Raw genomic sequence first — 46,575 nt, forward strand, 5'->3', positions numbered from 1 at the left:
GCGTTGGTGAGGGAGATCTGCTGGCCCGAGATGGTCCAGTGCTGGCCGCGGTCGGCGGGGGCGCACGGCTTCGTGGACACGTTCGGGGTTTCCCAGGCGTTGGCGAGGCAGTAGAGGCTGGGAGTGCGCACGGCCGGCGCGGAGACGGTCGCGGCCTGTGCTCCGGCGGCCGGCAGGAGGGAGGCCGTCAGCGCCAGTGTGGCGAGGGCGAGCGTCTTGCGGAAGGCGATTGCCATGAGGGGAATCCGTTCTTGCTTCGGTGTGCGGTACGCGGACGCCCGTGAGGTGTTCCAACTCGGGCTCGAGCGCACGGCAAGTGGATCACCACTCGTTGGGTGGACAACGGTTTCTGCGCGGTACGTTCATTCGAACGGGTAGCCGTGGAGGATGATCCGAAAACCCGTGTTTTCGCAGGTCGGCACGTCAGCTCTTTGCCCGGCGGCCCAGGGGAGGGCTCCTGCGTCGCAGGCTGCTCGTGCTGTCAGATACAAGCGCAGCAGCAGGGCCCCGACGGGGCTGCGATGAGGGGACCCGGTCATGTCATAGGCCGCCTTTAGCCTGTCGCCATGGAGACCACTCTGATGATCTATGACGGCACCGCGCCATCCGACTCCGACGTCCCGCGTACCGGGGGTGTGCCGCTGGCTCCTTCGGGATTCACGTGGCCCATGTGCGGCTCCGGCTGTGGAGGGCCGCTGCAGTTCTTCGCTCATCTTCCTGTCGAGTACGGCGTTTTGTCGGTGTTCGTGTGCCAGAACGACCCGGGCGCATGTGAGTTCTGGGACGCGAGTTCCGGCGCGAACCGGGTCTACCTGTTTCCCCGGGAGGGACTGCAGCCGGTGGCTGTGCCCGAGACGGGACTGACGCTGCTGCCCGCCACTTCAGCCATCCGTACCCACGTCGTGACGCTCGACCCCGAAGACACCGACGACCACGATGACGACGAACTCGTGTCTGACGCATACGACCTTGCCCGATCGGGATGGAAGCGGGAACCCGAAGAACGATTCGGGAAGCAACGCGAAGTCCTCGGGTCGCTCGCAGGCAGCCCCTCCTACCTCGAGGACGACCGCCTGCCCGCATGCCCCTTCTGCGTCGGCACGATGGAATTCGCGGCGCATCTGGAGGAAGGGGTCTCCTCGCAGACCGCGATGAACCTCGGCGGCCAGCTGGGCTACGTCTTCGTCTGCCGCGCCTGCAGCGAAGGCGCCTTCCTCACAGACTAGGCACACTGGACGCCAGGCATTTGGTTCCAAGGCGCGCCCCGCTCGGATGACGCCGGCCTGGCCGGCCTCCGGCGGCCACGGCCGCTCGTCTCGGCTCTTCGGCGAGGCGCTACGACCAAAACGGCAGGCTTCGCGCCGTCGGCCGCACCGCGCCCCTGAAACCGAACGCCGCCCGCTCTCTCGCCGACCACCCACCCAGGCCGGCCCCGACCATCCTGGATGGGCGTACGATCCACGGTCACCGGGGCAGCCGCGAATCCCTCGACCTGATGCTGGTTCTTCGAGCTGGTGGCGGAAGCCGGCGCGGACGCCGCCATCGACCGAGATGCGTGGAGACATCCGCTGCGCTTCGTACGGCTGCTGCCCCTGGACGTCCCCATGACCGCCGTGCCGAGGTACAGAGAAGTCGTACGGGCGGCAGTGGTGATGGCGCGGCGTGGCCGTAACCGGGAAGCTGCTGAATCGTTTATCCATATCGTCGCGTCAGATGCACAACCGCTCCCCCCTTGCGGTGCCGCGACTGGCCCCGGGACGCCCCCGTGTCCCGGGGCGTTGTCCTGCCTGACGGGCAGGTGCCGTCGCGCTGTTGCCCGGGTCTTCCATGATTTTGCCCTGCCCGTCTGCGGCTGGTTTCCACGGTGACGGCCCGGTTGCCGTCCTTGCGCGGGGTGACGGGATGAACGCCGGGGCGCCAGTCGTTGAAGTCCCCGACCACGCTGACTTCGCCCGGGGGAGTGTCGGCGGGCAGGACGAAGGTGACCTTGACGGAGTTCTTGCGCAGCGCGCGTTCCAGCACGGTGGGGCTCCTGACGGGCGCGGTGAGCGGGGATACGGGCCCATGCTCGACCCCGGGCAGCGGCTGGGCGCGGTGACGCCGCCGTGGTGTCGGCCGGGTCACCCGCCCGCCCCCCGGCACGATCCGAGGCGCTCCTGATGCCCCCTGGGGGAGTGCCGGCGGAGATTCGTCGGCTGGTTGTAAGCGGTGTAGCCCCAGCGGCCTGGTAGTTGACACTGACAGGCCGTGACGCACTGATGCGACACGAGCGAGCACGACATTCTCACGCCGACCATCAGCGGGGAACCAAGGCCTGGACCGTCTGCGGAGCGTCGCCCCACGAGCCGGGGGCGACGCTCCGTCCGGGTGGGGCTCACCCCGCCCCCGCGCGTCAACGCCTTGTCTCACCCGGCCGAGGGGTGCAATGGCAAGTGCGGGGAGCCGCCTCCGGACGGGCTGCTCCCAGCCCCCGTGGCGCTGTCGACCGCGGGCAGGACCGGCAGCCGTCACACGTCGCCGACACCGCCCCGGTCGGCAGCATCCAACCCTCCGCCCACCCGGACTCCGGCATCTTCCCGCGCCCCGGTACGCGCTCGGAGGATCGGTAGAACATCGCGTCACGTGATCCGCCCTTTGGGCTGCCCGACGGCACCGTGTACGGGTCGCCGGAGCCGTCCTCGAGCAGCTTGAAGATCCGGGTGATCCGGCCGTGCGGGCCTTCTGCCGTTTCGACCGCGCGGTGACCGCGACCTGGCTGGATGCCTGACCGCGCGAGCCCTGGGTGATACCGCCCACTGACCGGGCATCGGCTGGAGTACCTACAGGAATTGGCTGGCAGGTGCATGACGGATTTGTGGGGTGCGGGACTACCTTCTTGGAGATCTGGAGCGGCGGCTGTCCCGAACTCGCGTGCCACAGGCGGGCAGTGGCGGCGTTCCCAGTGCCCCGGCTCCGCCGAGGAGTCGTGTCCCCCCACATGAAGGAAGACGACCATGTCTCTGGGCACCTGGCTGAAAGTCGGCACCTCCGCCGCCGCGCTGGTCCTCGCGGGGGCAACCGCCGCGACCGCGGCACCCGCGCCCCTACCGGACGCCACCGCAGCAGTAGTGACACTCCGTTACGACGACAGTCGGGCCGGTGGTTGGGAAGCGGCCATCGCGGCGGGGGTAGCTTCCTGGAACGCGAACGTCAGTAACGTACGGCTGGTGGAGGCCGCGCCCGGAGCCCGGGCCGAGATCGTCATCGTGGCCACCACCGGCTGGCCGCAAGCCACCCTCGGTCCGGTCCGTCCGGGACGACAGGTCCGAGTGGAACTCGGCGCGCAGGCCGTGAGCCAGGGGTACGACAAGACGCGCATCGCTGCGCACGAGCTGGGCCACAGTCTGGGCCTGCCGGACACGAAGCCGGGGCCGTGCTCCCAGCTGATGTCCGGGTCCAGTGCCGGGACGGCCTGCACCAACGCCGTGCCCAACGCGACGGAGCGGTCCCGAGTGCAGAACGCGTACGCGAACGGGCTCGCGGCGACCGTGCCGACCGACGGCCGGGTACTCATCGACGCCCCCTGACCGGCGGGTCGGTGGGTGGGCCGGTGCGGGGCCTGGCCGGGAAGGGATTCCCGGAGGGCGGCCGTGCCGGTCCACCGCTGCGGATTCATCGGGAGGCGGGTCTTCTGGTCGGCTCGCGCCGGTGGCCGCTGCCGGCCGCTCGCATGCAGCAGGTCGGGGAGAGCGACAGTCTGCTTGGCACCTCGGCCAGGAGCACGGCCAGCAGTTCGGGCAGCGGCACGGCCGCCGCTTCGCGGACGACGGACGAGTGCGCGGTCCTGTCCGCGAGCGGTCCGGCGAGGTCGACGTCCGCCTCGTACAGGGGCCGGTCGCCGATCATGTCCCGGGCCAGGCCGTACTGAGCCGGGCCGCGCCATCCGCACGCGTACACGGCCCGGAGGTCCTCCTCGTGCGGGCGGCGGATCCGGCGCCCTCGTAGGTCGACCGGTGCGTGGTCGACGGCGCCGGATCCGGCCGGCGCGCTGCGCGGCCGTCTTCCGAAGCCGCCGGCGGGTGCTCGCGGTCCTCGCCTTCCGGCGGGCATGACCTGACCGCCGCCATCCCGCGGCGTCCGTAGGCGGTCGACGTACCGCCCGACGCCGATCAAGGTTCCGGGCCGCGTCCTTCGGTCCTCATGGGCGGCCCCGTGGTTCATATGTCTTCAGCTGGTCCTCATGCGTGTCAGGGAGTCGCGGGCCGTCGCCGCGACGAAGGCCGAGCACAGGGCGGTGTGGAGGGGCTGGGCCCAGGGCTCGGGCCACTTCTCGTAGGCCGCCCTGCCGCCGGCGCTCGCCAGATGCACGCCCACCCACAGAGCCTGGGTGGTGTCGCTCGGGAGGTCGGGGTGCGTGCCTTGGGGGGGCAGGCGTCGTCGTGGAGGAGGCCGATCGCGCGCTCGAAGGCGGCCGGCGGCTCGTCGACGGAACTGCCCTCTCAGAGGTCCGCAAGGCCGAACTGGCCCAGAACGGGCTGTCGGAGAGGGATCGCTGCCAGCAGGCAGCAGGCAGCAGGCTCTCACTCCTCGACGTACAGGAACTCCGGCCCGTAGGTCTTCCCGCTGCCGTCGGGCAGCTCCAGTTGAGCGAGCTTCCGCGCCTCGGTGCGCATCCCGCCCATGTGGCCGATCGCAGGGAACAGCATGTCCGAGTCACCCGTCAGCCAGGCTGCCTGCAGCGCCCGCAGCATGTCGCTGAAATGTCTGTTGAACGCTGCGAGCACCTGCTGAACCTCGGGCGCGGGCGCGTTCGGCCCGCCGTTGGCCCAACCGCCCTCGGGCACCCGCCCCATGGGGAAGGCCTGGGGCAGCGGCACATCGTCGCCCTTGAAGTCCCAGACGGGCGGATCCTCCGACATCTTGATCAGTTTCTTGCCGCGGAACATCTCCCGGAACACATAGAAGTGCGCCAGCTCGCCGGGCTTGCCGGGAAAGGGGTTCTCAGGTGAGGCGGAGGTGCCCTCGCCCTGCTCCTTGATAATCTTGATCGCGGCTCGCACCTTCTCGATGCTGTCGAGCGGAACGATCTTGTTGCCCTGGCCGTGGCTCTCAAGGGAGAAGTCGATCTGCCGGTCGCCGTTGATCAGGTGCTGGTGTGCCTCGAATACCTCTTCGATCGCGGTATAGAAGGCCCCGATGGTGGCGAAGGTCCCGAACTGGGCCACCGGGTGATCCGGGCGCTCGATCTCGGAGAACATCTCGACCGAGTCCTTGGTCAGCCCCTCCAGGAAGACGATGAGTTCAGGCCGCACGCCCCCCGGCAGCGCGCGCTCGTACTTCGGCACCACCTTGGGATCGGCGAGGACCGGCGCCCCTCCGATGGTGGTGAGCATGTTGCAAACCAGTCCCATATGGGTCATCTCGTCGAAGATGATCTCCCGGATGCTCTTGGCTACCGCCGCGTTCGATTCCTTGATCGACCACAGGGCGCTCGCGTACGGACCGATCGTCGCGATTTCCACCATGATCGCCTGCTGAAGGGAGTTCTTCAGCCACTCCGCGTCGCGGTCCGCCGGGAGAACTCCCAGCAGCTCGACGATGGCGTTGCTCTCGTACTCAAGGACCTGGGTCATGCCCCACCTGCCTCATATGTGTACAGACAGGATGAAACGCTATCCGTCCGGCAGGCCGGGTGAGCGAGGTGCGGGCGAGCCCCCGGACGGTTCACCCCATCGGGGCAGGCGGGGGGCGCCGCGGTCGTGCTGAGGCTCCTGATCGCACTCGAGGAGGCGGTGGAGGCGGCACGCGGGCCGCTACCCCGCCTGCTTGACGCAGGTCCGGTCCCTCGCCGGCAGCTTGCCGGTGGCCAGGTACCGGTTGACCTGGTCGTCCACGCACGCGTTGCCGTAGTGCCCGTAGAGGGCGTGCCGGTTGGCGCCCTCGAGGGTGACCAGCCTGGAGCTCGGCAGCTGCTTGTGCAGCTCGACGCTTCCCTTGTACGTCGTACGCGGGTCACCGGTGGCGGCGACGATCAGTGCAGGGGCATCGCGCCGCACCCGGGTGGGCTCTTCGCGCGGTGAGTCCCAGAAGGCGCACGGGTTGATGTTGTTGGTCAGAGCGCCGAACAGAGGGTGCGCGATGCGGTTGCGCTCGATGTCCCGCCAGTAGAGCTCGGGATCGCGCGCGGCGGCCACGTCCCCGCAGATGACGGCGGACTGCACGCCGGTGGGCTCGCCCTCACCGCGCAGCACGTACCGGAGCTCCGGGACGAGCATCGGCGGCACCGTCGTCGGCCGGCCCTCCGCGGCTTTGGCCAGTACGGAAAGCAGCTCTCCGAACGACGCCCGCGCCGGGGCGGTGTCGTCCGCGATGCCCGAGAAGAGGAGGAGCGGCACCTGGCTGTCGTCGATCCGGAAGGCATCGGCGCCGGCGCCGATGGTCAGCGGAGCGCGCGTGGCCGCCGCGACGATGCGGTCGACGGCGGCGAGCACCTCGGCGCGGCTGCGGCCGAGGCCGTAGGTGTCGTGGTGCTCCGCGGCCCAGGCGGCCCAGTCGGACAGCGCCTTCTCGTTCTCACGCTCGGTGCCCTTCAGCAGCCGGGGGCGGTAGTCGCTCGGGTTGATCGCGCCGTCCAGCACCATCCGGTCGTGGCGGCCGGGGAACATCTGCGTGTAGACCGTGCCCAGGTAGGTGCCGTACGAGTAGCCCAGGAAGGAGATTTTCCGCTCGCCTAGCGTGCCGCGGATGACGTCCATGTCGCGGGCCGTGTTGCGGGTGGTGACGTGCGGGAGCACCGCGGCGTCGGTGGCCCGGCACTTGTCGGCCAGGCTCTTCTGAAGGGCGACCTGGCGGTCGAAGCCCGCCCGGCCGGTGCCGGCGGACAGCCAGGTCATGCCGACGGGCAAGCCGCAGTCCAGCGCGGTGCTGCGCCCGATGAAGCGCGGGTCGAAGCCGACGATGTCGTAGCGCGCCCCGACCTCCTTCATCGACGCGCGGGCCTGCGGCGGGGACTGGAGCGCGGGACCGCCCGGACCGCCGTTGTTGAGGAGGATCGCTCCGATGCGGTGGCGGGTGTCGGTGGCCTTGAGCCGGGAGATCGCCACGGTGATCGTGCGCCCCCGGGGGGCGGCGTAGTCCAGGGGCACGGTCACGTCCGCGCACTGCACGCCTGCCTGGTCCAGATCGCGGCCCGTGGTGTCGTCGGGGCCCTTGATGCAGCTGCCCCAACCGAGGTGCTGGCGGTAGTACCGGTCCAGTCCGGCCCCGGAGCTGTCCTGGGCGGGGGTCTCGGCGGCCGTGGCCAGGACGGGGCAAGACGTGAGGCAGGCGGCGAGGGTGAGGCCTACGGCCAAGGCGCGGCGTGCGGCGGGGCTGACAGTGGTCACGGGGTCTCCTTGAGCATCGTCCGCTTCGTGTGATCGCATGCCCCGAGGCTAGGAACCCGCCCCGGTACGGCACATCGCCCAAGGGCACGAGGACCCAGGTCCCGCCCCCCGCCTGGTCCGGGACCTGCGGCCCGGTCCGGCCTCCTCCTCCGGGAGGAGACCGTCGGCGGGGCTGCGCGGGCCGTCCCGGCCACGGGCCTGCCGTAAAGGGGAGATCGCCGCACTGGCATGCTGTCAGGAGTTCTTCGGCTCCAGAATCGAGACGACCCTGTGTCTGCTTCCCATATCCTCTTGCTCTTCGCATCGGTCTTCACCGCCGCGGGGTCGGTCATCGGCGTCGTCGCCTCCCTCAAGATCCGACGCGTCCGGTTGCTGCTGAGGGAGGGCAGTACTGCGCGGGGCGTGGTGACCCGTCTTGAGGAGACCCGGATCGCGCCGGCCTCGGATGCCGGCAGCACCAGCCGGAGTGTGGGAACCACCGTGTACTACCCGGTCATCACTTGGAGTACGGGCGACGGCCGCGCAATGGAAACCAGGACGAACATCGCTCGACCCAAGGACAGGACCCTTCCCGTCGGTGCCCGCGTCGAGGTCCGATACGACCAGGCAGACCCGTCACGCTGGACCCTCCCGGCCGAGGGCAACGCCTTCTGGTGGCTGTTCAGCGCACTGGGCGCGTTGTTCGTCGCGATGGGGCTGGGATTCGCCCTAGGGGGCCTGTCGTAAGGGGCCTTGACGTGCGAAACGTTCGCGAAACACCCGGGTCCGTACACCTGGAGTCATGCAGAAGCATCTCTACGGCTCAAGACCAGCTAACAGAGCTCGTTTACAGTCCCTAATGCGCAAATGCGCCGAGCCGCACGATGTGGTGGAGAACTGTCAGATCAGCCCGAATGGTTCCTCTGACTCTTCTAACTGATCGTTTCAGAATGACGTTCTGAGCCACCTCAAGCAGATGATGCTGCAGGCGAGTTGGAGCAGGTCTTGGTGGAGGCCATCGTGTATCTCGTAGCGGATGCGCAGGCGCTTGAACTGGTGGAGCCAGGCGAAGGTCCGTTCGGCCACCCAGCGGGTCTTGCCCAGGCCGGAGCCGTGGGCGACGCCGCGACGCGCGATGAGCGGCTTGATCCCACGCCTCCACAGCTGGCGGCGGTACTCGGCCCGCCCGCGTCCCGGGGCCCGGTCCGCCGGACCGGCCGGGTCCCGCCCGCACCCGCTGACCTCCACCCCCAGGTAGTCCTTGCTGATGACGTCCGGATACCCGCCGCTGCCCGAGCCGTTCGCCGAAGCGCTCGGGGAGGCGGCGCAGACCGCGGAGATGGCCTACCGCCTGGTGATGACCATCTCCGACGCGGTCCGTCGCGCCACCCAGAAACGCCTCACCGGCCGGGAGGAGGAACTCGGCGAGGACGTGGAGAAGATGGCCCCGAGCTGGTCGGCCGACCAGCTGCGCGGTCACCTCGGCGATGACGTGCTGGCGGTGCTGGTGCGGGGCGCGGACCGGCCGCAGATGGCCCGCCGGCTCGTCGGCCTCCAGCAGGCCGGTGTCGACCTGGGGGTGTTCCTGCCGCAGATGGGCCGCATGACCGCCGAGGTCCATCAGGCCGTCACCGCGAACACGGTGCGCATCAAGGCCGAGGGCACCGACCGGTGGGCCGACCTCCTGCGCACGTCGATGCCGGAGGGCCTGGTCCGCGACGCGATCCTGGCGTCCCCGGCATGGTGGGTCCGCCGCACTCTGAAGGCGTAGCGGGGAACCGGAAGGAATTGCCGATTCCTGCGGATGACGGCGTTGAGTGGCCAGGTGGTGGTCACTGATCCGCGAGGAGGCCGGGCAGTTTGCGCATGTCGTCGAAGACGACGGTGCCGGTGCCTTCGAGTCGGTCCGCTGGAGTCATTCCCCCGGCGTAGGCGAATGCTCGCATGCCCGCGGCTCGGGCTGCTTGGAGGCCGTATTGGCTGTCCTCGACCACGGCGCATGCCTCAGGCGCGATCCCCATCTGTCGCGCGGCGTGGAGGAACAGATCCGGGGCCGGTTTGCCGTGCTTGACCTCGGTGGCGCTGAAGATGCGTCCTTCGAAGCGTGGGTAGAGACCGGTGATCCCCAGCGTGAAACGCATCTTGTCGTGGCTCCCGCTGGATGCCACGCAGGTGGGGAGGTTGAGCGCGTCGAGGGCGTCGAGGGCGCCGACGATGCCGTCGACGGGGGTGAGTTCAGCGGCGAGCGCATCGCGGTAGAGGGGCTTGAACTCTTCCTCCCAGTCGGCCGGCAGGCTGTGCCCGAGGTGGTCCTCTATCTGCTGCGTCATCGAATGGCTCGAGCGGCCCATGAATCGGTCGACGATCTCGGCTTCGGTGAGGCTCCATCCCAACTTGGCCAGGACGAGTGCATCCACGCGCACCGCGATGCGTTCACTGTCGACCAGCACGCCGTCGCAGTCGAATATGACGAGCTCAATTGGATGGATCATCCCCGCAGGATAGGTGGGCCGTCCCAGTAACGGGCCAGCGGTGATCTCGGGGCGTTCGACAAGGTGTCCGCGTTCGAAGCGGGGGCCGGACAAGCGGAGGGTGCCGGTGATGTCGCCGTCCTCGGCGGCCTCCTGGCCGTCGCCGCCGCCCACTCCCCGGCCCTGGTCCGCGAGCGAGTCCTGGCGGCGGCTGATGCTTTCGAGTAGGCCGCCCGTGCTCCCCGCGCCCGCTGTCTGGAGGGCCGCGCCCGCGCCGCGGTCGTGCTCACGCTGCTGATCGCGCTCGTGGAGGCGGTGCCGCCTGGCATCGCGCGCAGGAGTTCCGGGTACAGGCGAAAGCCGCCGCCGAGGTGGCTGTGTTGCTGCGGGAGGCCGCCGACCTGACCTCGTGTCGGGCCGACGGCCGCGCCCCGTTGATCAGGTAGGGCGTCGGTTTCCCGAGAAGACAGCTCCCGTGCCGCCCGGGCGTTGGCTGCGTCGGGAACCCTGACGAAGAGACCAGGCGACGACGACTACTTCAAGGATGAGAGGACCGCAAACAGCCGTGTCCCGCCCCTGCGACGAGGGGCGGGACACCGCCATTCGCGTCATGAGCCGCATGGCCATAGGCCCGGGCTCCGGGCCGGCGCCTTGCTCCTGAGCCCAATGCACGGCGGGGCGATGGTGCCGGGCTGGTCAGCGGAGCAGCTGCGCGGCCACCTCGGTGACGACATCCTGGCCGTGCTGATGCAGGACGCGGACTGGCGGCAGATGGCTGGCCGGCTCGGCGGTCTGCAGCAGGCCGGTGTCGACCTCGGGGTGTTCCTGCCGGAGATAGGCCGGATGACCGCCGGGGTCCATCAGGCCGTCACCGTGAACACGGCGCGCATCAAGGCGGTGGGCGCCGACCGGTGGGCCGACCTCCTCAAGTCCACAATGCCGGAGGGCCTGGTCCGCGACGCGATCCTGGCGTCCCCGGCGTGGGCCGGACATCGCGGCCGCGATGGGCCGCCTCGAGGACGCCCAGGGCGGCGGGCGCCCCGGTGCGCAGGGTCGTCACGAACAGCAGCCTTTCAAGAGGAGAACACGCAAAATCCGGCTCCCGAGCCCGGCGATCCGGGGGAGCCTATGGATCAAGGACTCCAACCGGATACGCGCCCCGAGGTCACCGCACGGCAGCCCGTGGTGGGGGAGGGGCGTGTTCAGCGGGCCAGGTGCAGCCGGGTATGGAAGTACCCCGCCGACTCCTTCCCTGCCGGGTCTTCTCCGAACGCGGTGACGGTGGCCACCGCACGCTCCTGCTCCCGGGGGTCGGTGAAGCGCCGCTGCGGCTGGGTGGTGGCGGCCCGCTCGACGGTGAGGCCGTACGACTTCAGGCAGCCGGAGATCGCCCCGTAGTCGTGGGTGCGCAGGACGAAGGCAGCCACAGGCACGGGGTGGCCGATGGCGGTGAACAGCCGGGTGAAGGTGCGTTCGGTGAGGAAGCTGGTGCCGCCGGTGACGGTGATCAGGCCCGTCCCGGCGAGCGAGCCGCGCAGCCGCTTCTCCGGCTCGGTGTGCTCAAGGTCCACGCAGTGCCCCTCGTCGAGCAGCCCGACGGCCACGGCGTAGTCCAGGGCGGGGCGCGAGACGTCGATGCCGATGGCCCGCACGGCGTCGGGGCGGCGGCGGACCGCGTAGAAGTCACGGTCGCGGTCGGCGAGTTCGGCTGTGGTGAGTTCGGCGGCACGGGCCGAGGTGTAGTGCGCGAAGAGTTCGTCGAGGGTGACGTCGTGGTTGAGGAGGGCGGCGTTGATCCCGTAGGAGCAGCACACGTCGAGGACCGTACGCCGCCCCGGCCCGAGTTCGGCGGCAAGCGCGCGGAAGACCGGCCGGGCGTGGCCTGGGGTCTGGTACTCGTACGGGCCCAGGGCGGTGAAGTACCCGCGGGGGTCGGGGAGAGCGTAGACGTCGTCGAAGCTGGTCATGCCGACTGGGGTCATCGGGGTGCGCCTCCATGGCGATCGGCGGGAGTAGGGGCGGGGCACGGGTGCCCAGTCGTATCCGGCCACACGCCGGCGACGAAAGGCCGCCGATCCGGCCACCGGCGCCGACCGGCCCGGATGCCGTCCGGCCGACGCATACGCCGAGCCGCCGTAGCGCCCACAGCACAAGCTGCGCCGGACCTACTCGCAGACTGCGCCGACACCCTCCGTGGGCAGAGCCTGACCCGCGGCGGGGCTACCGCCGAAGGCCGTCGCGGGTCAGGCTCCACACGTGGTGGCTGGCTCGCCTGCGCGGCACGGTCGACGGTTCGGTAGGGGTCGTCCGGCACGGCCGCAGTACGCCGCCCCGGGGCAGGAGTATGTGAGCGGTACGACCCTGGTGCACGGAGCACAGGAGCACCGCCGAACCCGTGATGGAGTGGCGTCGGAGGCTGCATCCGGTGCATGGACCTGTCCCAGGGCTGACGAGACGAGCGTGGGGCGGGTCTGTCGTGTGTCTCTTCAGAAAGAGACGTCGATGTTGGTGAATTCGACCTTGAGCTGGTCGGCGCGGGTGCCGCCGTCCTTGATGTAGATCTCCTGGAGGCCTTCGGCGACGATCGCGCGGAGTTCCGGGTCCGGGGCGCTCTGCTGCTGGGCGTCGAAGAGGCGCTGCGCGTAGGCGGGTGGGAGGTGGACGGTGAGGCGGCGCATGCGGCCGTCGTCGGTGGTGCCGATCGGGACGGTGTAGGCGAACCGGGCCCTCGTTTCCATCGTGATGTCGCTGCGGGTGGCGGCTTCCATGCGGCGCCGGTCGCGGACTCTGGGCTGCCAGCGTGCGCGCACGGCGGTGTCGATGCGGTCGGTGATCGCTTTGGGCGGGGCCGTGCCTTCGCCCGTGCGGTAGCGCGCGCTCGATAGAGCGCCGGCTGACGCCGAGATCGGCGGCGACAGCCTTGGTGGTCTTCAGCTTGCGCGTCAGGAACTTGATGCGGGCCTTGAGGCCCTGGGTGGCTCCCGCGTAGGGGGTCGCCGTTGGCCACAGAAGTCAGAGCGGCGGGGCCTAACGGTTCTCCACGTACTTCTCCGCCGGTGCGGCGATCACGGAGGTACCTGGGTTGTGGGTGGTGCATGGCCAGGCAACGGGCAACAGGGCGCTGCGGGTCCGTGCCTCGTCCTGGCGGTGCCGCTTCTCGAACGTTTGGGAGGACCTCACGGCCTGCGGACCCGCCCCCTGTTCCTCACTACCAGGACAGGAGAAGATCTACCTGACAGGCAGTCAAACAAGGGAAGCTCATGAACGGTACCCGTGGCCCAACTATGGCAATGATAGTGGCATTAAGGGTTGTCCCGTAAGCGATCTTCGACCGGTTGCGGCAGAGCCCCCGCGCACCGGCGACTGGGCCCTGATGGCAGGATGATCGCCCCGACGATCCTGGGGGCCATGTCCGTGCACACGCCTGCTGACTACCTCGAACTGGCTCATGCCGAGAGCGACAGCGCGGTACTGCATCGACTCGCGCGGTGTCCGTATCCCTTCGTATGGCAGGCGCTGGCCGCCAATCCCTCCACGGCGCCTGGCACTCTGCTGCAACTGAGCACGGCGCAAGACAGTGCCTGGAACGACAACAGGCTCCTTCTCCTGCTGGCGGAGCATCCGAGCGCGGACCACGCAGTACTGCGAGGCGTCCGTGATGCCGTGGCGGCGAAGCTCGCCGAAGGCGAACGGCCCTATGCCGCTGTGCTCGCGCTGGCTGGGCGGACGGAACTCGCGGCGGCAGAAGTGCGACAACTCGGGACTCTCCGTGGGGCTTCTGCGCGTCTGCGCAGTCAGCTGGACCGGCACCTCGGGCTCCGTACTTGACCCGTACCCATCCCGGTCGACTCCAGGTGAAACGATCCTGATGTGACTGCAGTGATCACGGCGTCGGTGCCGTCCTGGATAGGCCCCTTCACCGGGCTGAGCCCGCGCTGCTTCGGCAGGCTGGTGACCGCCGTGCGACGCGAGACCGCTGCCGACCTTCAGCGTGGGCGGCCCTGGGGGCTCCCACTTGAGGATCGCATTCTGCTTGTCACGGCCTACTGGCGGACGAACTTGACGATGCGCCAGATCGCTCCGCTGTTCGGCATCTCGAAGTCCGCGGCGGACCGGATTATCGATCACCTCGGGCCGTTGCTCGCGCTGCAGCCGCGCCAGCGGTTCCGCAAAGACAGCGTGCTGATCGTGGATGGCACCCTGGTGCCCACCCGCGACCATACGGTGGCCGAGCAGTCGAAGAACTACCGCTACTCAACAGCCCATCAGGTAGTCATCGACGCCGACACCCGCCTGGTCGTCGTGGTCGGGCGGCCCCGGCCAGGAAACCGGCACGACTCCCGCGGCTGGGAAGAATCCGGCGCCAAGGCCGCCGTCGGCAAAACGATGACCATCGCAGACGGCGGCTACCAAGGCACCGGACTGGTCATCCCGCACCGCCGGCGCAAAGGCGAGGAACTCCCGGCCTGGAAAGAGGCACACAACCACTCCCACAAGCAGGTCCGGGCCCGCGTCGAGCACACCTTCGCCCGCATGAAGAGCTGGAAGATCCTGCGCGACTGCCGACTCAAAGGCGACGGCGTTCATCACGCGATGCTCGGCATCGCCCGACTGCACAACCTCGCCCTCGCGGGATAAGCACAGGGGCGGCGCGGCGACCGACCCCTCCTCCACCAACTCCGAGATCGTTACGGGACAGCCCTTAGGCAGAACCCAACTCCGGCCCCACCTCATCGACGGCTGCCTCACCGCCACCGGCCTGACCCTCGCACCACACGACCCCACCCTGAAATCTCAGTAACTTCCGCTGGCATATTACGCAGCAATGTGCGTGCCAGGCTGGAAAAGGGCGCGATGGCCCTGCCAAGATCGGGGAGTGCTCCAAGGAAACCCACACCCGCCAGAACCTGCTAAATTGCGAGACCTCCTGGCCACCCTCTTTGAGATACATCTTGGCGTCGGCGATCCATGTCTCGCTCTGTGGCCTGACCATCAAGATGCCATTGGAATTCTGGATTACGCCCGCCGGTTCCACTGCGCGCTACCTCCGGCGACCTGCGGGCAGCGCCACCGCGGTGACCAGGCCGGAATCCGACTCACCGTCGTGCGGCACCTTCGCGCGGTGCTGGACAGGGAGGAGCTCGCAGCCATCGAAGACGCCCGGGCAGACGGCATGCAGTGGGCTGCCATCTCCCGACTGCTCGGAATGCAACATCCTGGAAGCGCGATGAACCGTCGCGAACGTCTCAAGGCAGGGACGGAGCGCCCGGATGGGCGCCGGACGCTCGAGGCGAGAAAACGGATCTCTGACAACAACTACTGAGGTTTTCAGGGTGGGGTCCGCGCTCACCCGCAGCTCTTTCGCGATCACCATGGTCTTCTCGCCCGCCGCGAACCTCTCGCCGGCCTGAAGCCGGATCCCCTCACGAAACGGCCGACGCTCAGCGGTCAGGCCCCCACCCTCCGGCATACCTCATCTCACCGGCATATCGCAGGGATCATCAACCGTCACTACCCGACGACAACCCGAAACCTCAGTAGGGCCTGGCTCGACGAGGACTCTCGCCGCCGCCTGCTGATTCTGCCGCACGAGTGCGACCGGTTCTTCGAGGCGGAGGCCCCCCCGCTTCGACCGGACCAAGAAGCTCAAGGGGCTGAGCTCCGACACCTAGGCCGTCTCTTTCAGATCTTGCCGGGTCCGCGCCGCCCGGCACCGCGCCTCGCCGCACTGCCGGGGCAACCGAGTACGTCCAGTACACGGCAGCCCCGGCAGCACGCCGAGGCACGGCACCGGACGACGCGGACCTGACCGATAAGATCCGAAAGAGACGACCTAGGACCGCGCCAAGGTCGCTTTCGCCGGCCTGCATTCCGTGCAGCGATTCTCCAAGCTCGCCAGCAACGGGCCGTTCAGCCACCTTGCGCAGACCCCGAAGGCGATTGGCCCGCTCGCTCCCCAGTTCGCTGCTGAACTGCTGGTCGAGCCGATGCGTGCGCTCGGGCTCGAGTTCCACGACATGGACCTTGCCAACCGGGCGCTCGGCTACTGTTCCTACCAGCCCTTCCTGCTCCAGATGTTCGGTCACCGGCTGGTCGAACCAATGCACCGCAAGAGGACGAGGCGCGGTGCCGAGGGTCCCCCTTACACGGTTGATGTCGCCGATATCGAGGTCGTGGACTCGGATACCGGCCTCAGAGACGGCATCTCGACGGCCTTCAAGGACACCCTCAGCCTGGACCATCGCTTCGACGTGATCGCCAACGTCCTGGCCTACCAAGCCCGCCATCAGGGCCTGGAGATGCGACTTAGCGACGCCGCGTCTGGGCGCTGGAGGGTAGCGACCCGCTCGGCGAGACGATCCTCCGCAACGTCGCACGCACGACGGGGTGGTCGCGGACCAGCTGCGGGGCTCCCGATGTGGTGCTGTGCCGTCCGGCCGTTGACGCGCGCGGCGGCGGCTCACACGCGCGAGTGACGCACGACCGTGGGCTGATCGCAGCGCGAGGCCTTGGGCGCCCTGGGCAGACGGCGAGCGGTGCACCGAGGTGGGCGGCCAATCGGCGTAGCGCGGATTTGCACTCCACAAAAATGCCTTACGTATCTCCATATTCTTTGCCTAGTTTCCCCCGAGCCCGTTCGCTTCCGGCCGCCGTGCATGTGGGTCGGCTGTACCAGGAACGCGATCTGAGGCTTTCCGCTCCCGATTGCTGGAGAAGCGTATGCGTGTTGCCGTCACCGGTGGCGGTGGATTTCTTGGGTCACATCTCTGCGAGGCCCTTCTGAGGCGCGGGGACTCCGTGGTGTGCCTGGACAACTTCTCGACAGGCGAGCCCAGGAACATTGCCCACCTGCTCTCCAATCCAGCGTTCGAATTCATCCATGCCGATGTCAGCGTCATGATGGAGGTAGCCGGCCCTGTCGACGCCGTTGCCCATCTCGCGAGCCCCGCGTCCCCGCCCGATTACCTCCGGCAGCCGCTGGAGACGCTCGCCGTGGGAAGCAGGGGGACGGAGAACGCCCTCCGTCTCGCACTGTGTCATCGTGCCCGGTTCATCCTCGCGTCGACGAGTGAGGTCTATGGCGACCCCCTGGTCCACCCGCAGGACGAGGACTACTGGGGCAACGTCAATTCCGTCGGACCCCGCAGTGTGTACGACGAGGCGAAACGATTCGCGGAGGCGATCTCGGTCGCATACCGCCGTACCCACGGTGTGAATGTCGGTATCGCACGGATCTTCAACACGTACGGTCCGCGCATGCGCCCGCACGACGGGCGGGTGGTTTCGAGCTTCATCACCCAGGCCCTCACAGGCGAACCCCTGACCATTTACGGAGACGGAAAGCAGACCCGCAGTTTCTGCTACGTCGACGACCTGGTCCGCGGGCTCGTGGCCCTGCTCGACTCCTCCGAAGCCGGACCCTTCAACCTGGGGAATCCTGTCGAGCGAACGGTCACCGAGCTCGCCGAGATGGTGCTGGGACTCACCGGCTCGCTGTCGGAGATCCAGTACCACCCGCTCCCCGTCGACGACCCGACCCGCAGGCGCCCGGTCATCTCCCGGGCACGGGACGCGCTCGGCTGGTCGCCCGAGGTGGACATCGAGGAGGGGCTGCGCAGGACGAGTGACTGGTTCGCCTCCCGCCCCGCCGATCTCTCGGCCGGGCCCGCCGCGATCCGCGGCGGCCAGGAGGACGGGATGCCGCCCCCGAGGAGGTACGCCGGCGCTGCGTCCGACAGGCCGGAATCCGTTCCCGCTCCGGCCTGAACGCGTCCGGACCTTCGCTCCGGCGGGGAGCGGCGTCACGGCACCACCTCTCTCCCCGCCGGCCCCTCACCTCCAAGGCGACCGTGAGGCCCTCGCGCCGCCACACCAAGATCATCCCGGAGTGCGTTCACATGACCCCGACCGAGCCAGGGCTCGTACAGGCGGCTGCCGCGACCGACGCGCGCATCCCCAGCCCGTCCGGAGAGCAGGCCCCACTCAAGGACCAGATCCGCGAGCTCTCCCGGGGCCGCGTCGCGGAGATCCCTCCCGACGGGCCCGTGTTCGCCCATCCGAGCCGCGCTCTGGAGACCCGCCCGACGAGCTTCGTCCGCCAGTTCGGCACAGCCGACAGGCTGAAGGTGGCGGTGCTCACCCTGGGCTGGGTCGCCTGCCTCATCTTGTTCTGGGTCTGGTGGCTGCGTCCCGAGCACCGGATCGGATGGGTGGGCCTGGCCGTCAACAGCGCGCTGCTGCTCTACCTCGCGCTGCTGCCCGTGCCCTTCTGGGTCGCGATCGTCCGCCTGCGCCGGTTCGACTCCCGGATCGAAGTCCCGGCGGTGCGTACCGGATTCGTGGTCACCCGGGCTCCGTCGGAGCACTGGGACATCGCCCGCACCACCCTGGAGGCGATGCTCCGCCAGGACTACCCCCACCCCTACGACGTATGGCTGTGCGACGAGGACCCGTCCAGCGAGATCCTGGAATGGTGCGAGGCGAACGGAGTCCGGGTCTCCTGCCGCCGGGACCGCCCGGACTACCACCGGCTCACATGGCCGCGGCGCACGCGCTGCAAGGAGGGCAACCTCGCCTTCTTCTATGACCACTGGGGCTACCGGGACTACGACGTCGTCGCGCAGCTGGACTGCGATCACGTGCCGAGCCGTACGTACCTGATCGAGATGGTGCGGCCGTTCTCCGATCCCGCGATCGGCTACGTCGCAGCTCCGAGCGTGTGCGACGCCAACGCCGAAGTCTCCTGGTCCGCCCGGGGCCGACTGCATCGTGAGGCGGTCTTCCACGGGGCGGTCCAGCTGGGCCACTCGGCGGGCCTGGCGCCCGTGTGCATCGGCTCCCACTACGCGGTGCGTACGGAGGCGGTGCGGGACATCGGCGGAATCGGGCCCGAACTCGCGGAGGACTTCTCGACCACGTTCCTGATGAACTCGGCCGGCTGGCAAGGGTCGTTCGCCATCGATGCCCACGCCAGCGGCGACGGCCCCGTCACCTTCGCCGCCATGGCCACCCAGGAGTTCCAGTGGTCCCGCAGTCTCGCGGTGATGCTCATCGGGATGCTGCCCCGCCACCTGGGCCGCATGCGCGGCTGGCTGCGCCTGCGCTTCGCCTTCGCCCTGTCGTACTACCCGCTGCTCGCGGGGACGACGATCATGGCGCTGGCTCTGCCCCCGGTCGCGGCTGTCACCGGTCTGCCCTGGATCAACGTGAACTACTTCTCGTTCCTCGGCCACTTCTGGGCGATGTCCGCATGGCTGCTGCTCCTGACCATGCTCGTGCGTAGACGCGGCCTGCTCCGCCCCGTGAAAGCGCCGGTCCTGAGCTGGGAGAGCTGGCTCTTCGGGCTCGCCCGCTGGCCCTTCGTCGCCTGGGGGGTGGGCGCGGCCCTGGTACAGAAGCTGCGCCCGCGGCCGGTGGTCTTCAAGGTGACCCCCAAGTCGACGGACGGGCTCGAGCCCCTGCCGCTGCGGCTCATGGCGCCCTACCTGATCATCACCACCACCCTGTCCTGCGCGGCCGTGGCCGGCGAGCTGACCGGCCCCGCCGCGGGATATGTCTTCCTGTGCATCCTCGGCTCGTTCTCGTACGCGATGGTCACCCTCACCATCGCCGGGCTGCACATCGCAGAGATGGCCCGTGCCGCGGGAGTGCCCAAGTGCAAGGCCGTGGTGACGGCCCGGCTGCCCCTGCTCGCCGGAACCCTCACACTGCTGCCGCTCGCCCTGGCCATCGGTCTCTTCCCCATCTACGCGGCAGGCGTCTTCGGCTGGTGACACCGGCGCACCGGCTCCCCACCCCCACAGACGATCACGGAGAAAGGATCCCACCCCCATGCCCACGACGGTCCTGGTCACCGGCGGTGCCGGCTTCATCGGCAGCCATACCTGTGTCGAACTGCTGGAGAACGACTACGAGGTGGTCGTCGTCGACGATCATTCGAACAGCTCACCGGAGGCGCTGGAACGCGTCGCGAAGATCGCGGGACGCCCGGTCGTCGCCGTCCACCGAGCCGACATGAGGGACCGGCGTGCGCTGGATGCCGTATTCGACTCGCACCCGATCGACGCAGTGATCCACTTCGCCGCGAAGAAGGCGGTGGGCGAGTCCGTGGAGATCCCGATCGCCTACTACGACATCAACGTCGGCGGCACGACCGCCCTGCTGTCGGCCATGCACGCACATGGAGTGCACCGGCTGGTGTTCTCCTCGTCGTGCTCGATCTACGGGGACGCCACCAAGGTGCCTCTGGCAGAAGGGGATCCGGCGGCCCCGACGAACCCGTACGCCTCGACGAAGTGGCTCTGCGAGCAAGTGCTGGCCGACACCTGCCGTCGCCTGCCCGAGCTCAGCGTGCTGGCGCTGCGGTACTTCAACCCGGTCGGCGCGCACCCGTCCGGAATGCTGGGTGAAGACCCCCGGGGCGTGCCCAACAACATCATGCCGTACCTGGCGCAGGTCGCCGTCGGCCGTCGCGAGCGGCTCAGCGTCTTCGGTGATGACTACCCCACCCCCGACGGGACCGGCATTCGCGACTACATCCACGTCATGGACGTGGCCGAGGGCCATCGCCGCGCGCTGGAGCACCTTGGGGACGAGAACGGAATGCGTGTCTTCAACCTCGGCACCGGGGTGGGGTCCTCCGTCCTCGACCTCGTCGCAGCCTTCGAGCGGGCGTCCGGCAGGCCGATCCCCTACGAAGTGACCGGGCGCCGCCCGGGAGACGTGACCGAGCTCGTCGCCGACCCCACCGCGGTGGCGGAGGCCTGGAACTGGGCCGCGACCCGTGATCTCGCCGCGATGTGCCGCGACGCCTGGCGCTTCCAGGAACTCAACCCCTCGGGCTACGCCGGCTGACGCCTCCGAGCCCGCCGCCGGTTCATCGCACCCCACCACACCAGCTCGTCAGACAGGAGATTCGCATGCGCTTGACCGTCATCGGTACGGGGTACCTCGGAGCCGTGCACGCCGCGTGCATGGCAGACATCGGACACGAGGTCCTCGGGGTCGACGTCGATGCCGAAAAGATCAGAGCCCTCACCGAGGGCAGACCCCCCTTCTTCGAGCCAGGTCTCGACGACGTGCTGACCCGCGCCATCGACTCCGGGCGCCTGCGCTTCTCCACCTCCCTCAGCGAGGCCGCCGCCTTCGGCGAGGTGCACTTCGTCTGCGTGGGCACCCCGCAGCAGGCCGGTTCGAACGCGGCCGACCTGCGGTACGTCGACGCCGTCATCGACGGGCTGGCTCCCCACCTGAGCAGTCCCTGCCTGATCGTGGGCAAGTCCACCGTCCCGGTGGGCACCACCCCCCGCATCGCGGCCCGGCTCAGAGGCCTTGTCCCTGCGGGGGCTGACGTGGAGGTCGCCTGGAACCCGGAGTTCCTGCGAGAGGGGTTCGCCGTCGAGGACACGCTGCGGCCGGACCGCCTCGTGGTGGGCGTCACCTCACCGCGCGCGGACCGGACCCTGCGCGAGGTGTACGCCCCCATGCTCGACGCCGACATCCCGTACATCAGCACCGACCCCGCCACCGCCGAGCTGGTCAAGGTGGCGGCGAACTCCTTCCTCGCGACCAAGATCTCGTTCATCAACGCGATGGCGGAGGTCTGCGACGCGGCTGGTGCGGATGTGAGCACCCTCGCCGATGCGCTCGGACATGACACCCGCATCGGGCGCCGCTTCCTCAATGCGGGCCTCGGCTTCGGCGGCGGCTGCCTGCCCAAGGACATCCGGGCGTTCACCGCGCGGGCCCGGGAACTCGGCGTCGAGAAGGCGGTGAGCTTCCTGACCCAGGTCGACGACATCAACCTGCGCCAGCGGTCCCGGACCGTCACCATCGCCCGTGACCTGCTCGGTGGTGCGTTCTCCGGACACCGGATCACCGTCCTGGGCGCCACCTTCAAGCCGAACAGCGACGATGTCCGCGATTCGCCGGCCCTTGCCGTGGCGGCGGCGATCCACCGCGAGGGCGGTGAGGTACGGGTCCATGACCCCGAGGGGATCTACAACGCGCACGCGGCTCACCCCGAGCTGAGCTACGAGACGGACGTGCTCTCCGCGTGCCGGGGAGCGGATGTCGTGCTGCACCTGACCGAGTGGAGCCAGTACCGGGAGGTCGACCCGGTGAAGCTGGCACGCGTGGTCTGCGCACCGCGGCTGGTCGACGCCCGCAACAACCTCGATGCGGGGCTGTGGCGCTCCGCCGGCTGGACCGTCCGGGCACTCGGCAGGCCGGCCCCCGCCACGGTGCCCGCACCTCTGCGTGGTGGCGGTCTCGCTCAGTCCTCGGCACGCGGCTGTCCGGCACCTGCGGAGGGCGCTGCCCTCAGCCGTGCCCCGAAGTAGTCGACCGGGCCGGGGTCGACGCCGACCGACCGCAGTCTGACGGCACCTTCCAGCTTGTCGGCGCATTGAGAGACGAGAGAGGTGGCCCCGGCAGGATCGGTGACCGGGGCCACCGCGCCCATGAGACACGGGTCGGCGGTGCTGCCCGTCAGGACGTCGCCCATCTGCTCCTGTCCGGCCCGGTCCCGCCAGGCATCCAAGTCGGTATACCGGGCTTTGCCCCACTGCAGCTTCCAGTCGCCCGTGCTGAAGTAGTCGTTGCCCTGCAGATGCACGAGTGCTTGCGTGTAGTTCGTGTCCGAATCCACGACGGGAGCACCGTTGGTGACGAAGATGTTGTTGCGGACACCGACTCCGCTCATGCCGTTTCGGAGGCGCAGGGCCGGGGGCCGGTCGATGCCGTTCGACCGCAGGATCACGGTGTTGTGGTAGATGTCCAGGTCCCGCATGCGAGTGCCGAAGGCCACGATGCCGCCGTACCAGGACAGCTTTCTGGCATCGTCCCAGCTGTAGTTGAACCGCACGACGTTGTCCTTGTGGGCGTTGGTCGGTTCCCCCGAGTACATGAGGAAGCCCGCGCCGTCGTTGCCGTAGGACAGGTTGTACTGGAGGACCGACGACGACACGTTGTTGTCCAGTCCGAAACCGCCGCCGTCGACGCGAGAGCCGGTGTGATTGCGGTATGCCTTGTTGTGCTGGATGACGACGCGGGTCGAGTCGTAGGTCCAGATTCCCTCGGGCCCCTCCTGGGCGCGGGCCGAGGAATTCGCCCCGTTGTCGTACGAGACCGACTGCTGAATGGTCGCGCCCCGGAGGCTGCCGAGAATGATTCCGCTGCCAGTATTGCGGTCGTCCGCCGTCGGGTCTCCCGGATTGCTGTACGCCTCGACCCGCGTGATCACGAGCTTTTCGTGTGCGTAGCGCGGTTTCTCGGCCGTGAAGCGGGGTCCGTAGGTAGCCAGCCCGGCGTTCTGATTGTGGTGCACTGCCGAGTCGCTGATCTGGATGTCGCGGAAGCCGGAGGACTTCGGGCCTGTTCCCAGGTGAATCCCGTGCTGGAACCGGGACACGTCGACCCCGGAGATCCGCACGTGGTCCAAGGGTTTTCCGTCCCGGCGGTCGTTGAAGAAGGTGATGCCGTCCGCACTGCGCTGAGCCTTGGCATCGCCGACGAGGGCCAGATTCCGGATCTCCACTCCGGCGGTGTTGTACACGGTGATTCCCGCAGTGCCCCGCGTCGCGATGGTCGCCCGACCGGTGCCGTATGAATCGATCACCACGGGCTTGGACGCGCTGCCCGCATGGCCCGGGCCGATGGTCAGCCTTCCGGGGAAGCGCTCTCCGCCTTTGAGCCGGAGGCGGTCTCCCGGCCGGAACGGCACCTGGTCGGCCCGGGCGAGGGTGCGCCAGGCGGTCGCCTCGGACAGCCCGTCTTGTTCGTCGTCGCCCTCCGGGTCCACGTAGAAGGTGAGGGCTCCCTTCACAGGAGGTCGCGGTGGCGTGTAGGGCTTGAGCACGTCACATCCGGTGAGCAGGGCGATCGCGCCCACGGTCACGGCTGCGACGCATTTCGCCCCGCCAAGAGGACCCCACCAGGCGGTCCGACGGTCGCGCATCATCCCGGTGTCCCCATTCCGTTCGGCTCCGCACGTCGGGTAACAAGGTGCCAGAAACCGGGCGCATGTGAGGTCCGTGACATGGCGATATACGCCCATCTTTCAACTGCTGCCGGAATGCGAGCGATTATCCGATCGTGTGCGTTTCGGGCGTTGGAGTGCGTCGAGTACTGGGCCCGAGATGGCCGGTACAACCCCTGGCGTGCCTGCGGAAAAGGCCCATGCCGTGGGCGCGCGACATCGTTGCGGTGCGGTGCGGGACTCCTCGCGCCAATGCCGACCCTGTGCTGACTCCGGAGGTCCACTACGCTCCTGACCCGCACGAAGACGGACGGTCTCGTGCACGTTCTGGAATTCGATCGGCCGCTCCCATCCCTCTTCTCGGCAGCGTGCACGCTGTGGGTCTGGAATGTTGGGCGCCCTTCACAGGGGTCGCCGGACAGGCGAGGAAGGTACGGGCGCGGGCTTGATCTGAGGTCATGAATGCGACCTCGTTAGGTGCGGCCGTCACTTCTTCCTAGCCTCGAAACAGGACGTTACGGAGAGTGTGTCGCATGAATCGTCAGTTCGTTGGGATCGCTGATGCGGCCGAGTACCTGGACATGTCCGAGCGCTGGATGTACCGGGAGTCGCCACGGCACGGGATCCCGCGGTACTACTTCGGCGGGCGGCTCAAGTTCAAGGTTCAGGATCTTGATCGGTGGGCGCAACAGCAGAAGGTTGCCTGACTTGGGGGGCCGGGCAGATGCCCGGCCCCCTTCCTTGTCAGAGCCCCTGTTCGAGGAGGCGCGCGGCCCGGCCGATCGAGGCCGGCATCAGGTGGCGGTAGATCTTGTACGTCATGTTGATGTTCTTGTGGCCCATCCACTCCGCCACGTCGGTGATGGGGATGCCGTTGGTGAGGCAGTTCGACGCGAAGTAGTGGCGGAGAGAGTAGGGCTTGAGCGTTCGGGTGAGTCCCGGGCGAGCGCTTCGGCGACGAGCCGGTCCTTGGTGCCGAAGTAGTAGAGGAGCATGCGGTCGCTGGTGCCGAGCGCCTTGGCCAGGGGGCGGAGAGAGGTCCGCCAGCCCGTTGTGGATCACGTAGTCGCGGACCCGGCGCAGCAGGTGGGGTAGGGCCTTGTTCACGACTGATGTGCGTCTGCCGGAGCTTGGTTACATCCGGGTCTGGGTCTTCTGCTTGAGGCGTTCGTAGGGTGTCTGGCCGTCGAGAGCGCCGTGTGGGCGGTGGTAGTTGTAGTAATCCTCCCATTCTCGGAGTTTTTCGTTCAGAACGTCGGTGTCGTCGATGACGACACCGGCGAGCATGCGGTAGAACTCCTCCGCGTCGATGCGGTGTGAGCGTTCGACCTTGCCGTTGAGGTGCGGGGAGGCCGGCTTGATGTAGGTATGGGCGATGCCCTTGTCGAGCACGTGCCAGTGGAAGGCGGACTGAAACTCCGCTCCGTTGTCCGTCTGGATGACTTCGACGCGGAACGGCAGCCGTTCGAGGACGTAGTCCAGGAACTGGACGGCGGTCTTCTGGTCGCATCGCGGGTAGATCCGCAGGACCCGCAGCCGGGTGCAGTCGTCGATCGCGGTGAACTGGTAGTACTTGGCCCGGCGACGGCTCTTGGGGGCTTCACCGGTGACCGGAGCCGGGGTCTTGGCCCTGGCCGGGGCGCCGATGGGCTCGATGAACTTGACGTCGATCCGGACGCGGTTGCCGGGCAGCTGCTTCTCGTAGCGGGTATGGCGCCGGTCGTGGCGCTTGTAGCGCTGAGAGGCGGGCAGCCGGTTCAGGCCCAGCCGTTTGAGGATGCGGTAAACGGCCGAACAGGCGATGTCGATGTCGTGGTACCGCTTGAGGTACATCCGGATCTTCATCGGCCCGAAGTGGTAGTTCTGCCGCAGGTAGACAATCTTGTTCACGACGTCGGCGTCGGTGGCGTTCGGGCTGTGGTGCGGCGCGCTGGAGCGGTCACGCAGCCCTTCGATGCCTTCCTCCCGGCTTGCAGCCGGGGCACAGGTGGCAGTCCTCGGGCTCATCCGCTGGCGGATCGTCCCGCCCGAGCAGCGGGACGATCCGGCGGAGGTTCTCTCCGGCCTCGGCCCACAGGGCCATAGGCCGCTTGGCGCGCCGCTCGAATACGACGTCGCCGTCGGGTCTTCGACGGTGCGGACCCGGGCCAGCGTGCCGGCGCCTTCCTCCGGGTGGTGGGGGAGGAGCGCCAGGGCGGTCTCGAACCCGGGCCCTTTCTCCACGCCGATGGCGTGTGCCTGCCCGGTGGGGCCAAAGGAGCGTTCAGCCCGCTGAGGGTCACGAAAGCGTAACCGAGAGGTGCGGCTTAGCCGAATGTCGGTGGCGGCATGTAGCCGTCCCTTTACGCTCCTTGCCATGCGGCGGCGGTGCACCATCGAGCCGCATGACTGGGGGGTCATGGTGACGCTGTACGGACGGGCGGCGGTGCTCGATGCCGTCGTGCCTTCATTGGTGGGGCTCGAGTCGCAGGGGGCCGCCCGACTGCGGATACCGGGCGGGAGTCCGCTGCTGATCGAGTGCGGCGGCGGGCGGCTCACCGGCAAGACCGCACTGCTGAAAGAGCTCTCGAAGCGGTACGCGCAGCGGATACCGCAGGCGTACGCCGACCTCGGGGCGGCGGACTTCGGCCAGCCGGGGCTCGCCTCCCTGGCCGACGAGAGGACGGCGAACGCCTCGCGCACCTCGGACCTGCTCTTCTACCTGATGGACGGGTTGAGCCGGAAGCCGAACGAGTTCGCCGGGAAGTTGTCCTTCCCCAGGCTCACCCAGGGGCTGCTCGCGGTCACCAGCTGGCAGTCCGAGGACGTCCAGCCCGCCGAGCTGCAGGCCGCCCGTCGCCGCCTCGCGGGGCTGTTACGGGAGAGCCAGCCCGACCTCCAAGCGCGTAACCAGCGGGTGTCGGGCTGGATCGGACAGGTCACCCAGGGCGTCGGCGCCGCAGCGGGGCTGGGACCCGGGGTGAGCGAACTGGTGGGGCCGCTCACCGACATCGTCACCACCGAACTGCTCGGCCCGCGCGCCAACAGGCAGGGCCTGGGCTGGTGGGCCGGCCGTCGGGTCGGCCCCCAAGGGGACGGGCACGCCCAGTTGACCGATCTCGCCATGTGTTTCCGCGGTGACGGGGGCGACCGGCGGCGGGCGGAGCACCATTTGGTGGCCGCTCTCCTGGAGGACATGGCCGACCACTACACCTGGATGCGCCTGAAGAACCGGGTGCCACGCCCGCTCCTGCTCCTGGACAACGTCCACACCCCGCTGGGTGTGACGGTCCTGGACGCGCTGACCCGCGCCTGGCACGACGAGCCCACGCGGACGCACCCCGGCGTCGTTGCGGCGGCCCTCGCCCAGGAGCTCGCCGTGCCCGACGCCGAGGGCACCGCCCCGTCGACGAGGAGTGCGGCGGGCCCGTACTGGCGGCAGGACAGGCCGCGGACGGCCGCCGGCTGGGTGTTGAGGCTGCCGATGGCACAGCTCGACCTCGACGAGGTCAAGGAGATGTTCGGCGACGACCGGCCGGGGCCCGACACCGCCCACCTGATCCACCGGCTCAGCGCCGGGCGGGCTGGGATGACCCACGCCCTGGTGCTGTCCGTCCGGCAGAGGATCGGCCTCCACGAGCCCGTCGACCACGGCGCGCTGCTCGAGCTGCCGCTCGAGCTGCCGCTCGACGACGGGCCGACGCTGCCTGTGTACGAACGGCTGCTCGGGCTCCTGATCCCCGACGGGGAGGCCCGGGCCCGCCTCGCCTCCTACACGCCTGCGCTCGACGACGCGGCCGCCCACGCACTCGACGCCGACCACGTGCAGCACGGACCCGACGGACAGCCCGTGGCGGCGACCGTCAGAGTGCCGGTGGCGGAGACCAAGCGCCTGTTGCGGAAGGATTGCTGGAGCCATCACCCCTGGCCGGGCACCGGCGGGCCCTTCGTCGGTGATCCCACCCTGCGGGCCCTGCTCGTGCACGACCTCCGCACCCGCACCCGCACTGGCGCGGCGCCCGGGGGTGGGGACTGGCGGGGCAGCCACCGGCGGCTGCGCCTCCTGTACGCGCCGGGCGCCGCCGACCCGCGCGATGCCTGCTACCTGCACCATTCGCTCGCCATCGGCGACACCGACGTCGTCGTGCGCGCCCTGCACCGCCGCCTGGCCGAGCAGGACGCGCCGGGGTGGCTGGCCACTCTCAACCTGGTCTGCGCCGCACCGCATCCCCCGGAGCGCCCGGCCGTCCCGGCTGCGGATCCCGTGGAAGACCGGCTCGCGCCTGACAACGACCCCGTGCGCCAGGCCGTGCAGCTCCTCGTCCTCAACCTGTGGCGCCAGTCGCACCCCCTCGCGCACCCCGACCCGAGGAAGGTCAACGCAGTCCGGCTGCAACTGCTCACCCTGGCCCAGAACAGCGCCGTCGGCCCCCAGGAGGTCTTCTACCAGGCCTACGAGGAGTGGCCCCAGTTGCTGAACCGCTGGATCCAGGCACCCGATCTGCCGACCTACGGAGAGCCCCGCCCATGACACTCTGGCCCGCCGGACCGCTGAACCGCGCCCTGCTGATCGCCGCCGTCGCCGTCGTCCTGGGAACCGGCGGCTACCTCTCCTACGACCAGTGGCTCGCCGAGGACCCGGCTTGCGCCCCCGGCGTGGCGAAGCGGGGCCCCCGGCACGAGTGCGTCGGCGTCACCGACGGCAACTACGTATTCGCTCCGTCGCTGAAGCAGGTCACCGACCGCATCAAGGCGGAGAACGACAGCGTCGCCGGCAAGTCGCCCGCCACCATCGCCCTGATGATCCCCATGATCTCCGACACCCAAGCCGAGCAGCAGGAGTACGTCGAGCAGGTGCAGGGCGCTTATCTGGCCCAGTACCGCGCCAACCACCAGGCCAACGGCAAGCAGCCGCCCATCCGGCTGGTACTCGCCAACCCCGGCCGCGGTTACAAGGAGTGGCGTACCGTCGCCGACCAGCTCGCGCGGACCGCGGCCGACAAGAAGGAGAACCTGCGCGCCGTCGCCGGCATCAACATCAGCATCACCGAGACCGAAGAGGCCGTCCGCTACCTCACCAAGGACAAGGGGATCCCGGTCGTCGCGGGCCCCATGACCGCGGACGACATCAAGAACACCGCAGCCGACCCGCACCGCTACCCGGGCCTGGCCCGGATCGCCCCCGGCAACACCGACCAGGCCGACGCCCTCGCCTCGTACGGGTCGGACATCAAGCCCGCAGAGACGCTGGTGGTCGAGGACATCCGCGAGGGCGACAACTACCTGGCCAGCCTGCGCCAGACCTTCGAGAAGCTGGCCAAAGGCGCGCCCAACGCCCCGGAGACCTTCCGGTCGCCGCCCGACTTCAACGACGAGGGTAACCTCGCCAACGACTTCCACCAGATGGTGCCGGACATCTGCTCCTCCGACGCGAAGACCATCTATTTCGCCGGCCGTCCGGTGCAACTACGTCTGTTCCTCGGCGAGTTGAGCAATCGCAACTGCAGCAAGCCCTACACCGTCATCAGCGGCTCGCACGCCTCCACCCTGACGGTCGACGAGAAGTTCGCCGACCAGTGGGGCGCCCTCACCAAGGGCGCCGGCATCACCCTGCGCTACCCGGGCCTGGCCCACCCCGATGCCTGGGGGGACCGAAGCACGACGCCGACCGGCGGCTCCAAGGCGGCGCTGAAGGAACTGACCGACCTGGTCCAGAAGCTCGGCACCGAGGAGCCCGACTCGATCGGCCCCGCCAACCTCTCCGACGGTCGCATCATCATCACCTACGACGCGGTCTCCACCGCCATCGCGGGCATCCGCAACGACGCCGTGGGCAGCGTGAGGATGCCGTCCCTCTCCGAGGTCGCCGACAGCTGGCTGCGGCTGCACGGCAACAACCGGGTCGAGGGCGCCAGCGGCTGGATCTGCCTCGACCAGTACGGCAACCCGTACAACAAGACCGTCTCCATCGTCCATCTCGACCCGACGACCAAAACCGCCGTCTTCGACGGCATCGCCTGGCCCGCGGGCCGCGCCCCCGACCCCAACTGCTCCATCCCCAACTGAGGCCGACGGCAGGCCCCGCCCCTGCCGATCCGCCCGACGACCGGTCGGCGGATACTGGGGGCCGGTAGGACGACGAGGGCGGGGCGACGACGGATCGGACGGGTCGCGGTGTGGGCGGCGGGACTGCTGCGCCGATACCTCCCCCCCCGCACCGGCTTCCTGCCCACCGAGGTCGAATCCGGCAGGGCATCTTCGGCCCGCCCATGCTTGCTGCTCGCGGGGTTCGCCGTCTCGCGGGCTGGCTCTCATGTGTCATGCACCCAAGGCCTGCGCCAGAGGTGCCCCGCACGTCCCGGGGCGGCGTGCTCCTGATGCACGTCGTGTCAGATCAGCGCCGCCCGGTACCGCTGTGCGATCAAGGCCTGCTAACGCGCAGGCTTTGGGCCTGCGTTCCGGCCGACAGGCTCAGGCTGGTGTGGAGCATGGATTGCGTGTCGCTCAGATGACTGGGGGCCGGCCCAGGCGGGTCATCCGCCATACGGTCCGCCACCTCATCGGCTGCCGTGGCGGGCAGGAGACTCGAACCCCTTCGAAGAACCCGGCCCACCATGATCTGAGGCCGGACAGGGGTGGCCGCTGCGTGATGGTGTAGGCGGCCCAGGTGGCGAGGTAGATCGGGACCAGAATGATGGGCAGGTGGCGTTTGGCCAGCCATACGCGGTTGCGGCCGGTGTTGCGGTAGTAGACCGCGTGCCGGGTCGCCGCGGTGCGTGGGTGGCGGAGAAGCAGGTCCGCGCGGTAGTCGATGTCCCAGCCGGCGTCCAGGGCCCGCCAGGCGAAGTCGGTCTCCTCGTGGGCGTAGAAGAACGGGGCGGGGAAGTCACCGACCTCGTCGATCACGGTCGTGCGGATGGCGTGGGCGCCGCCGAGGAAGGTGGTGACCGGCCCCGACATCGTGGGGTCGGCGCCGCCGAGGCGGGGGACGTGCCGGCGCTGGGTGAGTCCCTGCTCGTCGACGATCCGGAATGCAACGATTCCCAGGCGCGGGTTCTCGGTGAACGCCTCGCGGACGCGTCGCACGGTGTCGGTGCGGGGGAGGAGGCCGTCGTCGTCCAGGACCAGGACGATGTCCACGCCGCCGTGCTCGCGCAACCACTGCACGCCCGCGTTCCGGCCGCCGGGGATCCCCAGGTTCTCGGGCAGCTCGACGGCCGTCACCCGGGCGGGCAGGGCGGGCAGCTTCACGCCCTGGCCGAGCACCACCACCGTCGCGGGAGCTCCTTCCTGCGCCGCCACCGAGTCGAGGAGCGAACGGAGTTCGGCCTCACGGTCGCCCATGGTCAGTACGACGACCCCGACCGTGGGCCCCGTCGTCTCGGGAGTCGTCATGCCTGCGCCCGCAGGAGCTCGGTGGCGCGCTGGTCCAGGTTGGCCGCCCCGGGTACCCCGCGTCTGCGGTAGCCGGCCACCGTCCGGCGGATGGAGCGGATCTCCTGCCGGCTGCGGTCGGAGACCACGCCGTCCATGAAGTCGAGCGAGCGGTTCCACAAGCCGATGGCCTCCTCGTGCCGGCGCTGCGCGGCGACCGACTTCCCCAGATTCATCATGGTCAGGGCGTGCCCGCGCTGATAGGTGCCCGGTGTACGGGCCAGCATCGCCGTGCGGTAGTGCCGCTCGGCCGCAGAGTAGTCCTTCATCGCGGTCAGGGTCTTGCCCGTGTGCGAGGCGACCGTCGCCGCGACGGGACCGGATGCGGCCGAGTACGACGGCACCGGTTCCCGAGTGTCCGAGAGCGCGCTCTCGGCAGCCAGCAGTGCGGCTGCCGCCTTTCCGCTGTCCCCGTTGCTCCCGTAGGCCCGCGCGCAGGTCACCAGGAGCAGGGCCTCGGTCTGCCGGTCGACCTTGCCCGACGCCCGCCGCAGCGCCTCTTTCGCGAGTTCCGTGCACGATTGCGGATGCCCGAGGTCGAGGGCTTGGTGTGTCATGGCCCGCATCAGCCACGCGCCGTGCCCGTCCGGGTCGCTCTCGCAGGCGAGTTGGTAGCCGAGCTGGTAGTACTGCTGAGCGGCGCCCTCGCGGCCGAGGTCGTGGTGTTTCCAGCCGACCAGGCACGCCAGCTGGGCGGCGGCCCCGAAAGCATCCTCGCGCACGGCCGCGGAGGGGAAGCGGGCGGCGAGCATCGGGGCGACGGTGTCGGTCAGGTAGGCGGTGACCGTGGTCAGCCCGTGTCCGCCACCGAGCTTCTCGTCCGCGCTCCTGAACATCTCGGTGAGCTGACGGACGACCGCGACTTCCTCCGCGCCGACGCCGACGCCGCCGCTGCTCGCGGCCGCTTTGAACGTGGCGGCCACGGCCTCGTGGTCGTAGGCCAGGGGAAGGCCGACCGCCGCGGTGGCGAACGCTGCGTTGATGAATTCCCTGCGGCGGAGCATCACTGATCTCCCGAGGTCGGCGGCGGTGGCCAGGGGATCAGCGCCCATGGCCTTCCCGATGCCTGCGGAGCCTAGACCGATCTCGGTCGTCGTGACGTGCCGCTTCACCTTTCTGGTGAGAGCTTCGGCGATGTACGCGCCTGTTCGACCGCTCGGTGTTCCGCCGGCCAACCAGTGGGCGACGGCCGACGGAGCCGTGCTCAGCTTCTCGCCGGCCTCGGCCGCGACGGCGCGGATCTCGCGCGCGAGCGCGAAGTAGGTGACCCCGGCCTCGGCGATGACAGCCGCCAGATTCTCGTTCGGTGTCCGGCTCTCCGCCACCTCGGCCCCCTGAAGCGATCTTGAACGGATTGAACGGGTTCCCGATGCCACCACAGTACTCACCTTCCGTAGCAGCGAGTTGACTGAGCTCTTTCAGGGTGCCCACTGATCGAGTGACCCGGACCGGATCGGGATGAGGACCGCAACGCACAAGGCCCCCGCACCGTTGAGAGAGGTGTTGGAAGTCTCAACCCATCGGCACAGGAGCCCTGTTGGTTCCCCATCCTGCCGCACTTGACCTGCCTCATGCTCTGGTCGAGTGGGTATCGATGCTCATCGTCACCCGTGAGGAAGGCCGAAGCTGCAAGCTGCCGCCCCACCAGCGTGCACTCGTGGGCCTGGTCTACCTTCGTCGTCACGACACGCTCGCGCAGATCGCCGCCGGCTTCGGTATATCCGTCGGCACCGCCCACGCCTACGTCAAAGCCGTCGTCCAGCACCTGTCCGGCCGGGCACCCGGCCTTCTGCGTGTCCTGCGCGAGACGGATCCTGATTACGTCCTGCTCGACGGGACGCTCGCCGAGTGCGACCGTGTCGGCGACAGCCGGGCCGACTTCTCCCAGAAGCACCGTCGTCACGGCGTGAACGTGCAGGTCGTAGCCGACCCCTCGGGCAAGCTGCGGTGGATCTCGCCTGCGCTGCCCGGCCGTACCCATGACCTGACTGCGGCCCGCACCCACCGCATCATCCGGATCTGCGAATGCCAGGGTGTTCCGATCCTCGCCGACCGCGCTTATATCGGCGCCGGCCCCTGGGTGACCACACCGATCAGACGGCTCCCGAACCGGGACCTCACCACGACCCAGCGAACGGTCAACCGGGCCCTGTCAGCGGCACGAGCACCGGTCGAACGCAGCATCGCGCGACTCAAGTCCTGGCGGATCCTCCCCAAAGCCCGCTGCAGCCCCAATCGCATGACTGTCATCGTCGCGGCCGTCCTCACCCTGGAGCGGCAACGCTGACGAAGCTCATTGCCGTTCCAGGGTGAGGACGGATTGGCGATGGCCGTCATGCGGTGGGGGAAGCGCCTCACGACCAGACGAGTCGGCCTTCGGCAACCTCGCAGACCGGATGGTTTCCATCGGCGATCTTCGTCAGCATCTCCGCTACGGAGTCGAAATACTGGGCCATCGATTCGTACTTTCCCGTGACCGTGACCTCACCCACGAACCAGCTGCCGACACGCCCGTCCCGCACATCGATGAACTTTCCCATCCAGCCGTCCTGGTCCGACAGGAACGGGATCCACTCATTACGCCAGAACGGATTGTCCGGCTGGTCCTGAGGGTCGAATCCACAGTGCGTAGAGCGGTTCGCGTAGAGCTTCTCCATCGCCCGGATGCCCAGAAAGAAGCTTCCCTCGTCCGGGAACCCGTCGAAGCCGCAACATGCCACTTCGTCGTCGACGTCTTCCTCCGGAAGATCCAGACTGTTCTGCAGCAGCCACGTCCGCAGATCCTCAGGGAGCGAGATCCCCATCCGTTCCTCGGCGGCCGCGAGCGTCTGCTCAGTAGCGGGCCCTGGCAGGTCAGCGTGATCGGCCGGCGCGTGCTGACGAAGAAGAGTCATCACGCGGGACCAACTCTCAGCCACACTCATCGTTCTCTGCCCTCTCTGCATGGATGCCTCTGTCCGACTGCTCCACGACGGAGGTTGCGAAGTGCCGACCGGAGAACCTTGCAGGGATGCTACTTCGAGCGTGCCTCCCACCCCTCCCCACGACTATCTTCCGACCCGAAGCACAGTGCCGGCTCCTCAGCGCGGTGGCCATCCGTCAAACGGCCGCTTGCCCAGGCCGTCAGGTACACAGACCGAGCCGCCCCGTTCCTGCGCTTCCTTGCCGACCTTCTCTCGGGCCCTTCGAGCCAGTTGGCCGGAGTCAGCTCACCCCCACGCCATGACGTCAGTCGTCCGTGCCGCCCTCACCCTGGAGGGGCGAAGCTGAAAACGCTTAATAAGCGTTACAGGAGGAATTCCCACCCGAACTCCGGCACGAAGCCGCGGTGGAGCTGCTCCCCGATTGCAGGACTCGCACCCGGAAGGATCAACTCGTGTCTGTCGATGAGGCTCCGCGCCGCGCCCGCTTCCTTCAACGCGTCACGGATCCGGTCGGCGTGGGCGCGTTGCCAGCTCTTGAGGGGCATCACGCCTCTGGCCTGCGCAGTCCTCTCCGATGAGGCGACCTCGCCTCTGCGTGGGATCCTCGTGAGCAGCTCGCGGAACCCCTGAGGTACTGCGTTCTCGGTGAAGAAGCCGTCCTGTAGGCCCGTGCTCAGGTAGCGAGTGACGATCAGTGCGGTCAGAGCGTTGTTGAGCAGAATTGATGCCGTCCGGCGTTCAGCCGGCACGGTTTTGGTTTTGATGGTCGTGGGGATGTCGCGGAATTCGATCAGAGACGGTACGAAGGCCTCGTGCTGAACCGGGTCGGCGGTCGTGGGAGCGAGATACAGCGGGCTCCCGCCCATAGTGACCGAGTAGGCGATGAGGTCTGCACGAGGCTGACGGGCCAACACCTTACTCAAGGCCCGGCGCGTGTTGAACGGCCGCTGGTTGACCGGACGCCCTTGTTCGAGCTCGTCCGGACCGGTGTTCAGCTCCTCGGGAAGCAGCACCGCACGGCTCGCTCCTGGGGGCAGTGCAGGTGTGTCGGCACGGTAGAGGCAGTCGAAGAAGATGACGCGGGCCAGGTCGTCGAGGGGCAACAGGTCGTTGTTGATCGACTGGATCATGCCTCGGTAGCCGGTGCTGTACGCGGCCAGGACACGGACACTTGGATCCGCGTACTGCAGACCAGCCAGGTCCATGAGCTCCCGCACCTGGTCCGCCCGATTCCCCCGTCTCGTCATAGATCGCCCGATACCGATGCCCCAAGCCTCGAACGTATGTCCCGCCGGTCCCCCGTTGGGCAGTTGGCTATATCCGCGCTCTCGGCCACTGACATTGATGAGCACCGTGGAGGAGGCGTGCTCGAACATTGCTCGCAGTCCGTGTGCCTCGATCTCGCCCCCCACGCCCCACAGGATCGTCACGTTGATGCGCGGCCTAGTCCCAGAGCCTGAGTTCCCGGGTCGCCAGGTGTAGATGCCGGGTCTCCGGCGGGTAGCTGGTTGGGGCCTGGAGTCCGAGAGCCCAGACGGTGACGGCGTACTCGTACCCGTGCCGGTGACGGTGGTAGTCGCCTGCGGCGCCCTTGAGGAAGCGGCGGGCGGTGGGACTGTAGGGCTCCTGGTCGTCGTCGCCGGTGTTCTTGAGCCGGGGGTCGGTGAGGAGCCGGGCGAGGGCGTCGTGCCAGCGGGTCAGTTCCTCGGCCTGTTGGCGGAAGGCGCCGGCCCGGAATCACCCTGTTCGCCAGACGCTGGCCCGATTCACTGGATGCCGGCTCGTCTGCGATCGATGTGCCGGCGCGGTCGCCGGTGCCCGGCAGGTCCTTGGCGAGCCGGCCTGTGAGTGCGCTCACCGGGCATCGACCGGGTGAGGACGCCGAGTGTGAGCAGAGCGAGCGCCGGCAGCACGGCGACGATGATTCCCATCGGCAAGGCGTCGGTGGCGCCACCCGCGCCGGCCAGCGGAGCAAGTGCCCCGCCGAACATGAACTGGCTGAAGCCGAGCAGAGCGGCTGCCGACCCGGCGTGTCCGCCGTGGTCGGCCAGGGCCTGGGCCGCGGCGTTCGGCATGACCAGGCCCACGCTGGAGACCAGGACGAACAGGCCGATCAGGAGCACGGGCAGGGGTGCCCGTGTCAGTACCGCGCCCAGGACGTGGTGCCAGCGGCTGTCGCGCCCAGCAGACCGGCGAGCAGCAGCACGCGGGCGCCGGCCCGGGCCACCAGCCGGCCGCTGATCTGGGCGGCCGCAATGAGTCCGGCGGCGTTGACGGCGAACACGGCGCTGTACTGCTGCGGTGACGGGCCGTGGATTTACTGCAGGACGAACGGCGAGCCGGAGATGTAGGCGAACATCGCCGCGAAGACCAGGCCGTTGGCCAGGACGTACGCGGTGAAGACCCGGTCGCTGAGCAGCTGCCCGACGACAGCCGGCAGTGGCTGGCGTGACGCGGAGGACCGGGTCTCCGGCAGTCCTGCGGCGGAGGCCGCCAGCATCCCGGCGCCGAGTACGGCCAGGCTCACGAAGATTCCAGGCCAGGCTGTGACGCGCAGTAGCTGGCCGCCGAGGACCGGCGCGAACACCGGCGCCAGGCCGGTGATCAAGGTCAGTGCGGAGAAGAGACGTGCGGTGCGGGTTCCGGAGGTGCGGTCACGGACCATGGCGTTGGCGATGACGATGCCGAACGCCCCGCCGATGCCCTGGACCAGGCGTAGGCCGACGAAGGTCCGGACGTCGGGCGCCACCGCGCAGAGCGCGCTGGCGATCGTGTAGAGGGCGAGGCCCGCCAGCAACGGACGCCGCCAGCCGTAGGTGTCGCTCAGCGGCCCGGCGATCAGCTGCCCGATGGCCAGCCCGGCCAGGCAGGCGGTGATGGTGAGCTGGGTGGCCGCGGCGCTGGCGCGCAGGTCGCCGGCGAGGTCCGGCAGTCCGGGCAGGTAGCCGTCGATGGACAGTGGTCCCAGGGCCACGAGCGCTGCGAGCAGGACGATGAATCGGGTTTGCCGGCCAGCGGCGTCGTTGCTCATGGCTCAGTACGCCACGGTGATGCGGCGGCGGATCGCGGTGCCGCTCTCGATCGTGTCGGCCAAGGCGATCGCGTAGTCGGCGTACGAGATGCGGCTGTTGCCGTCGTCGTCGGTGAGCAGGGTGTCCCCGGCGCTGCGGTAGGCCCCGGTCCGCTCGCCCGCTCCGATGACCGCGGCGGGCGACACGTACGTCCAGTCGAGGTCGTGTACGCCGCGGTAGAGGTCGAGCGCTTCGGACTGGGCCTCGGCGTTGGCCTTCCACAGCGCGGGGAAGTCCGGGTCGTCCATGACCCGGGCGCCGGTCGGCGTGCGCAGGCTACCGGCACCGCCGATGGTGACCAGGCGGGTGACGTCGGCTCGGCGGAGTCCGCCGATCAGCGCACGGGCGGCACCGACGATCGTGGCGCGGTCGCTTTCCTGGCCGATCCGGGGGCCGACGGCCGAGAGCACGGCGTCGTGGGAGGCGGCGACGCCGGCGACCGCCGCGGGGTCGGTGACGTCACCGGTGGTCACGGTCAGGGCCTTGTGCTTGAGTCCGTCGACGTGGCCGGCTCGGGTGACCGCGGTGACGGTGTGGCCGCGACGCAGTAGTTCCTCGGTGGTGGGCCGGCCGATGTTGCCGCTGGCACCGAACAGGACGATCTTCATGTGTTGCTCCTTGTTTCTGATGGTCAGAGGACGGGCTGGCCGTCGGCGATGATGGCCGCGGTGATGCCCCGCTCGTCGGCGGCGTGCTGGAAGCGCTGCTCGATGTCGGGTTGTTCGGTGTAGAACGGCGGGTTGTGGAACAGGCCGTAGTGCATGGCGCAGACGGTGCCGGCGCCGAGTGCGACGGCGGCCTCGACGCCCTGCTCGGGGGTCATGGTCGCCGGGACGTTGGCCGCGTAGCCCTCGAAGTGGGCGATGACGCCGTTGACCGGGACGAACGCGACGTCGAACGGGCCGTGGTCGCGGGCGATCTGCCACCAGCTGCCGTGCCACTGGGTGTCGCCGCAGTGGATGACCCGCCGGCCGGCGCCTTCGACGACCCAGGCGACCTGGTCACAGTCGTTGCCGCGCCAGTCCAGCGAGGTCACCGGAGTGACGGTCAGCTTTCCGATGCGGCGTGACTGGCCCAGGTCCTGGGCAACGGGGGTGATGCCCACCTCGTGCAGCGCCGCCGCGCTCGGGGTGTGGCAGCCGATCGTGCCGGTGGCCGCGATCCGGGCGATCAGGTCGTGGTCGTAGTGGTCGGGGTGCAGGTGGGTGATAAGGGCGTGGGTGCCGGGCGGGGCGTCGACCGGGTCGACCGGCCGGTGCGGCGGCCCCATCACCGGCGCCAGCGGAGCGACGTTCTCGAGCGGGTCGATCAGCAGGCGGGTGTCGCCGAGACGGATCTCGACGCCGGCCCAGGCCAGCCGACGCACGGAAAGGGTGGGGGTCATGGGCAGCGACGCTAGACCGATGTTGTTGAGAAAGTCAACAAGAGAGTTTTGAATCTCAACACCACGATGTAGGGTGGTGGCATGCGCACCTACGGGCAGTACTGCGGCATCGCGAAAGCACTGGACACCATCGGCGACCGATGGACCCTGCTGATCGTCCGTGAACTGTTCGCCCTGGGTCCGTGCCGGCACACCGACCTGCGCAACGGGCTGCCCGGGATCGCCAGCAACCTGCTGGTCGACCGGCTCCGCGAACTCGAGGAAGCCGGCCTGATCCACCGCGAGGCCGCCCCGCCGCCGGTGGCCACCACCCTGTTCTCCCTCACCGAGCGTGGCCGCGAGCTGGAGCCGGTGCTGCGGGAGCTGAGCCGGTGGGGCGTGCCGCTGTTGCGTGAGCCGGGCGGAAGCGACACCTTCCGCACCCACTGGCTGGACATGCCCGCCCGGGCACTGACCGACCACCGCCCCGACCAGCCGGCAATCGCCCTGCAACTGCACGCCGACGGCAGCGAGGACCTGGTCATCGAAGTCAAGGACGGCTCGGTGCACACACACGCCGGCCGGGTCGACCACCCCACCGCGTCACTGACCGGACCGCCGCACCTGCTGGCCGCGACCCTGCTCGGCGACCTCGATCTGAGCGCCGCAGTACAGCAAGGCCTGCGGCTCAGCGGCGAACGCGAGGCAGTACTGCGCATCCTGCCCCGCTGATCCGGGTGTGATACTGGTGGGCTCGCCTATTCAACTGTCGCGTGTTGGCCCGTCTGGCTCTGGGACTGCTACTGACCGTGACGTCTGGCAGGGGCGGGGCTGATGTCAGAGGTATCCGGTTGGATGAGCCCGTGACTGTCTATGACGTAGCCCGCCAGTTTCCCACCATCGCCGACCTGCGGGACCTGTGCCGCTCGCTTGCGATGCTCGATGCGATCCTGAGCCCGGACTGGGAAAGCCGGTATTACTCCTTCAACGCCGGTTGGGCTGCAGGCGAGGAGATGGCCTCGATGCGCAATGGGTCAGGAGACGAGTACTCCATAGTGTTCTCGGCGGCGGGGGTCTATGTCCGCGGCTTCAGCCACGAAGCGCCGATGAGCCCATATGGCAACGACGGCGAGCCTTGGCCGGGAGTGATCGACGATGTCCCTGAGGCCTTTCGGTCCTTCGTGGAGGAGCCGGCGTTCACCGACGAGGACGGCGTGCCCGTCGTAACAGCCTGCTTGTGGCGGGGGAAGACCGACGAGCAGTGGCGCCACGGGACGATCGACTTTCCCGAGGGCCGTGCCGATCCTGATGGGGCGACCGGACTGTTCAGCCTCCTGGTCGACCGTTCTCCGGAAGCGTTCCAGCGCTTCGCCGAGGACTACTACGAGGTCCCCGTAGACCTGACAGCAGTGAGCAATGTGTATGCCCTGCGACCGTTGGACCAGGAACTCGTACCGTCGCTGAACGCAGAGGTCACCTTGGCGGACCTGGCCCGGGACATCTCCGAAATCGGCTATCCGCGGCTGGACCGAGAATCGGTCTGACTGCTGCACGTCTCGGTGAGATCGCCTGTTCAACTGTCATCGGCCTGTCGGGGAGCCCAGCCGGATGGTGACCGTAGGTGGTCACCGGCGGCATAGCGGGTCCAGTTGCTACCGGCCTGTGCGGCGAGCTTGGCGGTGGTGACCCGGTGGTAGCCGAGGGCCTCGGCAACGACGGGTGCGGGCATCTCCAGAACGTGTTGTCGGATCGCGGCTGTGCGGCTGGCGGTGGTGGGAATGCCGATGTCGTTGATGAGTGCGGCGAGGACGTCGGGGGTATCGGTTGTCCGGCCCGGCGACCGGGGAACAGCCATCGGGAGGCGTGGTTGGTCGCGGTGTTCATGTTGTCGCGGCTGTCGAGCCAGCGAAGCAGCAATTCCGCCAGTGGCTGGGGAACCGGGGACGGCGGTTCGCCGAGGCGGAGAAGGGTCTGCTGGTTGCTGTGGAGGATGTCGTCGACGGTGAGGCGCACGACTCGGCTGAGTGGTTGGGCATAGAGCAGGACGATCACGCCTGCGACCCGAGTGCGAAGCGGCAGGTCCGGGTCGGTGAGAAGGCGCCCGATCAGTTCCAGTCGCTCGGGCTGCGGCATTGGAGTGGCCCGGCGGATCTGAACCGGAGGAAGCCGGAACGGCCGAGTGAGCTTGCTGGCCGAGCACCAGAGCAGGAAGGCTCGCATGGTGTTGCGGGTGTATTCGTTCTGCTCAGCGTGCCAGGCATCGATGCCGGTCTGGCCGCAGGTGCCGAGGGTGTGATCGCGATCGGCGAGCCAGGCCAGGAAGGCTGTGGCCTGTTTGACCCGGTCCGCGGCATGTCGACGAGCTGCTGGCGTGATCGGCTTCTTCTCAGTGTTCGTCCGCAGATGTGGGAGCACTTCCCAGGTAGCGAACCGGCGGATGACCTGGGCATCGTCTGGGTCGGAGATGCCGACGAGATGACCAATGAGCCACCGTTCGAACGAGCAGATCTGTTTGTCGATGATGGGCAAGGCACCGCAGGACATCAGGAGTTCCCGCAGATGGGCGGCGGCTCGCCAAGGTTCAAGTGTGTGGAAGGCTTCGTGAGTCAGCTCGATGTCGCCTCGACCGAGTCGTCGTAGCCAGTCGGCGGTGGAGTCGGGGCGTCCTTTGTGTCTGTCCAGCCAGGCGAGACCAGACAGCGGTCGGTCCATGGTGCGGAGCGAGGCGGCCAGCGGTGCGAGTTCGGGGCGAATCCGTCCAGTACCGTCGTCCAGCAGTTCGGCGAGCCGGTCGGCAATGGTGCAGCGGGTGCAGAGCAGTCCGCCGTGCAGCTTGTCTTCCTCTCTGCAACGGGAGCATCGGTAGGGCATCGTGAAGCCCGCGCAGTCGGAGCAGATCGGCGTGCTGTCGCCCGGCCGCAGGCCGGGAAGCGCGCGGTCGGCGCCGCATTCGGGGCAGGTTCCACGGACGCATAGCGCTTTGTCGTGGCAGGTGCGGCAAACGTAGCCGTCGCTCCAGCGAGCCGCGAACCAGCCGTGGCGCCGACAGCGGGCGCACGTCCTTTTGTGCCAGCGGTCGCACTGTTCGGGGGTGTAGGTGTAGGCGGGGCTCACTCGTCAGGCAGGATTCGTGCGGGTCGTGGCCGCAGCTTCGCAACTGCCGTGGGAAGGGCGGGGAGGTCGCCGGTCGCGGTCTTGCGGACTCCGACGTTCTCGGCAGTCGTGGTGACCAGGTCAGCCGGTGTGCAGGAGAAGATGTCGCAGAACGCGGCCAGCACCTGAAGCGACAGCCGCTCGGGTGTCCCGGAGACCAGGCGGTGGACCTGGGAGGCGGAGAGCTCGATGCCGCGGTCGCGCAGCAGGGGCACCAGCTCGGTGGTGGTGAACATCCCGCGAGTGCCCATTACTTCGCGCAACTTCCACGTGTAGCCGACCTTGCGCTTCACCTCTTCCTCCCGGGCTGGCTCTCCAGCGCGGCGGCGATGGTGCCGTCCAGATACCGCCGCAGTGTGCGCGTGCGGAAGTCTGAGCTCACGCAGGTGTAGATCGCGGTCGTGCTTGCGTGGTCGTGACCGACCTGTTCCTGGACGAAGCGCGGGTCCCAACCGCCCTCGATCAGGTGGGTGACGTAGGACCTGCGGAAGGAGTGGAAGTCCAGTCCTTCGTCCAGGCCCAGGGCCTGCCGGTAGGTGATGAAACGGGAGTTGAGGCGTTGGCAGCCGATCCGCAGTCCGCGTTCGGAGGGCCAGGCGGCCGGGTTTCCTTCACTTCCGAATAGTGGCCGGACTTCGGTGAACCACTCATCCAGGATGTCGGGGGCCCAGTCCCAGACAGTCAGTACTGTGCGGCGCTTGGGCGGTGAGCCCTTCTTGGCTTTGCCGAACCGAACGTGGCAGAGACCGAACTCGCCGTACTCGGCTCCGTGAGGGTTGCCGCCGAAGTCTGCGGCGTCCAGTATCCGTGTCTCGTTGCGTCGCGTGCCAAAGGCGTACGCAGTCTTGAACAATGTCGCGTCGCGAAATGCCGGCAGCCAGCCCTTGCGGCCGAACGCCCTGATGCGGGCCACTTCGTCGTCGCAGTGAGCGAAGAAGGCATGCAGCTCGGCCTTGGTGAAAGCGCGCTTCTTCGCGTCGGACTCGTTGTCCTGGACGTGCACCGCGGTGTTCCACTCGTGCACGATCTGGATCGGGTGGGCACCGAACCGCTCTTCACACGTGGCCGTCCACTCGTAGAGGGGGTCGGTGGCGAAGCGGCAGAAGGAGCGGATGGCTTCGGAGTACGAGCGGATCGTCGAGCGCTTGAGGTCACGCAATGAGCGCAGGTCACCGAGCAATTCCTCCACCATGGCCGGTGTCCACTGCCAGGGAAAGGCATTCACGTAGGCGCTGAACGCTTTCACCGTGTTTTCCCGGCCCTCGACGGTCGAGCGGGCAAGGTTTCGCGCCAGCTGCTGGTTGGCGAACCCTCCCAGCATCGCTGAAAAGACCTGCTCCTCCGGTCGCAGCAGTGCGACTCCGTCCGTCAGGTGCAGTCTCGCTGCCCCCGGAACCGTCCCGTTGAACCTCACCATCCACCACTCTCCGTAGCTCGCATCCAATGCGAGAAAACCGCACCTGATGCGAGTCGGTGGTGAATCCGCAGGCTGTCCATCCGGACGAGTGACAGCAGCTAGCGATCACGCCCCACTGGCCGCTACGGTCACGCGACGCGTAGGCACCTAACGCCCCTGTTCAGCGAGGCCCGCGTGAGCCTCCGCAGGCGCCAATGCGCAAACCGTCGCCAGTTCGCATCCAATGCAATTGACGGCGCTTGTGCTTGAGGTACAGGAAATCCCGGTGAGAACGATCTTGCTGGGGTTCGCCTACCTCGTGAGAGCTGCAAACTGACGGGGGACGGCGCCAGCACGCAGTTCGCGCGGGTCAGGGATGTGGTTGTAGAGGGTGCCCAGGGGGACGCCGAGGAGCTTGGCGATCGAGGTGATGGAGCGGCCGGGGTCGGTCAGCAGGTCGCGGGCGGCCTTGCTTACTTCCTCGGCGGGCGGCGGGCGGCGGGCGGCGGCCAGGCCCTTGTTAGCGGCAAGAGCACGGGCACCGAGGGATGGGTCTGGCCAGCTCCCTTCGGGTCACCCAGCCGACCAGATAGAGGAGGGCGGCGAGGTGCAGTCCGGCCAGATAGAAGGCCTCGGGGGCTCACGAAGTTCGGCTTGATTCCCATGCCATAGGGTCATGCAGTGACCAGCTCCCTGCCCACTCCCGAATGCGTGTTTGCCGATGAGTTGCTGCTCGAGGGATATGGCGGCCCGAGCGCGCACTATGTGCGCGACCAAGCGCGCGGCGTCGTCAGGGCAGTGCACGCCGGAGCGGCGATCGCTCCGGATGACACCAACAAGCTGGTCGACCTGCTCGGCGACGCAGAGGCATTCATCAACGAACCGACCGAGCCGGCTCATTTGCGCGGGGGAAACCGCCACGGCATCACCAAGGCCCTGCTGATCCACGCGTGCCGCACCGCCGATCCGGACCTTGTTCGACGCCTCCGGCAGGTGGCACCGTCGGAGATCCACCGCATCGATCTTCGCCTCCCACTGTCGGGGCCATGCCTGCTCGCGCTCTTCGACAGCCTCGGACAGGAAGAACTGGCCGTTCGTCACGCCGCCATGCACATGGCCCGCAACATCCACAGCCACACCGACATCACGCCGATCCTCGACACCATCATCAGCGAGCTGGCCTCCCCTGAGCACGGTCGCGGCTACCACCGGGTCGCCCCAGCCGACGGTGCACGCTGGGCACTGCTCACCTACAGCCGCGGGACAGACGATTTCGACAGCCTGCACGAGCGGGTCGCGGCGGCGCTCGATCCGTCTACGCCGACTCAGAGCGCGCTTCGCACGCTGGCCGCCCTGTACATGCTTGCCGAACAATTCGACCGGGTGATCAGCCTTGTCGGACGTGCAAGTACCCGGGTCGCTGTCATCGGGGGGATCCACGACGCCGTCTGCGAGATCGCTGGAAACCTCAGGTCTACGAGACATCTGCCCAATGCCCGCTACCCCTTCGCAGAGGCGATCACCCTCGCCGAGGACCTGGCCACCAACGCCGGCCACCGCAAGCAGGTGGAGGACATCCGCAAGCGGCTCAACCACCTCCGACCCAGCAATCCGGCCGAAGCTGGACCACGTCCTTCAGTTGCTACGTGAAGGCGACACGCTTAAGGTCACACGGCTCGACCGGCTCTCCCGCTCCCTGCTGCACCAGGTGACCCTCCGCGCCGACCTGCACGAGTGCGGCATTCGGCTGCATGTCTTCGAGAAAGGCATCAACACCTCCACCTTGGAAGGCCGGCCAACGGGGCGCGGCCCCATCCTTCCCGGTCCAGGATGTGCGGGCCGCGGGTGATGTTGCCGTAGTGGAGGTCTCTGTGGGCGGTGGTCCAGGTGACGTCCTTGACCTGGTGGCCGGTGAACTCGGGGATGACGCGGCGCAGGTACTCCTCCCGTACGGCCTCACGGTCCGCCGGCGGCGGGACGTCGGCGAGGGCGTCCAGGGCGGCGACCATCTCCTTCCACCAGGTCTCGGGCAGGCCCGGGTCCGCGTCGAGGACGGGACGCGGGGAGACCACCGAGTCGGGGGCGAGGGCGTACAGCTCGGCCCGGTAGGCGTAGGCGTCGGTGGTCCAGTTTCGGGTGCGGGAGGTGGACGGGCCGTTCCACAGCGTGCCGCCCTCGGTGCCGGCCTCGGCGCAGACCACGCGGAGCCAGTGCGGGCCGGCGGCGCCCGAAAGGGTGCGGCCCCGGTACCCCCACACCCGGCGGCCGGTGGCGCGCAGGCCTAAGGCGTCGTACCTGGTCGGCGGCCCTCATGGAAGTTCCGATCGTCCACGGTCGGTATCGGGAGCCCCACACCGGGTGGCTAAATTCCAACCGTCCAATACCTGCTGCCGGATGGCGTTACGGAAAACAACTCGCGATTTACGCCCCGGCGTTTCCGGTCGCATCCCAAAGCGTCGAGTGAACCGGAATCTCGCCTTTCTGGAAGAAAAGTGCTGGTGATGACCGGTTTCCCAGTAGATGAAAAGGTTCCGCAGATCTAAATCTTGACCGAAAGATGCCCCGTCGCGCGACTCACAGAGGCAAACCTTTGGGCAAGATCAGACCGGTGCGTTAGGTTCATGAACGACGCAACGGGTTGGGCTGACCACTCAACCGGGGGCGTCTACAAGGCCATTCGCACGGGGGAGCGGAGCCAGGCCGGTTTGCGGGCCGAAAGTGTCCAAGCCGACGGCTCCACGAACAGAGATCTGGATCCGCACCCCCTTTGTGCATCACACAAAGGAAGACTACGTGAACCGCAACACGATACGCATCGGGGGCGTCGCAGTTCTCGCGGCACTTGCTCTTGGAGTCGGCGGCACCGCCGCCCAGGCGGCCACGACCGCGCCTGCAACTCTTTCGATCACCGCAACGACGACGGAGCAGCGCCAGGCCGTCCAGTCGCTGGCCACCGCCCTGCTGAACTCGCCCATCGAGTACACCGCGGCCGAGCGTGCCGAGCTGCAGTCGATCGCCAACGGCGAGGCGGCCACCGCCGGCAGGTACGACGGGCTCCTCAAGCTGCTCAAGAAGGTGCCGGGCTTCGCCAAGGCCGTCGCCGGGCCGTTCGTCAACTTCGTCAACTGGTACAACGGCCTGGCCTGGTACTACAAGGCTCCGCTGCAGGCCGCCAACGTGGGTGCCAATCTCTACGGCATCTGGCAGATGTTCCAGTGATGTTCGAACTGAGCACTGACTGAACGGAGGGGGTGTGTCGCAGCCACGGTTGCGGCACACCCCCTCTGTCCGTCTCCACAGCGAATCCGAGAGGACATACGTTGAACACCTCCTCAGCCTCATCGCTGACAACCAAGAGTGAGAAGCCAGGATGGTTCCTTACCGCAGCGGCGTTCGGCGTGCTGGCCGCCGTGCTTCGCCTCACCGATGTCTGGTCCTGGTGGATCGTCCTCTGGGCACCCCT

General features: G+C 68.4%; 46 protein-coding genes and 2 pseudogenes. 22 read left to right on the plus strand and 26 right to left on the minus strand.

Going from position 1 to position 46,575, the window contains the following annotated elements; all coding sequences use genetic code 11:
* A partial coding sequence (locus AB8A24_RS32770; protein WP_369478309.1) for a hypothetical protein occupies positions 1-236 on the minus strand: 236 nt, incomplete at its 3' end.
* Between the two features lie 330 nt (positions 237-566).
* Here AB8A24_RS32770 and AB8A24_RS32775 point away from each other — a divergent pair.
* Both AB8A24_RS32775 and AB8A24_RS32780 read left to right on the plus strand, forming a co-directional pair.
* Positions 567-1,226 (plus strand): hypothetical protein, encoded by a 660-nt coding sequence (locus tag AB8A24_RS32775; RefSeq protein ID WP_369478310.1) that lies wholly within the window; start codon positions 567-569, stop codon positions 1,224-1,226.
* Between the two features lie 1,767 nt (positions 1,227-2,993).
* Positions 2,994-3,566 carry a snapalysin family zinc-dependent metalloprotease gene (locus tag AB8A24_RS32780; protein WP_369478311.1) on the plus strand — a complete coding sequence of 191 codons (573 nt, stop codon included), beginning with the start codon at positions 2,994-2,996 and terminating at the stop codon, positions 3,564-3,566.
* A gap of 85 nt (positions 3,567-3,651) precedes the next feature.
* On the opposite strand, the gene AB8A24_RS32785 is transcribed toward AB8A24_RS32780, so the two are convergent.
* The 4 genes from AB8A24_RS32785 to AB8A24_RS32800 all read right to left on the minus strand — a co-directional run bounded on the left by AB8A24_RS32785 (position 3,652) and on the right by AB8A24_RS32800 (position 7,364).
* Positions 3,652-3,936 (minus strand): hypothetical protein, encoded by a 285-nt coding sequence (locus AB8A24_RS32785; RefSeq protein ID WP_369478312.1) that lies wholly within the window; start codon positions 3,934-3,936, stop codon positions 3,652-3,654.
* Between the two features lie 270 nt (positions 3,937-4,206).
* Positions 4,207-4,353, minus strand: a complete 147-nt coding sequence (locus AB8A24_RS32790) for a hypothetical protein (protein ID WP_369478313.1) — start codon at positions 4,351-4,353, stop codon at positions 4,207-4,209.
* Between the two features lie 206 nt (positions 4,354-4,559).
* Positions 4,560-5,612, minus strand: a complete 1,053-nt coding sequence (locus AB8A24_RS32795; protein WP_369478314.1) for a ferritin-like protein — start codon at positions 5,610-5,612, stop codon at positions 4,560-4,562.
* A 180-nt stretch (positions 5,613-5,792) separates the two neighbouring features.
* On the minus strand, positions 5,793-7,364 hold the full coding sequence (locus AB8A24_RS32800) for an alpha/beta hydrolase (RefSeq protein ID WP_369478315.1): 1,572 nt from the start codon (positions 7,362-7,364) through the stop codon (positions 5,793-5,795).
* 291 nt (positions 7,365-7,655) lie between these two features.
* On the opposite strand from AB8A24_RS32800, the gene AB8A24_RS32805 reads away from it, so the two are divergent.
* Positions 7,656-8,090, plus strand: a complete 435-nt coding sequence (locus AB8A24_RS32805) for a DUF3592 domain-containing protein (RefSeq protein WP_369478316.1) — start codon at positions 7,656-7,658, stop codon at positions 8,088-8,090.
* Positions 8,091-8,288: 198 nt separating this feature from the next.
* Here the strand turns inward: AB8A24_RS32805 and AB8A24_RS32810 are convergent.
* Positions 8,289-8,519: pseudogene (locus AB8A24_RS32810) on the minus strand (transposase); the annotation flags it as partial.
* 91 nt (positions 8,520-8,610) lie between these two features.
* Between AB8A24_RS32810 and AB8A24_RS32815 the strand changes: the two are divergent.
* A complete protein-coding gene (locus AB8A24_RS32815) occupies positions 8,611-9,114 on the plus strand; it encodes a hypothetical protein (protein WP_369478317.1) in 504 nt (167 codons plus the stop codon).
* Positions 9,115-9,175: 61 nt separating this feature from the next.
* Here AB8A24_RS32815 and AB8A24_RS32820 read toward each other — a convergent pair whose 3' ends face one another.
* The gene (locus AB8A24_RS32820; protein WP_369478318.1) at positions 9,176-9,835 is read right to left on the minus strand and encodes an HAD family hydrolase; all 660 of its coding nucleotides are present in this window, start codon (positions 9,833-9,835) and stop codon (positions 9,176-9,178) included.
* 63 nt (positions 9,836-9,898) lie between these two features.
* Here AB8A24_RS32820 and AB8A24_RS32825 point away from each other — a divergent pair, with 63 nt between their 5' ends.
* Complete coding sequence (locus AB8A24_RS32825; protein WP_369478319.1) at positions 9,899-10,042, plus strand: hypothetical protein; 144 nt, start codon at positions 9,899-9,901, stop codon at positions 10,040-10,042.
* A 468-nt stretch (positions 10,043-10,510) separates the two neighbouring features.
* On the opposite strand, the gene AB8A24_RS32830 is transcribed toward AB8A24_RS32825, so the two are convergent.
* The 3 genes from AB8A24_RS32830 to AB8A24_RS32840 all read right to left on the minus strand — a co-directional run bounded on the left by AB8A24_RS32830 (position 10,511) and on the right by AB8A24_RS32840 (position 12,582).
* Positions 10,511-10,675, minus strand: a complete 165-nt coding sequence (locus AB8A24_RS32830; RefSeq protein ID WP_369478320.1) for a hypothetical protein — start codon at positions 10,673-10,675, stop codon at positions 10,511-10,513.
* A 341-nt stretch (positions 10,676-11,016) separates the two neighbouring features.
* The gene (locus tag AB8A24_RS32835; RefSeq protein ID WP_369478321.1) at positions 11,017-11,796 is read right to left on the minus strand and encodes a hypothetical protein; all 780 of its coding nucleotides are present in this window, start codon (positions 11,794-11,796) and stop codon (positions 11,017-11,019) included.
* Positions 11,797-12,300: 504 nt separating this feature from the next.
* Positions 12,301-12,582, minus strand: coding sequence for a hypothetical protein (locus AB8A24_RS32840; protein ID WP_369478322.1), 282 nt, complete (start codon positions 12,580-12,582; stop codon positions 12,301-12,303).
* A 640-nt stretch (positions 12,583-13,222) separates the two neighbouring features.
* On the opposite strand from AB8A24_RS32840, the gene AB8A24_RS32845 reads away from it, so the two are divergent.
* The 7 genes from AB8A24_RS32845 to AB8A24_RS32875 all read left to right on the plus strand — a co-directional run bounded on the left by AB8A24_RS32845 (position 13,223) and on the right by AB8A24_RS32875 (position 22,155).
* On the plus strand, positions 13,223-13,642 hold the full coding sequence (locus AB8A24_RS32845) for a hypothetical protein (protein ID WP_369478323.1): 420 nt from the start codon (positions 13,223-13,225) through the stop codon (positions 13,640-13,642).
* Between the two features lie 42 nt (positions 13,643-13,684).
* The gene (locus AB8A24_RS32850) at positions 13,685-14,452 is read left to right on the plus strand and encodes a transposase (protein WP_369478324.1); all 768 of its coding nucleotides are present in this window, start codon (positions 13,685-13,687) and stop codon (positions 14,450-14,452) included.
* A 1,235-nt stretch (positions 14,453-15,687) separates the two neighbouring features.
* Positions 15,688-16,290, plus strand: a complete 603-nt coding sequence (locus AB8A24_RS32855) for a hypothetical protein (RefSeq protein ID WP_369478325.1) — start codon at positions 15,688-15,690, stop codon at positions 16,288-16,290.
* Positions 16,291-16,534: 244 nt separating this feature from the next.
* Positions 16,535-17,581, plus strand: coding sequence for a UDP-glucuronic acid decarboxylase family protein (locus AB8A24_RS32860; RefSeq protein WP_369478326.1), 1,047 nt, complete (start codon positions 16,535-16,537; stop codon positions 17,579-17,581).
* Positions 17,582-17,712: 131 nt separating this feature from the next.
* Positions 17,713-19,587 carry a glycosyltransferase family 2 protein gene (locus tag AB8A24_RS32865; protein WP_369478327.1) on the plus strand — a complete coding sequence of 625 codons (1,875 nt, stop codon included), beginning with the start codon at positions 17,713-17,715 and terminating at the stop codon, positions 19,585-19,587.
* A gap of 58 nt (positions 19,588-19,645) precedes the next feature.
* Complete coding sequence (gene galE, locus AB8A24_RS32870) at positions 19,646-20,668, plus strand: UDP-glucose 4-epimerase GalE (RefSeq protein ID WP_369478328.1); 1,023 nt, start codon at positions 19,646-19,648, stop codon at positions 20,666-20,668.
* A 65-nt stretch (positions 20,669-20,733) separates the two neighbouring features.
* On the plus strand, positions 20,734-22,155 hold the full coding sequence (locus AB8A24_RS32875) for a UDP-glucose/GDP-mannose dehydrogenase family protein (RefSeq protein WP_369478329.1): 1,422 nt from the start codon (positions 20,734-20,736) through the stop codon (positions 22,153-22,155).
* Here AB8A24_RS32875 and AB8A24_RS32880 read toward each other — a convergent pair.
* Positions 22,089-23,615: a right-handed parallel beta-helix repeat-containing protein gene (locus AB8A24_RS32880; RefSeq protein WP_369478330.1), complete on the minus strand. Its 1,527-nt coding sequence runs from the start codon at positions 23,613-23,615 to the stop codon at positions 22,089-22,091. The genes AB8A24_RS32875 and AB8A24_RS32880 overlap by 67 nt on opposite strands.
* A gap of 710 nt (positions 23,616-24,325) precedes the next feature.
* Here AB8A24_RS32880 and AB8A24_RS32885 point away from each other — a divergent pair.
* Positions 24,326-24,499: a helix-turn-helix domain-containing protein gene (locus tag AB8A24_RS32885; RefSeq protein WP_369478331.1), complete on the plus strand. Its 174-nt coding sequence runs from the start codon at positions 24,326-24,328 to the stop codon at positions 24,497-24,499.
* 37 nt (positions 24,500-24,536) lie between these two features.
* Here AB8A24_RS32885 and AB8A24_RS32890 read toward each other — a convergent pair.
* A pseudogene (locus AB8A24_RS32890) lies at positions 24,537-24,707 on the minus strand (tyrosine-type recombinase/integrase); the annotation flags it as partial.
* A 219-nt stretch (positions 24,708-24,926) separates the two neighbouring features.
* Positions 24,927-25,799, minus strand: a complete 873-nt coding sequence (locus AB8A24_RS32895; RefSeq protein WP_369478332.1) for an IS481 family transposase — start codon at positions 25,797-25,799, stop codon at positions 24,927-24,929.
* 349 nt (positions 25,800-26,148) lie between these two features.
* Here AB8A24_RS32895 and AB8A24_RS32900 point away from each other — a divergent pair, with 349 nt between their 5' ends.
* Positions 26,149-28,302, plus strand: a complete 2,154-nt coding sequence (locus AB8A24_RS32900; RefSeq protein WP_369478333.1) for a hypothetical protein — start codon at positions 26,149-26,151, stop codon at positions 28,300-28,302.
* Positions 28,299-29,837: an ABC transporter substrate-binding protein gene (locus tag AB8A24_RS32905; protein WP_369478334.1), complete on the plus strand. Its 1,539-nt coding sequence runs from the start codon at positions 28,299-28,301 to the stop codon at positions 29,835-29,837. The genes AB8A24_RS32900 and AB8A24_RS32905 overlap by 4 nt, the downstream gene beginning before the upstream one ends.
* Positions 29,838-30,275: 438 nt before the next feature.
* On the opposite strand, the gene AB8A24_RS32910 is transcribed toward AB8A24_RS32905, so the two are convergent.
* Together AB8A24_RS32910 and AB8A24_RS32915 are read right to left on the minus strand one after the other, a co-directional pair.
* Positions 30,276-31,166 carry a glycosyltransferase family 2 protein gene (locus AB8A24_RS32910; protein ID WP_369478335.1) on the minus strand — a complete coding sequence of 297 codons (891 nt, stop codon included), beginning with the start codon at positions 31,164-31,166 and terminating at the stop codon, positions 30,276-30,278.
* Complete coding sequence (locus AB8A24_RS32915) at positions 31,163-32,530, minus strand: tetratricopeptide repeat protein (protein ID WP_369478336.1); 1,368 nt, start codon at positions 32,528-32,530, stop codon at positions 31,163-31,165. Before AB8A24_RS32915 ends, AB8A24_RS32910 begins: the two co-directional genes overlap by 4 nt.
* A gap of 212 nt (positions 32,531-32,742) precedes the next feature.
* On the opposite strand from AB8A24_RS32915, the gene AB8A24_RS32920 reads away from it, so the two are divergent.
* The gene (locus AB8A24_RS32920) at positions 32,743-33,492 is read left to right on the plus strand and encodes a transposase family protein (RefSeq protein ID WP_369478337.1); all 750 of its coding nucleotides are present in this window, start codon (positions 32,743-32,745) and stop codon (positions 33,490-33,492) included.
* A gap of 67 nt (positions 33,493-33,559) precedes the next feature.
* Here the strand turns inward: AB8A24_RS32920 and AB8A24_RS32925 are convergent, their stop codons facing one another.
* The 7 genes from AB8A24_RS32925 to AB8A24_RS32955 all read right to left on the minus strand — a co-directional run bounded on the left by AB8A24_RS32925 (position 33,560) and on the right by AB8A24_RS32955 (position 38,584).
* Positions 33,560-34,099 carry an SMI1/KNR4 family protein gene (locus tag AB8A24_RS32925; protein WP_369478351.1) on the minus strand — a complete coding sequence of 180 codons (540 nt, stop codon included), beginning with the start codon at positions 34,097-34,099 and terminating at the stop codon, positions 33,560-33,562.
* 392 nt (positions 34,100-34,491) lie between these two features.
* Positions 34,492-35,505 (minus strand): hypothetical protein, encoded by a 1,014-nt coding sequence (locus AB8A24_RS32930; protein ID WP_369478338.1) that lies wholly within the window; start codon positions 35,503-35,505, stop codon positions 34,492-34,494.
* Positions 35,506-35,895: 390 nt separating this feature from the next.
* Positions 35,896-36,252, minus strand: a complete 357-nt coding sequence (locus AB8A24_RS32935; protein WP_369478339.1) for a hypothetical protein — start codon at positions 36,250-36,252, stop codon at positions 35,896-35,898.
* 17 nt (positions 36,253-36,269) lie between these two features.
* Complete coding sequence (locus AB8A24_RS32940; RefSeq protein WP_369478340.1) at positions 36,270-36,413, minus strand: hypothetical protein; 144 nt, start codon at positions 36,411-36,413, stop codon at positions 36,270-36,272.
* A gap of 33 nt (positions 36,414-36,446) precedes the next feature.
* A complete protein-coding gene (locus AB8A24_RS32945) occupies positions 36,447-37,160 on the minus strand; it encodes a Bcr/CflA family efflux MFS transporter (protein WP_369478341.1) in 714 nt (237 codons plus the stop codon).
* Positions 37,161-37,163: 3 nt separating this feature from the next.
* Positions 37,164-37,808 (minus strand): NAD(P)H-binding protein, encoded by a 645-nt coding sequence (locus AB8A24_RS32950; RefSeq protein ID WP_328965560.1) that lies wholly within the window; start codon positions 37,806-37,808, stop codon positions 37,164-37,166.
* 23 nt (positions 37,809-37,831) lie between these two features.
* Positions 37,832-38,584: an MBL fold metallo-hydrolase gene (locus tag AB8A24_RS32955; protein WP_328965561.1), complete on the minus strand. Its 753-nt coding sequence runs from the start codon at positions 38,582-38,584 to the stop codon at positions 37,832-37,834.
* An 81-nt stretch (positions 38,585-38,665) separates the two neighbouring features.
* Here AB8A24_RS32955 and AB8A24_RS32960 point away from each other — a divergent pair, with 81 nt between their 5' ends.
* Both AB8A24_RS32960 and AB8A24_RS32965 read left to right on the plus strand, forming a co-directional pair.
* Positions 38,666-39,295 carry a helix-turn-helix domain-containing protein gene (locus AB8A24_RS32960; protein WP_328965562.1) on the plus strand — a complete coding sequence of 210 codons (630 nt, stop codon included), beginning with the start codon at positions 38,666-38,668 and terminating at the stop codon, positions 39,293-39,295.
* A gap of 131 nt (positions 39,296-39,426) precedes the next feature.
* Positions 39,427-40,107 carry a hypothetical protein gene (locus AB8A24_RS32965; protein ID WP_369478342.1) on the plus strand — a complete coding sequence of 227 codons (681 nt, stop codon included), beginning with the start codon at positions 39,427-39,429 and terminating at the stop codon, positions 40,105-40,107.
* Between the two features lie 29 nt (positions 40,108-40,136).
* Here AB8A24_RS32965 and AB8A24_RS32970 read toward each other — a convergent pair whose 3' ends face one another.
* Positions 40,137-40,292, minus strand: a complete 156-nt coding sequence (locus AB8A24_RS32970) for a hypothetical protein (RefSeq protein WP_369478343.1) — start codon at positions 40,290-40,292, stop codon at positions 40,137-40,139.
* A 134-nt stretch (positions 40,293-40,426) separates the two neighbouring features.
* On the opposite strand from AB8A24_RS32970, the gene AB8A24_RS32975 reads away from it, so the two are divergent.
* A complete protein-coding gene (locus tag AB8A24_RS32975; RefSeq protein WP_369478344.1) occupies positions 40,427-41,203 on the plus strand; it encodes a hypothetical protein in 777 nt (258 codons plus the stop codon).
* Between the two features lie 470 nt (positions 41,204-41,673).
* Here the strand turns inward: AB8A24_RS32975 and AB8A24_RS32980 are convergent, their stop codons facing one another.
* Together AB8A24_RS32980 and AB8A24_RS32985 are read right to left on the minus strand one after the other, a co-directional pair.
* On the minus strand, positions 41,674-42,009 hold the full coding sequence (locus AB8A24_RS32980; RefSeq protein WP_369478345.1) for a helix-turn-helix domain-containing protein: 336 nt from the start codon (positions 42,007-42,009) through the stop codon (positions 41,674-41,676).
* On the minus strand, positions 42,006-43,133 hold the full coding sequence (locus tag AB8A24_RS32985) for a tyrosine-type recombinase/integrase (protein ID WP_369478346.1): 1,128 nt from the start codon (positions 43,131-43,133) through the stop codon (positions 42,006-42,008). The genes AB8A24_RS32980 and AB8A24_RS32985 overlap by 4 nt, the downstream gene beginning before the upstream one ends.
* 660 nt (positions 43,134-43,793) lie before the next feature.
* Between AB8A24_RS32985 and AB8A24_RS32990 the strand changes: the two genes are divergently transcribed.
* Both AB8A24_RS32990 and AB8A24_RS32995 read left to right on the plus strand, forming a co-directional pair.
* Positions 43,794-44,762 carry a hypothetical protein gene (locus AB8A24_RS32990; RefSeq protein WP_369478347.1) on the plus strand — a complete coding sequence of 323 codons (969 nt, stop codon included), beginning with the start codon at positions 43,794-43,796 and terminating at the stop codon, positions 44,760-44,762.
* A complete protein-coding gene (locus tag AB8A24_RS32995; RefSeq protein WP_369478348.1) occupies positions 44,752-44,961 on the plus strand; it encodes a recombinase family protein in 210 nt (69 codons plus the stop codon). The genes AB8A24_RS32990 and AB8A24_RS32995 overlap by 11 nt, the downstream gene beginning before the upstream one ends.
* Here AB8A24_RS32995 and AB8A24_RS33000 read toward each other — a convergent pair.
* Positions 44,882-45,370, minus strand: a complete 489-nt coding sequence (locus tag AB8A24_RS33000; protein WP_369478349.1) for a hypothetical protein — start codon at positions 45,368-45,370, stop codon at positions 44,882-44,884. The two genes, AB8A24_RS32995 and AB8A24_RS33000, sit on opposite strands and share 80 nt — an antisense overlap.
* A gap of 535 nt (positions 45,371-45,905) precedes the next feature.
* Between AB8A24_RS33000 and AB8A24_RS33005 the strand changes: the two genes are divergently transcribed.
* Entirely contained in the window at positions 45,906-46,331 is a 426-nt protein-coding gene (locus tag AB8A24_RS33005; RefSeq protein WP_369478350.1) for a hypothetical protein, read from the plus strand.
* Positions 46,332-46,575 lie beyond the last annotated feature (244 nt).

The organism is Streptomyces sp. BF23-19 (assembly GCF_041106355.1).
Classification (GTDB): Bacteria; Actinomycetota; Actinomycetes; order Streptomycetales; family Streptomycetaceae; genus Streptomyces; species Streptomyces virginiae_A.

Excerpts from the sequence above, each read along its gene's own strand:
- AB8A24_RS32835 (WP_369478321.1), bottom strand. The coding sequence starts at position 11,796 with ATGACCCCAGTCGGCATGACCAGCTTCGACGACGTCTACGCTCTCCCC.
- AB8A24_RS32900 (WP_369478333.1), top strand. The coding sequence starts at position 26,149 with ATGCGGCGGCGGTGCACCATCGAGCCGCATGACTGGGGGGTCATGGTG.
- AB8A24_RS32925 (WP_369478351.1), bottom strand. The coding sequence starts at position 34,099 with ATGACTCTTCTTCGTCAGCACGCGCCGGCCGATCACGCTGACCTGCCA.
- AB8A24_RS32960 (WP_328965562.1), top strand. The coding sequence starts at position 38,666 with ATGCGCACCTACGGGCAGTACTGCGGCATCGCGAAAGCACTGGACACC.
- AB8A24_RS32910 (WP_369478335.1), bottom strand. The coding sequence starts at position 31,166 with ATGACGACTCCCGAGACGACGGGGCCCACGGTCGGGGTCGTCGTACTG.
- AB8A24_RS32860 (WP_369478326.1), top strand. The coding sequence starts at position 16,535 with ATGCGTGTTGCCGTCACCGGTGGCGGTGGATTTCTTGGGTCACATCTC.
- AB8A24_RS32820 (WP_369478318.1), bottom strand. The coding sequence starts at position 9,835 with ATGATCCATCCAATTGAGCTCGTCATATTCGACTGCGACGGCGTGCTG.
- AB8A24_RS32775 (WP_369478310.1), top strand. The coding sequence starts at position 567 with ATGGAGACCACTCTGATGATCTATGACGGCACCGCGCCATCCGACTCC.
- AB8A24_RS32895 (WP_369478332.1), bottom strand. The coding sequence starts at position 25,799 with ATGAGCCCGAGGACTGCCACCTGTGCCCCGGCTGCAAGCCGGGAGGAA.
- AB8A24_RS32970 (WP_369478343.1), bottom strand. The coding sequence starts at position 40,292 with ATGCCCGCACCCGTCGTTGCCGAGGCCCTCGGCTACCACCGGGTCACC.
- AB8A24_RS32905 (WP_369478334.1), top strand. The coding sequence starts at position 28,299 with ATGACACTCTGGCCCGCCGGACCGCTGAACCGCGCCCTGCTGATCGCC.
- AB8A24_RS32840 (WP_369478322.1), bottom strand. The coding sequence starts at position 12,582 with ATGGAAGCCGCCACCCGCAGCGACATCACGATGGAAACGAGGGCCCGG.
- AB8A24_RS32930 (WP_369478338.1), bottom strand. The coding sequence starts at position 35,505 with ATGTTCGAGCACGCCTCCTCCACGGTGCTCATCAATGTCAGTGGCCGA.
- AB8A24_RS32885 (WP_369478331.1), top strand. The coding sequence starts at position 24,326 with ATGAATCGTCAGTTCGTTGGGATCGCTGATGCGGCCGAGTACCTGGAC.
- AB8A24_RS32780 (WP_369478311.1), top strand. The coding sequence starts at position 2,994 with ATGTCTCTGGGCACCTGGCTGAAAGTCGGCACCTCCGCCGCCGCGCTG.
- AB8A24_RS32875 (WP_369478329.1), top strand. The coding sequence starts at position 20,734 with ATGCGCTTGACCGTCATCGGTACGGGGTACCTCGGAGCCGTGCACGCC.
- AB8A24_RS32950 (WP_328965560.1), bottom strand. The coding sequence starts at position 37,808 with ATGAAGATCGTCCTGTTCGGTGCCAGCGGCAACATCGGCCGGCCCACC.
- AB8A24_RS32795 (WP_369478314.1), bottom strand. The coding sequence starts at position 5,612 with ATGACCCAGGTCCTTGAGTACGAGAGCAACGCCATCGTCGAGCTGCTG.
- AB8A24_RS32865 (WP_369478327.1), top strand. The coding sequence starts at position 17,713 with ATGACCCCGACCGAGCCAGGGCTCGTACAGGCGGCTGCCGCGACCGAC.
- AB8A24_RS32845 (WP_369478323.1), top strand. The coding sequence starts at position 13,223 with ATGTCCGTGCACACGCCTGCTGACTACCTCGAACTGGCTCATGCCGAG.
- AB8A24_RS32945 (WP_369478341.1), bottom strand. The coding sequence starts at position 37,160 with ATGAGCAACGACGCCGCTGGCCGGCAAACCCGATTCATCGTCCTGCTC.
- AB8A24_RS32830 (WP_369478320.1), bottom strand. The coding sequence starts at position 10,675 with ATGGACCCCGGCGGTCATCCGGCCTATCTCCGGCAGGAACACCCCGAG.
- galE (WP_369478328.1), top strand. The coding sequence starts at position 19,646 with ATGCCCACGACGGTCCTGGTCACCGGCGGTGCCGGCTTCATCGGCAGC.
- AB8A24_RS32955 (WP_328965561.1), bottom strand. The coding sequence starts at position 38,584 with ATGACCCCCACCCTTTCCGTGCGTCGGCTGGCCTGGGCCGGCGTCGAG.
- AB8A24_RS32985 (WP_369478346.1), bottom strand. The coding sequence starts at position 43,133 with ATGGTGAGGTTCAACGGGACGGTTCCGGGGGCAGCGAGACTGCACCTG.
- AB8A24_RS32815 (WP_369478317.1), top strand. The coding sequence starts at position 8,611 with ATGACGTCCGGATACCCGCCGCTGCCCGAGCCGTTCGCCGAAGCGCTC.